Below are 55,964 nucleotides of genomic sequence, written 5' to 3'. Positions count from 1 at the left end.
CGTGCTCAAGTACGGGCCCGACGCGGAGGTGGTCTCGCCGCTGCCGTTGCGCGAGGAAATGAAGATCCTGCTCCAGCTCGCCCTCTCCGGCTACCAGAACGGGTCCGGTAATCAGCATTGAACGTTCCATGAGCGATTTCGACATCGCCGATCCCGGCGCCGTACCCGCGATCCAGGCCATTCCGCGCAAACCCCGCGTCGCGCTCGCGCTCGGCGCCGGCGCCGCGAAGGGGCTGGCCCACATCGGCGCGATCGAGGTGCTCGAAGAGCGCGGCTTCGAGATCGTCGCCATCGCCGGCACGTCGATGGGCGCCCTCATCGGCGGCATCTACGCGATGGGCAAGCTCGAGGTCTACCGCGACTGGGTGTCGACGCTCGCCCGCTTCGACGTGTTGCGGCTGGTCGACTGGAGTTTTTCCGGCGGCGGCTTCATCAAGGGCGACCGCATCATGGCTGCGCTGCGCGAGCTGATCGGCGAGGTGAACATCGAGGAACTGGCGATCCCCTACACGGCGGTCGCCACCGACCTGGATCGCGAACGCGAGGTGTGGCTCACGCGCGGTCCGCTGTTCGATGCGATCCGCGCGTCCATCGCCATCCCGACGCTGTTCCGCCCCTATGCGCACGAGGGCCGCCGCCTCGTCGACGGCGCGCTGCTCAATCCGCTGCCGGTGCTGCCGCTGATGCGCGAGGATGCCGACTACGTGGTGGCGGTGAGCGTCGATGGCGCGGCGGAATTGCAGAAGGCGCCGGAGAAGGACGTGACCGCGGTCGCCGACACGGGCTACGTCTCCAAACTGGGCCGCATGATCGGCAAGGTGCTGCCGCGCGGCGAGCCGAAGATACGAGACCCGGGGGCCTTCGAACTGATGACCCAGGCCATGGACCTCATGCAGGCCAACCTCTCGCGCCTGCGCCTGGCCGCCTACCAGCCCGATCTGCTGATCGAGCTGCCGCGCAACGTGTCCGCGGTGTACGAGTTCTATCGGGCGCGCGAGCTGATCGAGCTGGGGCGGAGGAAGACCGAGGAGGCGCTCAGCGGATGGGAACCGCGGGGCTTGCCTGTGCGCTGAGGCACGCTGGATTCGCCGATACGATCGGCTCCCACCCCTTCGATAGCCGGGTATCGAAGCCCTGCTGCCGATGATCCGTACGTCGGGAGACGAAGCACGAACCTGCCACCGGAGGGGTCGGAGCCCCTTCGGTAGTCGGCTATCGAAGTCCTGCTGCCGATGATCCGTACGTCGGGAGACGAAGCACGAACCTGGCCACCGGAGGGGTGGGGGCCCCTGCGGTAGCCGGGTATCAAAGTCCTGCTGCCGATGATCCGTACGTCGGGAGACGAAGCACGAACCTGGCTACCGAAGGGGTGGGAGCCGATCGTATCGGCGAATCGGTGTGTCAGATTTCCTCGGTGCGCGTGACCTTGGCCCGGCGCATCAGCCATGCCACGCCGCGCAGGTCGGCCAGCCCCACCCACAGGCGATCGAGCATGCCGTACTTCGACGTACCCGCCGTGCGTGGACGGTGGCCCACCGGCACGCTCTGGCTGGCGAAGCCCGCGCGCTTGACCAGGGCCGGCAGGTAGCGGTGCATGTGGTCGAAGTAGGGCAGGCGCAGGAAGGTGTCGCGTTCGAACAGCTTCAGGCCGCAACCGGTGTCCGGCGTGTCGTCGCGCAGCATGCGCGAGCGCACCGCGTTGGCGACCTTCGAGGAGATGCGCTTGTTGAAGCTGTCCCGACGGGTGATGCGCCAGCCGGCGAAGAGTTTCAGGTCGGGCGCCGCGCCGTCGCGCGCGGCGAGCAGCTTGGGGATGTCGGCCGGGTCGTTCTGGCCGTCGCCGTCGAGCGTGGCCACCCATGGCGCACGTGCGGCGCGCACGCCGTTCCACACGGCCGTGCTCTGCCCGCTGCGGGTCACGTGGCGGATGATGCGCAGCTCCGGATACTGCGCGCGTGCCGCCGTGAGCACCGCCACGCTGTCGTCGGTGCTGTCGTCGTCGACGTAGATGATCTCGAAGTCGATCCGGCCGCGCAGGGCCGATGCGATCTCGGCGAGGAGGGGCGGGATGTTGTCGCGCTCGTTGAAGACGGGCACGACCACGGCGAGGTCGGTCATCGCGGTTCCGGGCTAGGGGATTCGGGGCGGCATTATCGCCCAACCGGCGCCGGATGGGGCCGCGGACGCGGCCGGTCGTTCAGATCCGGCCCACGGCCTGCGGCACGGGCCCCTCGATGGCCGAGCGCCACGCGCGGGCCACGGCATCCATGGCGTGGCGGCTGGCGCCTTCCTGCGCCATCACCACCAGCGTGCCGCCATGCAGGGCCAGGGCGCGACCGTCCCAGCCCTCGCGGTGGAAACTCGTATCGGCGTCGCTCATCTTGCCCGGCATGTACAGCGCCACCACGGGCTCGTCGTTCATGCGGGTGACCACGTGCACCGCCGGGTACGGACCCACCATGCAGTCGTGCACGTAGGTGACGCCCTGCGGCGCCGGCCCCTTGAGCGAAACGGCGCGCCCGGCGAATCCGGCTTCCACCGCCGCATCGGCCATGGGAGCGGTCATCGCCAGGGAATCCGCCTCGTAGGGCATGTGCGCCACGGCGAGGGCGGGCAACGAGGTGGCATCGGCGTGGCGCCAGAGCATACCGCCGCCCATGACCACGATCAGCAACGAGGCGGCCATCGCCATCCAGGCGCGGCGGCGACCGACCTGGACGCGGCGCTCCGCCGTCGCCTGGGCGAGCAGGATGCGGTCGGCGAGCCCTTCCGGAACGGGCACGGCAAGCGCCGCCTCGAGGTCGTCGTCGAAGCGCTGTGCGCGCTGCCAGAAGGCGGCGCAGCCCTCGGTGCAGGTATCGCGGTGGGCGAGCAGTTCGGGATCGCGCGAACGCGGCTCGGCGCCGATGCGGCGGCGGAAGTCGAGACAGTTCATCGACGGACTCCCTCCGTGGTCGATTTCCCGCCGCCCAGCAGCTGCTTCAGGCGTTGGCGGGCACGAAAGAGCTGGGTCATCACGGCACCCGGCTGCTGGTCGGTGGCGGCGGCGATCTCGTCGCAGCTCATGCCCCCCAGCACCTGCATGGCGAGCGGCTCGCGGTATTTGTCAGGCAGCTTCAGCATGGCGTCTCGCACCTGTGCGGCGTCGCCGCTGCGTTCGGGGCTGGCGAAGGCGGCATCCTCGGGCACGCTGTCGTCCAGTTCCACGGTGTCGAAGCGCTTGCGCTCGTAGAGCCGCGCATGCTCGCGGCGAAGGATCGTGATGAGCCAGGGCTTGGCCGACTCGGCGTCGCGAAGGGCATCGAGGTTTTTCCAGGCGCGCAGGAAGGTCTCCTGGACCAGGTCCTGGGCGACGGTCTCCGAGCGCGACAGCCAGAAGGCGAACCGGTAGAGGTCGGCCGACAGGGCGCGCACCATGGCTTCGTACTGGCGCTGTTTCGGGTTCACGTTCCCTTTGACCGGCGCCATCGGCATTTCCTTACATCTCAGCGGATCTTGCTGAGGATGCCGTCCAGCTCGTCGTTGCTGTGGTAATGGATCACCAGCTTGCCCTTGCCGCCGCGGCCATGGGCCACTTCCACGCGGGTGGCGAAGCGCTCGGCCAGCTCACGCTCGAGGTTGGCGATGTTGGGGTCGGCCGGCATGGCCGACTTGGCCTTGCCCTTGGGCGCCAGCTGCGCCTTACGGGCGGCTTCTTCCAGCTCGCGCACCGTCCAGCCGTGGCGGGCGGCCTCGAGCGCCAGCGGCTCGGCCACGCTGGCCGGCAGCGTCAGCAGGGCGCGGGCGTGGCCCATCTCAAGCTTGCTCTCGTCGAGCAACTGCTTGATCGACGCCGGCAACTCCATCAGGCGCAGCAGGTTGGACACCGCCGCGCGGGAGCGGCCGACGGCATCGGCGGCCTGCTGGTGGGTGAGGTCGAATTCGTCGATCAGGCGCTGCAGGGCCTGGGCCTCTTCCAGCGGGGTGAGTTCCTGGCGCTGGATGTTCTCGATGAGGGCCATGGCGAGCACGGACTGCTCGGGCACGTCCTTCACCAGCGCGGGGATCTCGCTCATCGACGCGCGCTGCGCGGCGCGCCAGCGGCGCTCGCCGGCGATGAGTTCGTAGCTGTTCTTTCCGATGGCGCGCACGACCACCGGCTGGATCAGGCCCTGGGCCTTGATCGAGGCGGCGAGTTCGTCGAGGGCCTCGTCGTTCCAGTGGCGGCGCGGCTGATACTTGCCGGCCTGGATCTGGTGGATCGGCAGCGTGCGCAGCTCGCCTTCCTGCTCGATCACCGAGGGAGCGGCTTCCGGGCCGGTGCCGCCGCCGAGGAGGGCATCAAGGCCACGGCCCAGACCACGTTTCTTCGCTGCTGCCATGGGGTCTCCTTAAGGCGTCGTCGGGGTCGCGCCGCCGGCGTCGTTCGCCGCGTCGACGTCCACGGGGGTGTCGTCCGCCGTGCCCTGGGTGCGGGCCCGGTCGCGGCGGATGATCTCCCCGGCCAGGCCGATGTAGGCGATGGCGCCGCGCGAGCCGCGGTCGTAGAGATGGATGGGCTGCCCGTGGCTGGGCGCCTCGGCGAGGCGGACGTTGCGCGGGATGATCGAGCGCAGCACCTGGTCGCCGAAATGCTGGGTGAGCTGGGCGGATACCTCGTTGCCGAGGTTGTTGCGCACGTCGTACATGGTGCGCAGCAGGCCTTCGACCTCGAGCTTCGGGTTGAGGCGCTGGCGCACGGCCTGGATGGTGTCGAGCAGGCTCGACAGGCCTTCCAGCGCGAAGTACTCGCACTGCACGGGAATCAGCACGCCGTCGGCGGCCGTCAGCGCGTTGAGCGTGAGCAGGTGCAGCGAGGGCGGGCAGTCGATGAGGATGGTGTCGTAGCGGTCGGCCACCTTGGCCAGCTGATCCTTTAAGCGCTGCTCGCGGGCCATGCCGTCCATCAGCTTCAGCTCGGCGGCCGTGAGGTCGCCGTTGCCCGGCATCAGGTCGAACCCGGCCTCGGTGCGCACCAGGACGTCGGCGATCTCCGCCTCGTCGAGCAGCACCTCGCAGCCGTTGGGCTTGGCCTCGTGCTTATCCACGCCCGACGCCATCGTGGCGTTGCCCTGCGGGTCGAAGTCGACGAGCAGCACCTTGCGCTTCGCGGCGGCCAGCGCCGCGGCGAGGTTGACGGAGGTGGTGGTCTTGCCGACGCCGCCTTTCTGGTTGGCGACTGCGATGATGCGTGCCATGGAGGGTGGATAGCTACCGTGCGCGGAAAGGGCGGTAGCGTAGCATCCCGCTTCCCGGTGGGCGATCCGCCGGTAGTCGGCGGCCGGCGCCGGGCCCATCCCCGAAGCGATCGGCGTCCAGCCATGACATCAGCCAGATGCGATGAGGCGGCTACCGAAGGGGTGGGAGCCGATCGTATCGGCAATGCCCACGGAGCGGCGAAACGGAGTCGCTTAGGCAGCGCGCCGAATCACCACCAGATGACGCTCACCCTCCACCCCCGGCACCGCCAGCGCATGGATGGCCTCCACCCGAAACCCCTCGGGCACGCCAGCCAGCTCATCGTCGGGGTGCTTGCCCTTCATCGCCAGCCAGACGCCGCCGGGCGCCAGCAGGTGGCCGCCCCAGCCGAGCATGTCGGCCAGCGAGGCGAAGGCGCGGGCGGTGATGCATTCGAACGTGCCCTCGACGTCTTCCACGCGGCTCTGCAAGGCCTTCGCGTTGCCGAGTTTCAGCGAGCGGATGGCCTCGCGCAGGAAGCGGACTTTCTTGCCGTTGGAATCGACCATCAGCACCTCGCGCGCGGGTTCGGCGATGGCCAGCGGGATGCCGGGAAGTCCCGGACCGGTGCCAAGGTCGGCCAGGGAGCGGCCATGCACGTAGGGCAGGATCGTCAGCGAATCGAGCAGGTGGCGCGCGACCATGTCGCGATCGTCGCGGATGGCGGTGAGGTTGTAGGCCGAGTTCCAGCGTTCGAGCAGTTCGCGGTAATCGAGCAGGCGTTCGGCCGCATCGTCGGGCAGGGTGACGCGCAGGTCGGCGATGCCGCGTTCGAGCTGGTGGCGGAGGGTTTCGCGGGTGGTCATCGAGTGATCGTCTATGGCTGAGTGCTACGGCGCCGGCCTATAACGGACGCCTCGTCGTCATGCGCTCGTGGCGCGTTCGTTCAGGGGTAGCGCTCTGTCGCTTGGCACTGATTTTTATGCGCCGAGCGCGGCGAGAACATGTTCGGGATCCCTTTCGATCGCACGAAGAAGGGCCCGGGCTGGTCCCGTGGGTACGCGTCGTCCCTGTTCCCAATTGCGTAACGTGCCGAGCTCGACGTCGATGACTTTGGCAAATCTCGCCTGGGACAATTTGGTCAGCGTACGAATACGTTTCACCTGCTCGGAAACCACCACCGTTTCGCGAGAGGGCGCACGCACGCCTCGACGGATGTCATCCATCTGCGTCACGCTCTGCATGAGCTCGCTGAAAAGTTCTTCTTTCATCGTCAGCCCCACTTCTCGACAACCGATTTCAACGCCTTCTTCTGTTCCTCCGTGAGGTCGTCCATTTCACTCTTCGGATAGACCATGAGAAGCGCTATGTGCGACGCGCTAACGAAGTAATAGTAGATGACGCGCGCGCCTCCTCGCTTTCCCCGCCCCTTCGCGGCCACTCGGATTTTTCGAAGCCCGCCGGTGTTTCTGATGAGGTCACCCGCTTCCGGATTTTCGGCCAGCACACGCTGAAACTCGGCGTAGGACTCGTCGTCCAGAAGCTCGGTAATCTGTCTGGTGAAAAGGGGCGTTTCGATGAAAGCATGCGCAAAACTACGCCACTGACGCACGTGCGTCAATGGCGTACTTGCGATTCGAAGCTCAGGCCGCGTCGAGTTCGACGCGGGTGACCAGCATGCCGCGGGCGCGGAGCGAGCCGTTGACGGCGTGCTTGAGCTGGGTGCCGACGGCGCGGCGGTCGGCCGGGTGGGCCGTGGCGGTGTCGCGCAAGGCGGCCACGACGTTGCGGCGGATCATCTCGGGCGCTTCGTCGATCACCTCGTCGACCACTTCGGGTTCGAGCACCTGCCAGTAGACGGTGCCGCCTTCGAAGCGGAGTACCTGGCCGCCGAGGTCGATCTTGTGGGTCACCCGGTCGATCAGCGGCAGCACGAGGTGGGTACCCGCCGTCAGCAAACGGACCGCGCGGCCGGCGCGGCGCACGCTGTAGACCTGACCCTCGGGCACCTTGCGTAACGAAGCGACCGCCAGGGCGGAGGCTGCGACGAGGGTGGCAAGGAGAATGCTGGTCAACATGGCTGCTAATTCAAAAAGTTATCGGTTTCTTCTGTTGCGACGCACAAGAAGTGCGTTCACGTCGATGATCGAACAGGGGTGTTAATTCTAATTTAACGACTCGTCTTAACGCTAGTTTTACCGAACCCCCATGTTCAGTTAGCGGATGGCTTGGTCAAAACTTGAGCAGTGAGCACGATTTGACCAACCGCTGGCCTGAATAGGACTGGATCGCAGGCTTTTCGAGCTTCCCCTAAGCCCGGCGCCTGGCGTATGTACCTTAGGCGATTCGTCGTATGGGCCGGACCCTACGATTTGACGGCCAACGTCCAAATGATAATAATTATCAATCAGTCATCGACCGGTTGCGCCCCATGTCCCTGCTCGGTTGCCTGGCCGCCTTCGTCGCCATGGCGCTCGCCTACCTTTCCTCGCCCAACCAGCGCTGGCGGGTACGGCCGATGGGGCGCGGCGGGAAGGTCGTGGCCGCCCTGCTGGCATGCCTGGCCCTGACCGCCTGGATCGCCGGTGAAACCACGCTTCCCGGTATCGCCGCCGCCGTCACCGCCCTGATGGCGGGCGCCGTGGCGCTTCCCTACCTGCTGTGGCTGCTCCGCCCGGCCGGCGAACGAAAGCCCCGCTGATGCTCGCCAAGACCTTCGCCGGCATCGTGCTCGGCCTGCCGCTGTCGCTGGCCGTGATCTCTCTGGCCATCTGGATCTGGCCGGGGTCGAGCGAGGCGGTGGTCATACCTTTCTATATGGCGTTCTTCCCGCTGTGGGTCGCGGTGATGGCAGCCACCTACCTGTTCCGCAGCGGCGTACGCGCCTGGGCGTGGCTCGCCGCGGCCAACGTGGGGGCCTTCGCCGCGCTGTTCGCCGCCAAGCAGATGCTGCCGGGACTGTGACGATGAAAGCCGCCACCCTGCGCACCTTCACCACCGTGCACACCTGGACCGGACTGCTCGCCGGCTTCGCGCTGTTCGTGGCGTTCTACGCCGGCGCGCTCACGATGTTCCACGACGAGATCGATACCTGGGCGTTGCCGACGGCGAAAGCTGCGCACGACGAGACCATGCAGCGCGCGGCGCGCATGCTCGACGGCATCGTGGCGGCGCATCCGGCCGCGCGCGAGCAAGTGGGCGTGACTTATCCCGCACCCAAGGCGCCTTCGCAGCAGGTGACCGCCTACTGGCTGGACAGCGACGGCTGGAAGACGCAGACGCTCGCGCAGGGCACGCCGCACGACGCCGAAGACCACGAACACGGCCTCGCCGACTTCGTGTACGAGTTGCACTACGACCTCGGCATTCCCGAGATCGGCATCTACCTGATGGGCATCGTGAGCGTCATTTACGGCCTGGCCCTGCTCACCGGCCTGCTGATCCACCTGCCGCACCTCGTCCGCGACCTCTTCGCGCTGCGCCCGGGGCACAACCTCAAGCGCCTGTGGCAGGACGCGCACAACGTCATCGGCATCCTCAGCCTGCCGTTCCACATCGTGTTCGCGGTGACGGGCGCCCTGTTGTGCCTTACCACCGTGGCCTTGCTGGCCTTCAACACCGTGGCCTTCGACGGCAAGCTCATGGGCGCGTTCGACCGCATGACCAGTGCACTGCCGCCCACGCAGGACAAGGGCGGCACCGCCGTGATGCTCACGCCCGCCGAACTCGGTGCCCGCGCGCGCCGCGCCGCGATGGCCGCCGGCGCCGCCGATTTCGAGCCCGACTACATGCGCTACGTGCATTACGGCCGGCAGGGCGCGGCCGCGGAGGTGCGCGGCACGTCCACCAAGACGCTCGGCGAATACGGGATGGTGGCGCTCGACGCCGTGGACGGCCACGTGCTGAGAGTGCAGGTGAGTGGCGCTCGCGATGCCAACCACGCCACGTATTCCGCCATCTTCGGCCTGCACTTCGGTACCTTCGGCAACGTGTCTCTACGCTGGCTGTACTTCGTGCTCGGCCTCGCCGGCGCCTTCCTGTTCTATTCGGGCAACCTGCTCTACATCGAATCCCGCCGCAAACGCCGCCAGCCCGACCAGCCGTTGAAGGTGCGCGCGATGGCGACGGCCACCGTCGGCATCTGCATCGGCACCTGCCTCGCTATCTCGATGACCTTCGTCGCCAACGTGCTGGGACCGCTCATGGGCGGCGAACCCACTGCGTTCGTGCAGCCGGTGTTCTTCATCGTGCTGGCGGGCTCGGTCGTATGGACCTTCGCGCGCCGCCCGGCGCGTGCCGCCGTCGACTTGCTGTTCGCCACGGCGGTGGTGAGCATCGCGGTCGGCGTGCTCGACGTGTCGATCCACGGCGATCGCCTGCTGCGCAGCCTGGCCGAAGGGCGGTATGGCGTGCTGGGCGTCGATCTCGTCGCCATCGCCATGGGCCTCGGCTTCGGCTGGCTTGGACTGGCGACGCGCAAGCGAGTGCGCGAGGGTGATCCATGCAGCGTCTGGTACGGTCGCCCCAACAAGGCCGCCTTCACCGACAACGCGACTGCCGTCTGACCGACGCTAATTAAGCAAGACACCTTCCAAGCCCTCGTCGCACCGGCGCAGGCCGGTGCCTACGGCTACACACCCGACTATCGCGATACGCGTCCACGACCCGCTGTACGTACCCCACTACGCCAGCGCCATGCTTTGCGGCACCTCACCCCTCCTACCCCTCACGTCGCTCCTGCGAACGCAGGAGCCTAGCGCCTTGCGATCGGTTTTCGCGAGCGCGGTCATTCGGCTCTCAACCACGCACGAATCGCATCACCGACTCATCCTCTCATCGTGCATGATCGAATGCGCCTGCGCCGCGCACTGGATACCCGCCCGTGTCAACGCCGCGATGGCCTCCAGCGCCAGGCCCATCTTCGCGCAATCGACCGCATCGGCCTCATGCACCAGCTCAGAAAGCAATTGCGTCATTCCACGCGAATACTGCAACCATTCGGTCGCTTCGTTCAAAAGGTCGTGCGGCGTGGCGTTCTCGTCGGCAAGCATCGGATGCTCCTTGCATGGTTCGAGCGCATCGAACGTGGCATGCGATGCCCTGCATGCCACGGATCAACGGACTCACGAAGGTTCCGGCTACCCGTGAGCGGGCGCCGGTTGGCGTGATGAGTGAAGGGCGCGCGGCGTCAGCCGGTGACCGGGCGCACGTGACCTCGCCGGGTCGAGACGGCCAAGAAATGTCTCATGGCAACGGCAGGCGCCGCGGCGCTTCACTCGTGTCTGCGGGGAATACAGATGATCCGGTTGCCACCGGGGGGATCCGGCGGGCGTGCGAGTGCCGTATGATCAGGGGTACCCATGATCGACTCCTACTCAGTTGATTGTGGATAGCGGGTCGGAGGTGTTTGCCGCACCTTCGGCCCGCGCTTCTCACCGCTCAAGGCGATGGTTGTCTGCGAGACGTATGAACCGGCGACGCAGACAACGATGAGACCCTAACAAATCAGTGCAAAGTTGTCTGTAGGCGTCAGGAAAAAACTTACCTACTCATCGACATGCCCATGCCTTGCTGTTGAGAAAGTTCTGCTTCGCGCATGAGTTGTCGTTGCTGGATGGTCTGGTTCACGTCGTCGAGTTGCTGCAACGATTGCTCGATGGGTTGATCCATCGCCTTAGTGACATCCACCGCCGCCCAGCGCGTGCGTGGGTCGTCCAGATCGCCGTGAAAAGCTTCCTTGAGATGGATGATCGGCATCAAACCGCCGTTCTTGTCCTTGCCATAGTGCATGTGGGTCACCGAACGCAGGTTGTTCCTCTTGGCTTCGACCATCAATGCCGACGTCGTTCGTTCCATCTCCTCCTTGGATGCGTCGATGTTGGACTGCGCGTTGAGCTCGCCGAGCTGCAGATAGACGGATTGATACATCCGGTGATCCGGATGTCGTTCGTTGCGCGGATCATTCCTGGGATGGGCTTCGGCCTGCGGCTGGGGCTTCGCGATGATCGCTTCCCGTAACTGTTCCCGACGAAGGGATTCAATGAAGGCCATGGCTTCTCTCTCTTCCCGAAGACGCGCCGCGGCTCTCTCGTCTGCGCCGATGATTCCGGGAGTTACGTGACTCTGGGACTCATCGAAGGCCGCTGGCGCCCTCACCCCGATATCCATCGGCGGCGATTGCACAGGCGAGTTCCGGAACGCGTCGAAGGCATGAACATCGATACGTGCACTCCTCGACGGATCCTTCTCGGCGAGGATGGCCATGACCTCGGCCAGCGGCTTTTGGCTCGTGATGATTTCTTCTTGCACCATATCCATTCCGACCTCCTTGTGTGGCGCGTCTGTCGACGCGGCCTGTTGACCGATCAGTTGTTCGAAGCGAGGCGAAGCACCTTCCGGAATCAATGTTTCGTTTTCTTGCGAGATGGCCTCAACGTTACGCGACAGATGCTGCACGAATGCGGGTGTCTTTCTTCGCTCCAGTTCCGACACCATTTGCGGCGTGAGCTCAGGAATGGCAGTCATGTCGACTTTCACGGGATAGAGCGCCCCCACCGATGGCCCCAGCCTCTCATCGAAGGGCTCCGGAGGCTCGCAATAGACGATTCGTCGGCAGTCCGGTGCGGATGGCTGTGCACCAACGAATGTACGCTCGCCGTTCTTCTCGAACTCCGATACGCGGTAAAGCAAACGCATATGCTGCTGCGAGTCGTGAATGACATACCAAAGCGGATCCTTGGGCTCGGGTCTTCGCTCTAGCAACTTGTCTTCGCTAAAGGAGTTGATGTAATCGATCATCAGGTTGCCATTGCGAGTGGCAAGACCGTCGATGTGATAACTGCCACCAATATCCGAGTGTGCGCCAGGCGACCAAACCCCCAAGAACCGGCCGTCCTTCGAAAGCCCTGGCTCGATGATTAGTGTTGCAGGGAAATCGTTCCGTCGTTCATCACGTGCGTAGATCGCAAAACCAGACATTACCGAAGGCGGTAGGCGGCGATCGCGCTCGTGTGGCCGCCCAGTACCTACCGGATCGAAAAGTCCGACAGCCTGAATGATTTGCCCTGGATCCACATAGGGAGGCTTCGTGTAGTACCACACGTCGGGACCGTAGGCTCTACGTTCTATTTCAATCCCGGACGGGTCTTGGATACCACGCTCATGAACGAGTCGACTGAAACCAGCGGCCTCCTCAGCACCCCGGCTGAATCCCACGCTGATAACTGATATCGTCGATTCTGGATGTTCGGTTTTCCATTTGTAAGCTTGCCTTACGAGCAAATCGTACATCGCTTCGAGTCGAGCATCGTAGGTAAATCCGATAGCGCCATCGGCAGTTTTCACTAAATAGTTCTTTTGCGTGCCTGGACCGGGCACGTATCTAGCAGCTACGCGCGTGTCTTTGAATCCACGCCTAAGTTGATCGTAAATCAACCCGACGTTAGTGCCATGCATTGGGTCACCATCGATATCATTTCCGGTCCCATCAAAGTTAGCTATGAATAGCCTTTGATTCTTATCTTCTCGGGTTAGAAACTTAGGCGTACTAAGTGACGACAGCTGCTTTGCAATGTCATCGTAGGCCTCCCTATCTGCGTTAGATATGGGATGGCTATCGACTCCATCGGTAAGTCGACCCTGACCGTCCTTTCTATGCTTCTCCATGAAGTCTCTCATTAATATTTCTTGCTATGAACAAGAATTAGATCATCTTCGAAAAATGAATATGGATTCGAGGGCGTCTTAGGATAGTTAAGTGGAATCATCGCTCTCATATAGACGCGAATTTCTCGATCATCCACTGCGAGAATGACGTCGGGGCTCAGCACCGCGCCATCCATCTTGATTTCCTTTGGCGGCACGCGGTGAACCACCTGTTCGCTACCGAAGATTCTTCCTATATCGACATATGTCTCATGATGTACTCCGTCTAATGATCGCCATATCACGATTGCAGGATCCGGAAAATTTCGAATTCCACCGTAGCCGGCGTCAGCGGATTTCGACCAGTCACTTGGCACCGGAGGTGATCTCTTACCAGCCTGTATATCGGCATGGCGATAATTGTCGTAATCGACACGGCATTCGTAAGTATTGAAGCAGTAGGCGGAAAAATTGTGCTCCGCAAAGCGCACCCTTCCCTGTTTATCGGGCATGCCGGCGGGCGGGCCGAGCAACTTACACCCAACCAGGGGAACGATTAGAAGAGCCATCAAAGCCAATCTACAAGTGCGTGCAGAAGCGCTTATGCTCTCACCGAAGAGAAGCGTTCTTTTTTCCATATAAAAGCGTTTCTTCATCATTTTCGCTTTCTCACGAGATAGCCACCGCGAGCTCCGGCATGCCGTCGCTCTAAAAGTACTTCTCATAAACCTTGATGATCTCAACCAATTCCGGGTCGTGTGGATCAATCCGTGAGCCGTAGTGCTCGATCGGATGCTTAAGCTTGACCACGGTTCCCATGCTTACGGAGAGCCTCCGGTCGTCGACGAAGATGTCGATCCGCGGGTTCGGCATGATTTCGTTCGGCCGAATGTCCTTTGCCGGCACGTGATGGATGAAACGCTGCTCCCAGAGAATCTTGGCGAGATCGACATACGCCACATGCGGCTCGCCGTCTTTCGACTTCCAGGTCACTTTGGCCGGAGCCGGAAAGTTCTTCACCCTTGACTGCGTCACTTCTTTCAGTCGCGAGTTTTCTCCGAATGGCGCGGAAAGGGTATCTTCTGGTTCGGTGATTTGGACCCGTCCTGCGTATTCGATCTGGCATCCCCACGTGTCGAAGCAACGCGCACCGAAGTCGTGCTCGACAAAAGGAATGTCTCCGCTTTCGTTCAATCGGTTGGCGTGTGGTGGAAGTGCGTCGTCTTGATAGTCTCGCTCCTTGATCGGCTTGAGCTCGCCGAAGTACGGGGTAATTTCGCGATCGATGAATTCTTTGCTTCCTCCGCATACGATCAGATTCCCCTCCGCGTTCGAAGAGCATCCGCTCATGACGTTATTGCCCTCGCTTTTAGCTATAGAGGCCGGTTTTGTGCTTTTCATTTCGCACCCTGTCAGGGCGGCGATGGAAGCAAGCAATGCCAAATGTGTTTTCATGGAATTCCTTTCGTTCCGTTCGTGAATGGGCTTCCTTGCCCGTTACAACTCCTGCCCCGCGACTACTTGCTCATCAAATGCAGCACGTTAGGCTCGATCTTCGGCAACAACCTTTTCTTGAAATATCTCTCCTCGTAATACCGAATCTTGTCGCACATCACCGGATGCGGAATGCCTTCGTAGAAGAACACCTCCTTGTCCTTGCTCATCGCCTTCAACTCCTGCGGCAGCATCAGCGCCCGACGTTCTTCGCTATGGCTTCGGCTGACGTCGCCGCGCGTACGCGAGATGTTTTCCTTGCGCACCGTGGTGTAGCCGAGCATTTCGGAGTAGTCCGAGGCATCGCGTTGCTCGCGCGGCGTGTAGACGATCTGCAACGCATGGTTGGTCACGAACGTTCGCGCCACGTCGGCGCCATAGGTGGCCTCCAACTGGGACAGGCTCTGGATGATCGGCAGCAGGCGCAGGTTGTAGCCCGCGATGAACGACACTGCGTGCGCGAGGATCTCCACCTTGCCGATGGCGGTGAATTCGTCCATGAGCAGCAGGCATTGATGCTGCAGCTTCGCGTTCTGCTGCGGCAGCTCTTTCGTGTTGAGCTTGATGAGCTGGCTGAAGAACAGGTTGACCAGGATCCGGCACTCGGCGAGCTTGTTGGGCAGGATGCCGATGTAGATGGTGATCTTCTCTTCGCGCAGCTTGGTCAGGAGGAAATCGTTGCCGCTGGTGGCGGCGTCCACCACCGGGTTGAGGAAAATGTTCAGCGGCTCGCGGAAGCTGCCCATGATCGAGGCGAAGGTCTTTTCCTCCTGCGAGAGCAGGTTGGCGAAGGCGTTGCGGGTTTCGGCGCTGACGAAGCTCTTGGCGGAGAGCTCCCTCAGGTAGGCCTTGAGGTCGTCGCCTCCGCCCGACGACAGTTTGTACAGTCGACCGAGGCTCGGCTCGCTGGACTCGCCCCCTTGTGCACTCATCTCGTCGCGCTCCTCGAACATGTACATGGCAAAGGCCACGAACGCGTTGCGCGACTGGCTCACCCAGAACTTCTGGTCGCCCGAGCCGTCGGGGTAGAGGATTTCCGCGATCGACATGATGTCCGAGATACGGAACACCCCATCGGACACGTAATGGAGCGGATTCCAGCGCGACGTGCGCCGGTCCTCGGCGAACGGATTGAACAGGTGGACCTCCTGCCCCTGCTTGGCGCGCCATCCGCTGGTGAGGTCGAAGTTCTCCTGCTTGATGTCGAGCACCACGACGGAGCCTTCGTAGGTGAGCAGGTTGGGAATGACGATGCCCACGCCCTTGCCGCTGCGCGTGGGCGCGGCGAGCAGGGCGAACTGCTGGCCGGACATGTGCACGAGGCGCCGTCCCATGCGGCCGACGATGAGGCTGGTGTCGGTTCGGGTGAACATGCCTCGCCGGGCGAGGTCGATCGCGGTGGCGAAGCGGGCCTTGCCATGGAGGGATGCGGGTTTCCGGCGGAACAGGAGGGCGACGGCGCCGAGGAGCACTACCAGGGGCACGCCGACGCCTAGTGCCCCGGCGAGCTTGATGCGCCAGGCGAAGGGCGCGTAGGCGGGTTGATCGGCGACCAGGTAGTAACGCCACCAGATGTTCCAGGAGGGCGAGCCGTCGAGCCCCAGCAGGAAGTGGGTGAGGTGGGCCGATCCATACAGAGCCGCGACTCCGGCGGCCAGACACGCCGTCAGTGCGACGGCGACCTTTCCAAGGTGCATGTAACGAACGTCCTGTGCGAGGGCTCTTCATCCTTGGGGGAGGAGAATGGCAATGCAAACGTTTTGTTCTCGGATGGGCGGTCAGGCGAGGCCTGAGGCCGATCTCGGCCCGTTCGTCGTTTTCCTGTTGATATCAAAGACGAAATAGGAAACTACGAAACAGCTCAACATGCCACGTTTACGATGGCGTTTCTCAGGGCTCGGCCTACGCGGGTGGGGTTGTCGAGCTTGCATGCGGCGTGGTACCGGGATGACGTAAGTGCGATTTTCGCCAGCTCGGACGAGTGGCGCTGGGCTCCTGCTCTCGCGGGAGCGACGGTGCAGGTGGCTGGAACGTTGCTTCGACATCCGCTCCTGCGGCGCAATCGAACGGCTTGGGCCCGGATTTGACGGATTTTGCTCACGTCATCCAACGCGCTCGCTCGCGACTCGTTCAGTACGATGAAAGAACCGTCACGAGATCGTGCTGCGTTGCCGCAATCCACGCCAGGCCACTCAAATCGCTGACATCGAAGGATTTTTCGACCTCGCCCGGCAATTGGTATGCAACGTAAGCGGCGTTACTCGTGCGGCGCAACAACCCATTGATTTAACAAGCTTTACACCCTTGATGAAAACGTTTACGTTGCGCGCCCACAGGCCCCTCCGGGCCAGGGGCACAAGGGCGAGAACGCAGTGAGCGTAACGATCAAAGACGTCGCGAGGATGGCCAACGTGTCGGTGGCTTCGGTGTCGCGTGCCCTCAACGGGCACAGCGGCGTGACCGCCGAAACGCAGAAGCGCATCCGCGAGGTGGCAGCCCGCCTGCGTTACGTGCCGCACAGCGCCGCCCGCAGCCTGATCACCCGCCGCACCCAGACCATCGGTGCCTTGCTGCCCGACCTGCATGGCGCGTTCTTCTCCGAACTCATCCGCGGCATCGACCTGGCCGCGCGCAAGCGCGGCCTCTATCTGCTGGTGTCCAGCTCGCACGGCGACGCCACCGAGGCCGCCATCGCGCTGCGCGCCATGCAGGGCCGGGTGGATGGCCTGCTGGTGATGTCACCGCATGCCGATCGCGCCTTCCTCGACGAAAACCTGCCGATCGTGCTGCCCACGGTGCTGATCAACAGCCACGTGCGCTCGGAGCGGCATGCCGCGCTCGACGTGGACGACTACGGCGGCGCACTCGCGATGGTCGAGCACCTGACCGGGCTGGGCCGCAAGCGCATCGTCTTCATCGCCGGTCCCGAGGTGAACCACGACGTGCAGGAGCGCGAGCGCGGCTACCGCGACGCGCTCGCCCGGGCAGGCATGGGCGACACGGCCACGGTGCTGTCGGGTGACTTCACCGAAGAATCGGGCTATCGCGCCGGTCGTGAGGCGCTGGCGATGCAGCCGCGCCCCGATGCCATCTTCGCCGCCAACGACATGATGGCCATCGGCTGCCTTTCGGCGCTGGCGGAGGGGGGTGTGCGCACGCCGGACGACATCGCGGTGGTCGGCTTCGACGACATTCCGATGGCGCGCTACGTGTCGCCGCCGCTTACCACGGTGCGGCTGCGCATCGCCGAACTCGGCGCGCAGGCGCTCGACCTGCTGGCCGAACAGGTGGACGACGAAAGCGAACCGCCGGTGGCCGAACGCCGGTTGATACCGACCGAACTCGTCATCCGGTCGTCGTGCGGAGGCACGGCGAAACGGGGTTGAGACGATGGTGCCTCGGGGGCGCCGTCACGGATTCACGATAACCAGACACATAACGACAACGCCCGAATACCGGGAGGGGTGAGAGCCATGGGGAACCACGGAAACATGCTGTCCAAACACATCGCCATGGCGCTCGGCCTCGCGGCCGCCGCGGCCCTGGCGCCCACCGGCGCGCTCGCGCAGTCGAGCACCGCGACCATCCGCGGCCACGTCACCAACGCACCGGCGCAAGCCTCGGGCGAGGTGGTGGCCACCAACGTCAACACGGGCTTCGCCGCGCGCGTGCCCCTGCGTGAGAACGGCACCTATACGCTGGCCGGCCTCTCGCCGGGCACCTATCGCATCGACGCCACGGCCAACGGCACGCATGCGGTCAGCCAGACCGTCACCGTGCAGATCGGTCAGTCGCTCGTGCTCGACCTCGACGGCGGCGTGGCCACCGCCGCGCCGGCGAATGCCGCCAACCTCGAAGGCGTGACCGTCTCGGCCAATTCGCTGATCGAGACGCGCACCTCCGAAGTGGCCAGCAACATCACCACGCAGCAGATTCGCGACCTGCCGCAGAACTCGCGCAACTTCCTCAACTTCGCCGGCCTCACCCCGGGCATCAGCACGCCCAAGGACAAGAACTCGAAGTCGTTCAGCGCGGGCGGCCAGCCGTCGAACCAGACCAACGTGTTCATCGACGGCGCCAACCTGAAGAACAACATCCTCCAGGGCGGCCTGGTGGGCCAGGACGGTTCGCGCGGCAACCCGTTCTCGCAGGAAGCGATCCAGGAGTTCCGCGTGCTCACGCAGAACTACAAGGCCGAGTACGAGCAGGCCGGCACCGCCATCGTCTCGGCGGTGACGAAGTCGGGTACCAACGAGTTCCACGGGTCGGTGTACGACTTCCTGCAGACGCGCGGCATGGTCACGCAGGACGAGTTCTCCCGCCAGGTGAGCGACCAGAAGCCCGCGTATCGCCGCCAGCAGTACGGCGCGTCGCTCGGCGGTCCGATCATCAAGGACAAGCTGCAGTTCTTCATCAACTTCGAAGGCAACAAGGAAGACGCCAACAAGACCGTCTTCATCAACAACCCGACCTACGCGGACCGCTTCGCCCAGTACAACGGCACCTTCGCCGCGCCCTTCGACGAGAAGGTGTACTTCGGCAAGCTGAGCTGGCATCCGGACGACAAGAACGACGTCGACCTGAGCTACTCCAACCGCAAGGACAAGGAAACGATCAATTTCGGCGGCACCACCGCCTACGACGGCCGCCAGGAGCGCCTGAACAAGGTGACCGACCTGCTGCTCAAGTGGCAGTACCGCGGCGACGCCTTCGTCAACGAACTGCTGCTCGATCGCGGCGACTACAAGTACAACCCGCACCCGGTGAACCCCGACATCCCGTCGCAGAACTTCATCGGCATCGCGCAGATCGGCGGTTCGTCCAGCGTGCAGCAAAAGCAGCAGAACAATTTCACGCTGCGTGACGACGTGACCTTCGACGACGTCAACTGGCACGGCCAGCACGTGATCAAGACCGGCATCAAGATCGCCACGGTCAACCAGCACCTGCTGGAGAACAACAGCTCCACGCCGCAGTACAGCTACCGCCCGGATGCGCCCACCGGCCTGGATATTCCCTACTCGGCCGTCTACTCGCCGGACGGCAAGACCGCCAGCCTGAAGAACAAGCAGTACGGCATCTACGTGCAGGACGACTGGGACGTCACCGACCGCCTGCAGCTCAACCTCGGCGTGCGCTGGGATTACGAGACCAACGCGATCAACCGCTTCTACGTCACGCCGGACGACCAGGCCGCCGTGGTGCGCGCGCTTGGCCTGCCGGACAGCTACATCAGCAACGGCCACAACCGCAGCGCGTACAAGGGCGAGATCCAGCCGCGCCTGGGCTTCTCGCTCGACGTGAGCCCGAGCGGCGACCAGAGCACCACGGTGTTCGGCGGTGCCGGCCGTTACTACGACCGCACGCCGTACGACAACATCATCCAGGAATCCTTCCACGCGCAGTTCCCGTACTACAACTTCTTCTTCTCGGCCAACGGCGCGCCGAACCTGGAAGGCAATCCCACCACCGTGTGGCAGCCGCAGTACCTCACCCGGGCGGGCCTCGACGGCCTGATCCAGGGCGGCAACGCCGGCGGCGGCGAGATCGACCTGCTCAACAACAAGACCAAGCCCCCGTACACCGACCAGTTCAGCCTCGGCGTGCGCCAGACGATGGGCGACTGGGTGGGTTCGCTCACCTTGAGCCGACTGCTCGGCTATCGCCAGTTCACCTGGATCTTCGGCAACCGTCCGGCGCCCGATTACACCTCGATTCCGGTGGGCGCTTACAACACCGTACTCATCAACACCACGAAGAAATACACCTCCAGCTCGGTGCTCATTGGCATCGACAAGCCCTACACCGACACCTCGGGCTGGGGCGTGGGCATCGCGTACACGTACACCAACGCGAAGAAGCAGGGCAACGACGCCTATTCGCTCGACTACGCCACGCCGGGCGCGTACCCGTGGGGCCGCACCGCCGAGCGCAATCGCCTGGTGATCAACGGCACGGTGAAGCTGCCCTGGGACATCAAGCTGAGCACGCTCATCACGCTCGGCTCGGGCGATCCGTACGACGTGGTTTACGGCACGGCGTACAACGATCCGAACCGCGGCCCGCACATCGGTGCCGCCGCACCGAAGAAGGGCAACTTCATCATCCCGAACGCGTGGGGCTACCGCGACATGGACCTGGCCCTGTCGAAGACCTTCAACTTCGGCGGCACGCAGGCGCTGGAGATCCGCGCCGACGCGTTCAACGTGTTCAACTTCAAGAACTACGGTTGCTATACCACGCTCGTCACCGAGCCGAACTTCGGTCAGCCGGCCTGCATCATCGGCGTGACGCGCAGTTACCAGGTGGGTGCGCGGTACAGCTTCTGATGAAGCGATGGTCCCGCCCGTGCATGAGCACGGGCGGGAAAGCCCCGTTGCTCCTGCGTACGCAGGAGCCCAGCGCCGTGAGATGGGTTATCGCCCCATCGTCGCTGCGCGAGAAGCCGATGAAACGGCGTCGCCAAAACCATGGACCGGGGCGCTGGATTCCCGCGTTCGCGGGAATGACGTCGAGCGGCCATGTAAACGTTTACACGTCGTGTTAACTTCGCACGGCTCCTGTCTTCCCCGAGGATCGTCATGCAAGCCACCACGAAGAAACGCCTGTCCCTCGCTCTCGGCCTGATCCTGGCCGCGGTGATGCCACTGACGATGGCGCAGAAGGGCCAGGCACCCGCGAAGCATGCGGCAGTCGCCGCCCACGAATCGCACGCGATCCCCGCGTCGATCGCCGACCTGCAAAAGCGGACCTTCCAGTGGTTCTGGGACAGCGCCAACCCCGAGAACGGCCTCATCCCCGACCATTACCCCGGCGACTCCTTCGCCTCCATCGCCTCGGTCGGCTTCGGCCTCACCGCCTACGGCGTCGGCGTGGAACGCGGCTGGATCACCCGCGAACAGGCGGTGGATCGCACGCTGGCCACGTTGCGCTTCTTCAAGAACTCGCCGCAGGGCGACGCCGAGGAAGGCGAGACCGGCTACCACGGCTTCTACTATCACTTCCTCGACATGAAGACCGGCACGCGTTTCGCCAACTGGGTGGAGGTGTCGTCGGTAGATACCACGCTGCTGCTCGGCGGCGTGCTGTTCGCGCAGAGCTACTACGACCGCGACGACGCGAAGGAGAAGGAAATCCGCGACCTCGCCGACGCCATCTACCGCCGCGTGGACTGGACCTGGCTGCAGAAACGCGCGCCCCTCATCAGCATGGGCTGGACGCCGGGCGGCAAGACCATCCCGCACGACTGGGAGGGTTACAACGAAGGCATGCTGGTCTACCTGCTCGCGCTGGGCTCGCCCACGCACCCGGTGGGCGACGACGCGTGGAAGGCCTGGACGAAGACCTACGACAAGACCTGGGGTGAATTCCACGGCCAGACCTTCCTGAATTTCGCGCCGATGTTCGGCCACCAGTACAGCCATACGTGGGTCGACTTCCGCGGCATCCGCGACGCGTGGAGCGGCGCGCACGACCTGGATTACTTCGAGAACAGCCGTCGCGCCACGTATTCGCAGCAGGCCTACGCCATCGCCAATCCCGGCGGCTGGAAGGGCTACGGCAAGAACGTGTGGGGCCTCACCGCCAGCAACGGCCCCGGCGGCTTCGTGGTGAAGCAGGGCGACAAGGAAATCACCTTCCATGGCTACACCGCGCGCGGCGCGGGGCGTGATTACATCTCCGACGACGGCACCATCGTGCCGACCGCGGCCGGCGGTTCCATCGCCTTCGCGCCGGAGATCGTGATTCCCGCGCTGGAGGAAATGAAGAAGAAGTACGGCCAGTACATCTACACGAAGTACGGCTTCGTGGACGCGTTCAACCTCAGTTTCACCACCAAGGCCGACGTCCGCACCGGTCGTCTCATCCCCGGCGGCGGCTGGGCCGATACGGTGCACCTGGGCATCGACCAGGGCCCGATCGTGCTGATGATCGAGAACTACCGCAGCAACTTCGTCTGGGACGTGATGAAGAAGAACCCGTACATCCGCAAGGGCCTCCAGCGCGCGGGGTTTACCGGCGGCTGGCTGGATTCCGACGCGGCGGCCGAACTCTGGTGATGTCGTTCGGCCGCCGGTTTCGCCGTGCATGCGCGCTGGCGCTCGCCTGCGCCTTGCTTTGCGCGTGCGGAAAACCGGCCGAAGGCAGCCGTACGCTCACCTTCTGGACCATCGGCCGCGAAGGCGAAGCGGTGCGCCAGCTGCTGCCCGAGTTCGAACGCGAGCATCCGGGGCTGCACGTGGCCGTGCAACAGTTGCCGCTCACCGCCGCCCACCAGAAGCTGCTCACGGCGTATGCGGGCAACTCCACGCCGGACATCACCCAGTTGGGCAACACGTGGATTCCCGAGATGGTGGCGCTCGGCGCGCTGGAGCCGCTCGACGCGAGGGTGAAGGCGTCGCGCACCGTCGAGGCGAACGATTATTTCCCGGCCATCTGGTCCACCAACGTCATCGACGGCACGCTCTACGGCGTACCCTGGTACGTGGACACGCGCCTGCTGTTCTATCGCAAGGATCTCCTGGCGAAGGCGGGCTACGACCATCCGCCGCGCGACTGGGCCGAGTGGCAGGCCATGATGGCGAAGCTCGCGCAGCCGGTGGGCAAGGCCTACGGTGCACTGCTTCCCACCAACGAGTTCGAGCAGTTGCTCTGCCTCGCGCTCCAGCAGGACGATCCCCTGCTGCGCGACGGCGGGCGCTACGGTAACTTCCGCAGCGCGGGATTCAAGAAGGCGCTGGCGTTCTACGTGTCGATGTTCCGCGAACACCAGGCGCCGATGATGACCAACGTCGACATCGGCAACCCGTGGGCGGCGTTCGGCCAGGGCTTCTTTGCGTTCTACCTGTCCGGCCCGTGGAACATCGGCGAATTCCGCCATCGCCTTCCGCCCGAGCAGCAAGGGGACTGGGGCACAGCCACGTTGCCCGGTCCGAACGGGCCCGGTGCCTCGAACGCGGGCGGATCGAGCCTGGTGATCTATCGCAGTTCGCCGCACAAGGACGATGCATGGGCGCTGGTGGAATTCCTATCGCGCCCGGAGATCCAGGCACGTTTCTACGCCATCCTCGGCGACATGCCGCCGCGCCGCTCGTCGTGGCAGGCGCCGTCGCTGCGCGACGACGACAAGGCCGCGGCCTTCCGCGACCAGTTGGAGCGGGTGAAGGCCACGCCGCCCGTCGCCGAATGGGAGCGCATCGTCACCGAGATGCAGCTGGTGGCCGCGCGTGCCGCCCATGGCGACCTCACCGTCGACGAGGCCGCCGCGGAAATCGATCGCCGCGCCGACAAGCTGCTGGAAAAACGTCGCTGGATGCTCGACCACGGGGCCAAGCCATGACCGCATCGCGTGCCGCCTGGGTGTTCGTCACACCCGCGCTGGTGATCCTCGGCCTGTTCTTCCTGTTGCCGGTGATCGCCGCGTTGGTGCTTTCGCTCACCGATTACGACCTCTACGCGCTGGCGGACATCCGCAACCTGCGCTTCGTGGCGCTGGAAAACTACTGGACGTTGCTGCACCGGCCGTTGTTCTGGTCGGCGCTGGGACACACGGTGTACTTCGTGGTGGTGGGCGTGCCGCTGTCGATGGCGGCCTCGCTCGGTGCCGCCATGCTCCTCAACTCGCCGCTGGCCCGCTTCAAGGCCTTCTTCCGCACGGCACTGTTCGCCCCCGTGGTGACCACCGTGGTGGCGGTGGCCGTGATCTGGCGTTATCTCTTCAACACGCAGTACGGCCTGGTCAACTACGTGCTCGACCGCATGGGGCTGGGACACGTCGACTGGCTGGGCGATCCGCACTGGGCCATGCCCACCATCATCCTGTTCGCCGTGTGGAAGAACTTCGGCTACAACATGATCATTTTCATGGCGGGCTTGCAGGCCATTCCCGGCGATCTCTACGAGGCCGCACGCATCGACGGCGCCTCGCCGTTCGCGCAGTTCCGCCACATCACCCTTCCGATGCTGAGACCGACGATGACGATGGTGAGCATCCTCACCGTCTCGGGGTATTTCCAGCTCTTCGCCGAGCCGTACGTCATGACCGAAGGCGGCCCGCTGCAAAGCACCACCTCGGTGCTGTACCTGATGTACGAGGAAGGCTTCAAGTGGTGGAACCTGGGCTCGGCCTCGGCCGTGGCCTTCATCCTGTTCGTCATCATGTTCGCCGTCACGGCCACGATGCTTCGCTTGTCGAAGCGGGGAGAACCCGCATGAGCCCGCGTACCGCCAAGGCCATCGTCAACGGCCTGCTTTTCGCCGGCACGGCCGTCGCCATCGCCCCGTTGCTGTACATGGTGTCGGTCTCGTTCATGACACCGGGCGAGGCCAGCGCGTTGCCGCCACCGGTGCTGCCCGGGCATCCCACGCTGGCCAATTACCGCCAGTTGTTCATGAACGCGGGCATGGGACGCTACCTGTTCAACAGCCTGCTGATCTCCACGGCGATCACGCTGATCTCCCTGGCCTTCAACCTGATGGCCGGCTACGCCTTCGCCAAGCTCGAGTTCACCGGGCGCCAGCGCCTCTTCCAGGTGCTGCTGGGAGCGTTGGTGATTCCGGCACAGGTGGCGATGCTGCCGTTGTTCCTGTTGCTGAAGTACATGGGCCTGGTGAACACCTATGGCGCGGTGATCATACCGGCGCTGGCCACCATCTTCGGCATCTTCCTCGTGCGGCAGTACGCCAGCGGCATTCCGAACGACCTGCTCGAAGCGGCGCGCATCGACGGCGCGGGCGAGTTCCGCATCTTCGCCACCATCGTGATGCCGCTGCTGAAGCCGATCATGGTGACGCTGGCGATCTTCACCTTCCTCGCCGCGTGGAACGACTTCATGTGGCCGCTGATCGCGCTGACCGGTCAGGAGCACTACACGTTGCCCATCGCGCTGGCGTCGCTGTCGCGCGAACACGTGCAGGACAGCGAGCTGATGATGGCCGGTTCGGTGGTCACCATCCTGCCCGTGCTGGTGTTGTTCCTCGCCTTGCAGCGGTATTACCTGGAAGGCCTGCTGCTCGGTAGCGTGAAAGGGTGAGACCGTGAGGCGTTCGCGTTGCAGATCGCTTCAGACGTTCGTCGCACCGGCGCAGGCCGGTGCCCACGGCCCCGGTTTCCGCCCACGCGATACCGCGACAACCGATCGCCCCGGCGGCCTGCGCCGGTACGACGCGGTCGGTAAGAGCGCGCTCTTCGCCCTGGCTCTGATCGCATCGTGCGCGGCTTCCGCCACCGACAGATCCCGTTCGCTCGATCGCCTCGACGATGCGTCCGCCTGGACGGCCGCACATACCGACGATGTATCGGCCGCCGTGAGCAAGGGTCCCGATGGTGGCTTATGCCTCGCGTTCGATTTCCATGGCGTTTCCGGTTCGGCATCGATGCGACGAACGCTGCCCGTGGATTTTCCCGCTGGCTTCGCGCTGTCGTTCCGCGTGAAGGGCCACATGCCGCCGAACACGCTGCAGCTGAAGTTCATCGACGACAGCGGCGACAACGTGTGGTGGCACCAGACACCGGGCTTCGTGCCGTCGACCGCCTGGAAGCCCCTGGACATCACCAGCCGACAGGTGGAATTCGCCTGGGGGCCGGTGAAAGACCGGACTCTGCGCCGCACGCGCGACGTCGAGTTCATGGTCTACAAGGAGGCGCAGCCGAAGGGCGTCGCGGACGCGGGTGAGGTCTGCTTCGACGATCTTCGCCTCACGCCCCGTGCGCCGGAAGCGGTACCCGTGCCGCCGCCGACACCCAACGCCATGATCGAAGCGCGGGCCAAAGGCGTGCGCCGGGGTCTTTATCCGCGCGGATTTTCCGGCGAGCAATCCTACTGGACGATCGTCGGCGTCGATGGCGGCTCGCGCGATTCGGCGCTGATCTCCGAAGACGGCGCCGTCGAGACGACGCGAGGGGGCTTTTCCATCGAACCGTTTCTCATCGACGGCGGTCGTCTCGTAACCTGGGCCGACGTGGAGACCACGCAGTCGTTGCGCGATGGCTATCTGCCGATGCCTTCGGTCACGTGGAAACGCGGGGCCTTGTCGCTCACGACGACGGCGTTCGCCGAAGGGCATCCGGGCTCGTCGTCGCTGATACTCGCCTACCGCATCGCCAACGACGGCGCTACGGCGCGCGACGTGACGCTCGCGCTGGCCGCGCGTCCGTTCCAGGTCAATCCACCGACGCAGTTCCTCAATGCTCCCGGCGGCATCGCCGCCATCCACGACATGGCATGGGATGGGCGGTCGCTCACGGTCGACGGCACGCGGAAACTCATACCGCTTCAGCCGACGACCTGTTTCGTCCCTGCCTCACCCGCCGATCTCATGAAAGCCGGCTGCGCTGGTGATGGAGGCATGTCGCGGGTTCCATCACCCACGGCGTCGGCTCCCACGAGGGCGCATAATGCCGATGGGCTCGCGCAAGGGGCCTTGTTGTACCGCGTGCATGTTCCCGCACGCGGTCATGTCGATCTCGGCGTCGTCGTGCCCTCGCAGCCTGGTACGTCGTTCGCCCGGCCCGGCAACGCTAGCGCGTGGCTCGCCGAGCACGCCGACGCCGTCGCGTCACGATGGCGCGACACGCTCGACCGCGTCTCCATCACGGTACCGAAAGTGGCCCAGCCCATCGTCGACACGATGAAGAGCGGTATCGCCCAGATCCTGATGTCGCGCGACGGCCCCGCCTTGCAGCCGGGCACGCGCTCGTATTCGCGCACCTGGATACGGGACGGCGCGATGATGCTCGAGGGATTGCTTCGCACGGGGCACGAGGACGTCGCGGGCGAATTCGTCCGTTGGTATGCGCCGCATCAGTTTTCCAACGGCAAAGTGCCGTGCTGCGTGGATGCGCGCGGCTCCGATCCGGTGCCGGAGAACGACAGCCACGGTGAGCTCGTGTTCGCCATCGCCGAGCTTTGGCGATACACGCATGACCGCGCCGCGGCCAAGGCGCTGTATCCCCACGTGCGCAAGGCCGTCGCCTACATGGACGCGCTGCGTGCCTCCGAGCGCCAGCCGTTGCCCTTGTATGGCCTCATGCCCGCGTCGATCAGCCACGAGGGCTACTCGGCCAAGCCCATGCACTCGTACTGGGATGACTTCTGGGCGCTGAAGGGTTACGACGATGCGACGGACCTCGCACAGGCGTTGGGCCGTGACGACGATGCGAAGGCGTTCGGCGCGTCGCGCGACGCTTTCCGCACCGACCTGCACGCATCCATTGCCGCGGCGGTAAAGCGCAAGGGCATCGACTTCATCCCCGGCGCCGCCGAGCTGGGCGACTTCGACGCCACCTCGACCACCATCGCGGTGTCGCCGGGGGGCGAGCAGTCGCGGCTTCCGCAGCCGTTGCTGCATCGCACGTTCGAGAAATACTGGGAGGATTTCGTCGCGCGGCGCGACGGCAAGCGCGACTGGGACGACTATACGCCCTACGAGCTGCGCACCGTCGCCACCTTCGTGCGCCTGGGCTGGCGTGACCGCGTCACCGCCTTGCTCGACTTCTTCTTTGCCGACCGTCGTCCCGCGGCGTGGAACCAGTGGGCCGAGGTGGTGGGCCGCGATCCACGCAAGCCACGCTTCGTCGGCGACATGCCGCATGCGTGGATCGCGTCGGATTACGTGCGTTCGGCGCTGGACCTGTTCGCTTACGAACGCGATGCGGACCATGCCGTGGTGCTGGCGGCGGGGGTGCGGCCGGCGTGGCTCGAAGGTGACGGTATCGCGGTGCGCGATCTTCGGACGCCGTACGGGCGGCTGGGTTATACGCTGAAGGCGAAGGGCGGGGTGGTGGAACTGGTCGTCACCCAGCCGATCGAGCCGCCGGGTGGCCTGGTGCTCTCGTTGCCCTCGAGGGAGGTGACGGTGGGCGGCGGATCGACGAGGCTGGACGTCACGCTACCGTAGGATTCGCCGATACGATCGGCTCCCACCCCTTCGGTAGCCGCGCTTCGAGAGCTTGTCTGCCGGAGGGATGGGACGGCAATGGACCTTAATGCGTGGCCACGCGCGTGCGGAGCAACGCATCCACCGCCTGCTGCCATTCCGGCGAGCCCGGGTTCGCCTGCGGCGCTTCCTGTCCCAGCTTGCGATTCACGGCCTCGTTCCATTCAGGCGTTTCCGGGCGCGGGCCGTGACCGTCGTCGCTGATGGCGAGGGTCTTGTCCACCCAGGCATACCACTCCGGCGAGCCCAGGGCGGGATTGGCCGGCGAGGTCTTGCCCGGGGCGGGCGACGCGGCCGTGCTGGCGACGGCGGGCGCCGGCGCGGACGGTTCGGACGGAGAGCAGGCCGCGATGATCAGCGCGGCCGTAATCGGTATGACGGTGAAGAGAAAACGCATGGGCAGTGACATCCTCGCGACTGCATTTCCACCCATGCTAAGTACCGGAGTCCGTCCGGCAGCTAAATGGCATGGGGAACCGGGACGATTCGTTCAGCTTCGGGCGGCGACTTCGTCGATGTGGCGAAGCAGGTCGGCCGGATCTTCGAAGACCCGATAGGCACCCGCCCGCTCCAGCTCGTTCTCCCCGTAGCCACCGGACAGCAGGCCGATGCCGAGGGCCCGGGCGCGCTGGGCGGCCAGCATGTCCCAGATGGCGTCGCCGATGACCATGGCGTCGCGAATATCGGTGCCCAGCCGCTCGGCGGCGGTCACGAAGAGGTCCGGATCGGGCTTGGCGTGGCGCACCTGGTCGCGGGTGACCACGGGCACCTTGTTCGGATCGACGCCGAGCGCGGCGATGTTGTGCGCCGCCGTCTCCATGCGGCCGCTGGTGGCGATGGCCCAGGGAATGTTGGCATCGGTGAGCCATTTCAGCAGCGCCACCGCGCCGGGCAGCGGCTTGACCTGGCCCGCCTGCGCCAGCCGGGCGTAGGCCGCCGCGTGGTTGCGGCGCAGGCGATCGATGCGTTCCGGGGTGATGTCGGTGCCGGTCTCGCGCAGCAGGATATCGGTGAACAGGCCACCGCTCATGCCGATCTTGCGATGGATGCGCCACACGGAGAGGTCGATGCCCTCCATGTCGAGCGACTCCTTCCAGGCGAGCACATGCTGATAGACGCTGTCGACGAGGGTGCCGTCGAGGTCGAAGAGAAACGCGTGTTTTTGTCGGGACATGCCCGCCAGAGTAAGCCGGCTCGCGTGTCGAGCTCAAGGCTCCGACCAAACCCTTGCTCGGTAGGAGCCGCTTCAGCGTCGATCCGGAGTCACGACACTGTTGGGATCGCCGCTGAAGCAGCTCCTACCGGGCGAGGCGTCGCCCTCCTGGCCTAGAACTTCCCGGCGCGGAAGTCCGCGATGGCCTCGTGGATCTGCTCCGGCGTGTTCATCACGAAGGGGCCATACCGGGCCACCGGCTCGTCCAGCGGGCGGGCCGCCACAATCAGCAGGCGCGTGGCCGCGTCGCCGGCGCGCAGCGACACCGTGTCGCCGATGCGCGAGAACGCGCCCAGGTCGCCGCGAGCCAGCTCCTGGCCGGCCACCTGGGCGGGCGCGCCGTCGAAAACGTACGCGAACCCCGCGTGGCCTTCGGGCAAGGGCACGTCGAAGGTGGCATGCGGTTCCAGCGAGAGGTCGAGGTAGACCGGTGCCGTGGCTACGCCTCGGACCGCACCCTCGACACCCGCCAGTCCACCGGCGATCACGCGCGCGGTTACGCCGGGCGCAGGATGCACCACGGGGATCGCCGACGGATCGATGTCCTGGTAGCGCGGCGCCGTCATCTTGTCGGCTGCCGGCAGGTTCACCCACAACTGGAACCCCCACATGAGGCCTGCCTCCTGCCGGGGCATCTCCGAATGCAGGATGCCGCGCCCGGCCGTCATCCACTGGACGCTGCCGGGGCCGAGGTCGCCCGTGTTGCCGTGGTTGTCCTTGTGCCGCATGCGACCGGCGAGCATGTAGGTCACCGTTTCGAAGCCGCGGTGCGGGTGCTCGGGAAAGCCCTCGATGTAATCGCCGGCCTCGTCGCTGCGGAACTCGTCGAGCAGGAGGAACGGGTCCAGCGTGTCGAGCGCCGGTTGGCCGATGACGCGCTTGAGCTTCACGCCCGCGCCATCGGACGTGTCGACGCCGCGTACGCGGCGGATGATGTGGCGTTGGGTCATGGCGTGCTCCGGTAAGGCTTTGGACCGTGCACACGATGCGCCCTGGATACGGCGCTGCCAAGGCGCGTCGGGAGAACGATCTGTTTCGTCAAGGTGACGCGCTTCGCGCGGATCGCTCGCCTCAATGCACCCAATGCCCCGACCGCTGCCGAGGCGGGTGATCGTCGTCGCCGGCGCGCGGGCGCGTCATGGCCTTGATCTCGTCCTCGGTGGGCGGTTTGTCCTGCCAGTATTGGGCGACGGCGTTCAGCACCTCGGGCAACTGGCCCAGGCACTCGTCGTATTCGTCGTCGGTGAGCTTCTCGAACTCGGCGTCGGCCTGGAGCACGCCTTCGTCGACGGCCAACGCCATCACCGGTCCCAACAGCTGCATGAGGTCGGGGTCGCCGGCCAGACGGGCCTCCCACAGCCCGGCGCGCATGTCGATGCCGCGGCTGAAGCCCTCGCACCAGCCCGCCGCGGAAAGCATCGGGCCTTCCTCGGTATCGATCTCGCCCAGGATGGGCTCGTAGGCGTCGACGTCGAGTTCGGCCATGATCGAGTCGTTGAGCTTGGCCAGCAACGCCAGCGTGCGGTTGCCTTCGTCCTCGTCGTCGAACGCCTCGTGCAACACCTCGTGCAGCCATTCCTCGGGCTTGACCTCGAGCGGCCCCACCGCGATGGACGACAGCAAGCCATGCACGCCGTCGAGCATGAGATCGCCCTCGCTGCCGTGCTTGCGCAGGAAGATGTCGAGTTCTTCGAGCTCTTTGTCGTCGAGGGAGCTCGGCCATTCGGACTTGGGTGTGTTCAAAGCATAAGCTCCAGCGCGACGGGCGCGTGGTCGGACGGTTGTTCCCACTTGCGGGGCGCCTTGTCGATGATCGACGAGGTGGCTACGGATTTGAGCGCATCGCTGATCAAGATGAGGTCGATCCGCAGCCCCATGTTGCGGCGGAACGCGGCCTGGCGGTAGTCCCACCAGCTGAACTGGCCGGCCTCGTCGTTGAACAGGCGGAAGCTGTCGTGCAAGCCGGTGTCTAGGATGGCCTGCAGGGCCGCGCGCTCAGGCGGCGAGCAGAAGATGTCTTCGCCCCAGGCCACCGGATCGTATACGTCGCGGTCGTCACGGCAGATGTTGAAGTCGCCCAGCACCACCAGCTTCGGGTGTTTCGCGATCTCTTGCGCCACGAAGTCGCGCACTTTCTCCAGCCAATGGAGCTTGTAGGCGTATTTTTCGTCGCCCAGCGCCTTGCCGTTCACCACGTAGAGGTCGATGACGCGGACATCGCCCACGGTGGCCGCGAGAATGCGGCGCTGCGGGTCGTCGAGGGCGTCGATGTCGGTGACGACGTCGGTCGGCTCGTCCTTCGCCAGGATCGCGACGCCGTTATAGGTTTTCTGGCCGGAGTAGACCGACCGGTAACCCATGGCCGCGAGTTCGTCCACCGGGAACTTGTCGTCGGTGAGCTTGGTTTCCTGCAAGGCCACGATGTCCGGCTGCGCCTCGCCCAGCCATTGCTGGAGGTGGGGCAGGCGGACCTTGAGCGAGTTGACGTTCCATGAGGCGATCTTCATCGCGCCATTGTAAAGGAAACCCGGATGCCGCCTTGGCGATGTCCGGGTTCGACGTCAGGCCAGGCCGTAGCTGCGCAGCAGGGCCGTCGGCTCGGGTGCGCGGCCGCGGAAGGCCTCGAACGAGGCCAGCGCCGGACGCGTGGAGCCCACGGCCAGCACCTCGCGGCGGAAGCGCTCGCCGGTGGCGCGATCGAGCACCCCAGCCGCCTCGAACGGCTCGAAGGCGTCGGCCGAAAGCACCTCCGCCCACAGGTAGCTGTAGTAACCGGCCGAGTAGCCGCCCGCGAAGATGTGGCTGAACGCGTGCGGGAAACGCTGCCAGACCGGCGGATGCAGCACCGAGGTTTCCTTGCGTACCTCTTCGAGCACCTCCATCGGGCGGGCGCCCCTGGCCGGGTCGTATTCCAGGTGCAGGCGGAAGTCGAACAGGGCGAATTCGAGCTGGCGCACGAGGAACAGGCCGGCGTGGAAATGCCGCGCCTTCAGCATCTTCTCGTAGAGCTCGTCGGGCAGCGGCTCACCGGTGACGTAATGCCTGGCGAACAGGCGCAGCGCCTCGCGATCCCAGGCGAAGTTCTCCATGAACTGGCTGGGCAGCTCCACCGCGTCCCATTCCACGCCCTCGATGCCGGCGACGGAGGGGACGTCCACCTCGGTCAGCATGTGGTGCAGGCCGTGGCCGAATTCATGGAACAGCGTCAGCACGTCGTCGTGCGTCAGCAGCGCCGGCGCGCCGGCGGTGGGCGGCGGGAAATTGCAGGTGAGGAAGGCCACGGGCAACTGCAGGTGGTCGCCATCGCGGAAGCGATGTTCGCACACGTCCATCCACGCGCCACCACGCTTTCCGGAACGGGCATACAGGTCGACGTAGGCACCGGCGAACACGGTACCGTCGGCGTTCGCCAGATCGTAGTAGCGGACGTCCTTGTGCCAGGTGTCCACGTCGTCGCGCGGCTTGAAGGTGACGCCGTAGAGCTTCTCCACCACGGCGAACAAGCCGTCGACCACCTGCGGGGCGGGGAAATACGGCTTCAGCTGCTCTTCGTCGAGCGCATAGCGCTGCTGGCGCAGGCGCTCGGCGGCGAAGCCGATGTCCCAGGGTTCGAGATTTTCGATTTTCAGTTCGTCGGTGGCGAACCGGCGCAGGTCGGCCAGTTCCTCCTTCGCCTGCGGCTTGGCGCGCACGGCGAGGTCACTCAGGAACGTGAGCACGTCGTCGGGCGAGGACGCCATCTTGGTCGCCAGCGATTCCTCGGCGGCGTTGGCGAAGCCCAGCAGCTGCGCGGCCTCGTGGCGCAGGGCCATGATGCGCTCGATGCGCTCGGAGTTGTCGAACTTGCCCTTGTCCGGTCCCTGGTCGGAAGCGCGGGTCTGGTAGGCGTAGTAGACGTCGAAACGCAGGTCGCGATTCTCGGCATAGGTGAGCACCGCCTGCACGCTCGGCTGCTTCAGGGTGACGAGATACCCGTCGAGCTTGGCCTCGCGGGCGTATTCACGCAACACGGCGCGGCCCGACGCGGGGATACCCGCCAGATCGCGTTCGTCGGTGATGTGCTTGTGCCACGCTTCGGTGGCATCGAGCACGGCGTTGGAGAACTCGGTGGTGAGCCGGGACAGCTCCACGCCGATCTCGCGGAAGCGCGTGCGCGCCGGTTCTTCCAGGGCCACGCCCGAGAGGCGGAAATCGCGCAGCGCGTGTTCCACCGACGCCCTGGCGGCGACCGGCAGCCCGGCGAAGTCGTCTCGGTCGGCCACGGCCTGGGTGGCGGCATAGAGCGCGCGGTTCTGACCCACCTCGAGGCCGTGTTCGGTGAGCTTCTCCTCGGCGATGCCATGCGCCTTGCGCAGGGCTTCCGAATCGGCCACCGAATGCAGGTGGCTCACGGGCGCCCAGGCGCGGGCCATGGCCTGATCGAGGCGCTCCTGGGCGAGGATCACGTGCTCGAAGTCGCGCACGGCGCCCTCGGCGGTGATCTCGTCGATCCGTGCGCGCTCCTGGGCGATGAGCCGGTCGATGGCCGGTTCGACGTGCTCGGGCCGGATGGCCGAGAACGCGGGCAGGTCGCCGTTGGGGTCGAGCAGGGGATTGGTGGTGCTGTCCATGGGGATCTCCTTTCGGTTCCCAGCGTGGTGCTGTGGGGCGGGCAAATCAAGCACGGCCATCGCCGCTTCGTAGGGTTCGCCGATACGATCGGCTCCCACCCCTTCGGTAGCAGCCTTGCTACGGGGGCGAACCGTGTCCGTGCCCCTACGGAGCGGCGAGATAGTGGTCTTTCAGGCGCACATAGTTGGCCGCGGAGTAATAGAGTTGCTCCACCTGCCTGTCGCTCAGCAGGCGAACCATCTTCGCCGGATTGCCCACCCACAGCTCGCGCTCGCCGACCACCTTGCCCGGCGGCACCAGGGCGCCCGCCGCCACGAAGGCGTGCTTCCTCACCACCGCGCCGTCGAGCACGGTGGCGTGCATGCCGATGAGGCAGGCGTCCTCGATGGTGCAGGCATGGATCACCGCGCCGTGGCCGATGGTGACGTCCTCGCCGATCAGCGTGGGAAAACCGCCGGGCGTATAGGGGCCGTCGTGGGTGACGTGGATGATGGCGCCGTCCTGCAGGTTGCTGCGGGCACCGATGCGGATGTGGTGCACGTCGCCACGGGCGACGGCACCGGGCCAAACGGAGACGTCGTCGGCCAGTTCGACGTCGCCGATCACGGTGCTGGCCGGATCGACGTAGACGCGTGCGCCGAGGCGGGGAAGGATGCCTTTGAAGGACCGGAGGGGCATGGATGGAGAACCGTCAAGCGTGGCCTGCAAGCATAACGCTCTTGCGCTTTACACGGCCGCGTGGCGGCTCGCTCGCGCTCACATGAACTTGCCGCCCTTGATGCGGCCTTCCGCGTCCATCTCCGGGAAATAGCGGCTGTTGTTCATGCGGATCTCGCGCGTGGTCATCATGTCGGGCGTGACCAGCAGGACATCGGGGTAGGCCGCGCGAAACTGCTCGGGCGTGGGACGGGTGGCGATGAAGGCGTCGAAGGCCTTCACGTCGGTGACGAAGCCCGCCACCGGTTGCGGCCGCGGCTGCGTGGCGGGGGCGGTCTGGCAGGCGCTGAGCACGGCGCCGCCGAGGGCGGCCATGAAGAAGAGGATGCCGAAACGGTTCATGGGAGAGGCTCCTTGCCTTTGGGGGGAACGCCAAGTATCCCTCTTTCGGGGGTTGCGGACCATGAACGGCCCCGCAAACCCGTGCTCCTAGGGGGTATGGCGCCTCATCGCATCGGCCCTGGCTTCGTCCTCGGCCGTGACCACCTGCTGCTGCGCGTCGAGCTTGGCGCCCAGGATGATCAGCGTGTAGTTGGTGGGATCGAAGTCTCGCAGCAGGGCGATCTCGCGGCGCGCCTCGTCCAGCTGTCGACGATTGATCTGCTGCTCGATCTCCTGCGACGCGAACGGCAAGGTCTCGCGCAGGGCGTCCAGCGCGGTGGCGTTGCTTGCGTCGAGCTGAAGCACGCTCAGGTAGTACTCGTAGGCGTTGTTGCCCTGCGGCGCGACGAGGCGACCGTCCTTCGTCGCCTCGCGGGCGAGCCCCAGCAGGATGTCCACTTCACTGGAATGGCCCGACGGTGCCGCCGCATCGGTGAGCGTATCGGCCGCGCTCGAAGGCGCCGACAGGTGCTGGCCGCGCGTCATCAGCGTCGCCGTCACGGCCGCGATCACGATCACGCCCGCGACGGCGGCAAGAACCGCGCGACGGGGCATCGCGGCGGGAAGGGAGTCGAGCATGGGGTGATTCTCGTGGGGCATCCGCGACCAGGCCATCCCCCTGTCGGACGGCCCCGGCGGACGGATCACGGTATCGTCCGATTGTTGCAATCCGGTTGCCATGCGCGTGGGCGCATGCCGGTTTCCCGTCTGGACGTCCAAATGTGATGCCTGTCAGGTTTACTTTTCGGTAATGCGTATACCGTCGGCGGGCTGATCGACCGTGCTGTTGCGGCGTCAGGGGGAGCTTCGAAGCGGGGGAGTTCGGCGGGGGAATCCATCACTCACGCCAAGGGAGTCCACCGATGTTTCGCAGGTATCTCAACCAGCTCGCGCTCGCGGGGCTGACGACGGGCTGTGCCCTGTCGCTGCCGGCCGCCGCCGTCGAGCTGACGCAAGCGGCTCGCGCCGCCGCACCCGCCGCCACGGTCCGCGTGACCCGGCAGGTGGAGAAGACATCCACCTTCGCGCTACCCGGCGGCACGCCGGGCCCGGCCGCCGCACAGCACGACCAGGGTGCCATGGCGCCCACCGACGCCATCGACTCGATGACGCTCGTGCTCAAGCGCGACGACGACCGCGAGAAAGCCTTCCGCAGCTACCTGTCGAGCCTCAACCATCCCGGCTCGGGCCACTTCCACCAATGGCTCACCGCCGACCAGCTCGGCGAACGCTTCGGACCGGCGCCCCAGGACGTGCAGGCGGTGAAGCAATGGCTGGCGTCGCAGGGCCTCACGGTGTCCTACGTGTCGCGCGATCGCATGCGCATCGAATTCTCCGGTTCGGCGGCGGCGGTGACCAAGGCCTTCGCCACCGACCTGCATCGCTACGACCTCGACGGCAACCGCCGTTTCGCCAACCGCACGCCCGCGCGCGTGCCGGCGGCGCTGTCGACGGTGGTCGCCAGCGTGTCGCTGCACAACATCTTCCCCACCGCGCAGCACACGCCAATCACCCGCACGCAGTTCGACCGCAAGCAGGGCAAATGGATCACGCCGGCTACGGCGAAGGCGAATTTCACGGTGCCGCCGGGCACGTCGAATCCGAGCACCACGTACGACATGGTGCCGGCCGACTTCAACCAGGTGTACAACGTCAATCCGCTGTGGAAGCGTAGCCAGCCCGTACGCGGCGAGGGCCAGACCGTGGTGGTGCTCGAGCGCACCAACGTGCTGCCCGACGACGTGCGGCATTTCCGCGACGCATTCCTGCCGTCGGATGCGAAGGGCACGTTCAGCATCCTGCATCCGCTCGCCGGTGGCGAAGCGTGCGCCGATCCGGGCCTGACCGGCGACGAAGGTGAAGCCGCGCTCGATGCCGAATGGGCCGGTGCCGCCGCGCCCGACGCCGACATCGTGCTGGCCTCGTGCGCCGACAGCGGGGCCAGCTTCGGGCCGTTCATCGCCGCTTCGCGGTTGCTCGACGGCGGTCCCAACGGCGAACTGCCGGCGCCGGTGTGGAGCCTGAGCTACGGTGCTTGCGAAGCGCAGGATCCGTCCGACGCTTCGCTGGCCGACATCCTGTTCTCGGCGGCCGCCGCCGAGGGCGTCACCGTGTTCGTGTCCTCCGGCGACGGCGGTTCGACGCAGTGCGACCAGGGCGCGCTGTTCTGGTCGACGTCGGGCGCATCGGTGAACGGACTGGCCTCGTCACCGTCGGTGGTGGCCGTGGGCGGCACCGACTTCAACGACCTGGGCAAGCAGTCGACCTACTGGACGGCCAAGAACATGCCGTATTACCAGTCCGCGGTGAGCTACATCCCGGAGATGGCCTGGAACAACAGCTGCGCCAGCGAGCACCTCTATACGCTGCTGGGCTACGAGGACGGCGTCACCGCCTGCAACGACGGCTCGGGTCGCGGCGGCGATTTCCTCCAGGTCGGTGGCGCGGGCGGCGGTCCCAGCACGGTGTTCCAGCAGCCCGTGGAGCAGGTCGGCATCCACGGTTCGACCAACCACACCTCGCGCACGATTCCCGACGTGTCGCTGTTCTCCGCCAACGGCATCTTCGGCCATGCGCTGGTGTTCTGCATGTCCGACAGCGCCAACGGCGGCACTGCCTGCGACTTCCGCGATCCCGACGCCGTATTCGCCAATTCCGCCGGCGGTACCTCGTTCGCCGCACCGGCCATGGCGGGCGTGCAGGCGCTGATCAACCAGGCCAACGACACCCGCCACGGCAACATGCTGCCCGCGCTCTACGGCATCGCCGCGCGCCAGTTCGGCACGGTGGGTTCGCCCAACACCAAGATGCTCAACGCGTGCAACGCCAGCAACGGCAACACGGCCAGCCCCGAATGCGTGTTCTACAACGTGACCGAGGGCGACATCGTGCAACCCTGCGGCGCGGGCTCGATCAACTGCGACAGCGGCAAGAACCTCGCCAACGTCGTCGGCATCGTCGAGGGCGGCGATCCCACCACCGGCACGCTGGTGCCCGCCTGGCGCACCAACGTCGGCTACAGCCTCGCCACCGGCCTGGGCAGCATCAACGCGGCCAACCTCAGCGACGCCGTCGCCGACTGGTCCGCCCCGGCGCATCGCGGTTACCAGGCTCCGATGGACCTGTTCTCGCTCAAGAACCTCTTCACGAACGACGGTTACAGCGACTTCGCCTATGTCGATCCGGACAAGGGCCTGCTGCACTCGGTCGCGATGAAGGGTGCGGTCAGCCTTTACGACCAGACCCAGGCGATCGACGCGGGGCTCACCGTGGTCGCCTCGGGCGATTTCATTCCCGGCCTCGACGCGCTGTCGCTGAAGTCGAACGAACTGCTGCTGTTGGGTAGCGATAACCGCCTGCATGTATGGGTGTCGGCCGCCGACGGCGAGTACTTCACCTTCACCGTGGCCGATGCCATCCCCTCCAGCTGGAAGCTGCTGGGCGCGGGCGTGCACGACGACAGCGGCGTGCAGAAGCTGGTCTGGTTCGATACAGAGAAGGACCAGATCGTCTGGTGGGCGCTGGACCTCGATCCCACCACGCAGAACGACATCATCGTCACCGGCAAGTCGTGGCCGAAGAACGGCGTCGCGGGCGCCCAGCCGACGTTGGCCGACGTCGACGGCGACGGCTACACCGACATCGTCTGGACCTTCGTCAACGGCACCTCGGTCACGCTGTGGCGCGGCGACCGTCGCGACGGCTTCGTCAGCCTGAAACTGCCGGATCGTCCGGCCAACACGCGCCTGTTCGGCGTGGGCGACGTCGACGGCGACGGTACCACCGACTTGATCTGGACCAACACCGCCACCGGCGGCATCACGTGGTGGAACATGAACGGTCTCACCGTGACGGGTCGCCACGACCATGCGGTGCCCGCCGGGTACACGCTGCTTTCCGTAGCCGATTACGACGGTGATGGTCGCGCCGACCTGCTGTGGCGCGATGCCAACAGCCGCATCGTGCAGTGGCAGAGCACGGGAGGCGATTTCGCGTCGCTCCGCGTGGCCGATGCGTACGGCACCGCGCTCACGTTGGGTGCGAAGGCGATCGTGCCGGCCAACCGGTTCCAGGGGAGCCATCGGTTGACCCCGGCACTCTAAGCGTCCGGAAGGTAAGAAAGGGCCTGTTCCCTCTCGCGGGAACAGGCCCTCGTCATTCCGGTTTTCGGTCGTACGACATCGCTTCATCGGCGTTACGTCTGCAGCGATGTCGCGAAAACCAAACGCCCCGCGCTGGGTCCCTGCGTACGCAGGGACGACGGCTTTGAACATCCGATGGATGACGGAAAGCGCATGTCAGGCCAAGTCATTCCTGCGAACGCAGGAATCCAGCGCCCCGGTTTTCGGTCGTACGACATCGCCTCATCGGCTTTACGTCGCAGCGATGTCGCGAACACCGAATGCCCCGCGCTGGTTCCCGCGTACGCAGGGACGACGGCTCAGAACTTCGCGTTGAGACTCACGAAGTACTGCCGCGGCGCGCCCGCCATCAGCGTCTGGTTGTAGCCGTTCGGATCGAAGGCCACGTAGCCGTTCGTGCCGGTCGTCGCGAAATACCGCTTGTCCAGCAGGTTGGTCGCGTTGAGCCCAATGCTGAGTTCATCCACGCCCGCCACCGCGCCGAAGTCGTAGGCCACGCCGGCGTTCATCACCCAGTACGAGGGCACCGACGAATCGTTGGTGTAGGTGATGTAGCGGCGGCCCGTGTACTTGCCTTCGAGGTTCGCTCGCCAGCCCGCGATCTCGTAGCTCACGGAGCTGGAGAACATCGTCTTGGGCACGCCCACCACGTACTTGTCGGCGGTGGGAATGAGGCCGGAGCTCTGGTAGTCGTCCTGGTACGTCGAGTGGTTGTACGAGAACGAATTGAGCCAGGAAAGGCCGTGCACCGGCTTCCAGATGAAGGCCAGGTCGGCGCCGCGGCTCTTCACGTCGCCCACGTTGTTCAGCGACGAGGCGCAGGTGACCACGGCCGGGCAGGGCGTGGTGACGAGCAGGCGGTTTTCGAAGCGCGTATAGAACACGCCCACCGATGCCTCGAAGGTGTCGCCGTGGGCGCGATAGCCGAGCTGCCACGTCTGCGACTCTTCCGGCTTCAGGCGGCTCTTCGCATCGTCGAAGGCCTGCTGCGAGGTGCTGAAAGGCGTGATGCCGAACGCCGAGAGGTTTTTCGCGTACGACGCGTAGATGTCCTGGTTGGCGTCGAGCTTGTAGTCGGCGCCGGCCTGCGGCAGGAAGCCCTTGCTTGCGCGCATGCGGCCTTGCGCGTAGGAGGTGGTCGGCACCAGTGAGGTGGCGTCGGTGGTGACGCGCAGCGACTTGGCGCCGAAGTTGACGGTGAGCGCGTCGTCGAGGAGGTGCAGCGTGTCCTCGGCGTAGGCCATGCGTGTCTTGGTTTCGTAGTGTTGCAGGAACGCGCGCATGAAAGGCGCCTGGTCGTTGTAGACGACGTACAACGAGGTGTACTGGCCACCGAGCGGGAAGAAATTGCGCTCCTGGTTGGTGTTCGCGTCTTCGCCCCACACGCCGATCTCGACATCGTTGTTCGCCACGTTGAACTTCAACGCGGAGGTGATGCCGTAGCGGTCCAGGCCGTAGTCGGTGGTACGCATCGAGATGGGCACTGTCGGCGACGACGCCTGGTACGGCGTGGCCCATTGCCCCTCGCCGCGATCGGCGTGGTAGTAGCCCGTCGCGTCGAGCGTGGCGCCGCCGAGGTTGAACGAGCCGGAAAGACCTGCCAGGCCGTCGCGACGGATGCCGCCGCCGGCGTAGTAGGTGGCGTCGCCCTTGCCGTAATCGGCCGGCAGCGCATTCAGCACGGCCGGGTAATCGCCCTTGCCGTTCAGCGCGTTGGCGATCTGCACGGCGGTGTTCCAGTCCGGCTGGAGGTAATCCCAATCCCAGCCCAGCGCGCGCTGGCTGGTGAGGGACAGGTCCATGTAGTCGTATTCCTTGCGCTTGCTGCCGTCGGCGAACAGGCTGATGCGGTTGCCGTCGCCCCATTGATAGACGGCCTTGAGGTTGGCCTGGTTGCTCTTCTGGTCGCCGAAGCCCTTCCACTTGTCGGTGTCGGCGTGCACGAACGACAGGTACATCGAGAAGCCGCCGTGGTCGCCGGAATCGACGCGGGCGAAAGTGCGCCGCGTCGAATCCGAGCCCAGCACTTGGCTCACGCGCACGCCGGCCTTCATGTCCGGATCGGCCGAGTAGAACTGCACCGTGCCGCCGAGGTTGGTGTTCGACGCGGTGCCGAGCGCACCCGCGCCCTGCGCCAGCTCGACGGTGGCGAGGTTTTCGGAGGTGATCGCACGGGTGACCTGCAGGCCGTCGGTGACGCCGTAGCCCATCGTGCCCAGCGGAATGCCGTCGAGGGTGAAGCCCAGGCGCGACTGGTCGAAACCGTGCAGGTTGATCTGCGTGGACCACTCGTAGGCACCCCAGGGATCGGCGGCCTGGAACTGCACGCCGGGCAGCTTGTCCAGCGCCTTGAGCGGGCTGGAGCCTGGGGTCTGCTGGCGCACGATCTCGTCGACGCCGATGCTCTGGATTTGGCGCGTCTCGCCCGGAGCGATGACGGATACCGCTTCGAGCTGTTTCGCGTCGCGGCTGTCGGTGGTCGTGGCCGGCGTGGTGTCGTCGTCGGCCCTCGCGAGGCCTGCGTATAGGGAAAGGGCAAGGGCGGTGGCCAGGGCGGTGCGGGCGAACGTCATCGGGTGGACCTTCCGGGGAGGTGAGTCGCCCAGCGTCCCCGTTTCCCATGTAACGGCCTTTACGCCGATGTGACGTGGGGCTTACGTGTCCTTCACGCGATGCGGTTCGCTGACATCGTTCGGTCACACATTGATCGCCTCTCTCCGCGGGATTCGCCGATACGATCGGCTCCCACCCCTTCGGTAGCAGGCGTACTGCCAAAGGGGTGGGAGCCGATCGTATCGATGAATCGAGCTGGCCTCAGGCCAGCGCGGGGCTGTCCGCGATCTCCCGCTCGATGAAGTCCGGCGTGAACGCCGGTGCGTAACGCTTCACCACCGCGCCCGAGCGGTCGACGAGGAACTTGGTGAAGTTCCACTTGATGTCCTCGGCACCGAGCAATCCCGGCGCGGCGTGTTTGAGCGCGGCATACAGCGGATGCGTGCCCTCGCCGTTCACCTCGATTTTGGAGAACAGCGGAAAGCTCACCCCATAGGTGAGGTCGCAGAACGACTTGATCTCGGCATCGGCACCCGGTTCCTGGTGGCCGAACTGGTCGCACGGGAAGCCCAGGATCTCGAATCCCTGCCCGCGCATGCGCTGGTACATCGCCTCCAGTCCCTGGTATTGCGGGGTGAACTGGCAGCGCGAAGCGACGTTGACGATCAGCAGCGTCTTGCCGCGATACGCCTCCATCGAGAGCGTCTGGCCATCGATGGTGCGAACCTGGTGGTCGTAGATGGATGACATGGCGATTCCCCGTTCGTGATGCGCGAAGTGTCCACGTCATCGGCGAAGATGACCAATCGATTGATACGTTTGCCGCGATAGGCTCGTTCAATCAGGGAAGCGACGTCGCGTCCAGGCATCACGAGGGCGTTGCGGTTCATGCCGCCGTGGCCTTCTCCAGCGCCGCCAACCATGACAGCGCATGCGCGCGATCCGATCCGCACATGGCGGCTTCGGGTCGCAGGCCGCCGCAGACCTTCGGTCGCTCGGGGTGGCCGAAGATCGCGCAGCGGTTGTCGGCGGTGAGCTGTACGCAGCGCACGCCGGCCGGTTTGCCCTGCGGCATGCCGGGGATGGGCGAGCTGATCGACGGGGCGATGCAGCACGCGCCGCAACCGGGGCGGCAGGCCAGGGTCATGCTCAGTAACGCTGGCGCAGTTCGCGGTAGACCGGATCGGTGTCCGGGCGCTGCCCGTGCCAGCGTTCGAAGGCGTCGGCCGCCTGTTCCACCAGCATGCCCAGGCCGTCGCGGAACCAGTCGGGGCGCACGCCGGCGGCGATGGCCCAGCCCTTGAAGCCTGCCGAAGCGGTGCCGTAACACAGGTCGTAGGCCGTCGAATGGTCCTGCACGATGGACATCGGCAGGGCGAAGTCGCCGCCGGTGACGCCGATGGAGGTCGCATTGACCACGAGGTCGAAGCACTCGCCTTCCAGGCCGTCCCAGTAGCGCGTACGGCACCGGGCGGGTTCGCCGATGGCATCGGCGATCTCGTCGGCGCGCTCGGGCGTGCGGTTGACGATGGTGAGCGATCGCACCCCGGCGTCCATGAGGGCCCAGGCCACCGCCTTGGCGGCGCCGCCGGCGCCCAGCAGCAGGGCGTCGTGACCGCGCAGGTCGAAACCGTGGCGTTCGGTGATGTCACGCACGAAGCCGCTGCCGTCGGTGTTGTGCGCCTCGATGCCGCCACCGACCAGCGGGGTGAGGGTATTGGCCGAACCGGTGCGCGCGGCGGCTTCGGTATGCTTGTCGGCCAGGGCGAGGGCGACGTTCTTGTGCGGCAGGGTCACGTTGGCACCGAGCCCCCCCTCGGCGAAAAAGCGCTTTACCTGGGCGACGAAGTCTTCCGGCGCGGCGTCGATGGTCCGGTAATCGAGGGCGATGCCCAGCTGCGCCGCGAAAGCCGAGTGGATGTCGGGCGACAGCGAGTGCGCGATCGGATGACCGAACACGGCGTAACGGTGCGCTTCGGCGCTCATGGAGGCTCCTTCGATGGTTTGGCCTTGCCATTCTACCCAGCCGGTCGCGGTCCGTGAGACGGGGGCCGCCTAACGTGCGGTCCATGCCGCCACGGAGTCACGCCATGAACGACACGCTTTCGCCCCGCCGCATCCGCGCCCTCATCGCCATGGCCTGGCTGGCCGCCGGCGCGTTGCTGCTCCTGCTCACGCCGTTGTCGGCGCATAGCGAGACGTTGGGCTGGTCGCCCGTCTTCTGGCTGCTGCTGGCACCGGCGAGCGTGCTCGTGGCGATGCGGCCTCGGCTGCCATTGGAGTTGCTGGGGGCGTTGTGGCGGCGGTGACGAGACGTAGGGATTCACATCGCGAAAGCTGAGCGTTTCGCGCTGGGCTCCTGCGTTCGCGGGAGCGACGCGAGGGAATTCTATGGTGCGTCGTTCCCGCGAACGCGGGAACCCAGCGCCATGAATGCGGTTTTCGCGGAACCGGACCTACGGCTTTCAGCCTTTGATACCCAACCGCTTCAACTCCATCCGCCGCAGGAACTCCTGCATGATGCGCAGGTAGAGATCCTCGCCCAGGTAGGCATCCTCCACGCCCGCGTCGATCGATGGATTGTCGTTCACCTCGATCACCACCGGGCGGTCGCCCACCTGTTTGAGGTCCACCCCGTAGATTCCGTCTCCGATGGTCTGGGTGGCCTTCAGCGCCAGCTTCACCACCTCGCTCGGCGCCTCGCGCACGGGCACCGTGCGGAAGCCGCCCGACTTGGCCGTGCCCTTGGCGCCGTGGTTGTAGATCTGCCAGTGGCCGCGCGACATGAAGTACTGGCAGGCATAGAGCGGCTCATGGTTGAGCACGCCGACGCGCCAATCGAACTCGGTATAGAGGTATTCCTGCGCGATCACCAGGGAGCTGTGCGCGAACAGCTCGGATGCCGCCTTCTCCAGCGCCTCACGCGATTCCACTTTCACCACGCCGCGCGAGAACGAGCCGTCGGGAATCTTCAGCACGAGCGGCAGGCCCAGGCGGTCGGGCAACTCGCGCAACTGCTTCGGATCGTCGCGGTAGAGGATCTCGGTGGTCGGCGTGGCGAGCTTGCGCGACACCATCAGGTCGTTCAGGAATATCTTGTTCGTGCAGCGCAGGATCGAGGTGGGATCGTCCATCACCACCATGCCTTCCTTCTCCGCGCGATGGGCGAAGCGGTAGGTGTGGTTGTCGCTGGCCGTGGTCTCGCGGATGAACAGGCCGTCGTACTCGGCGAGGCGCTGGTAATCGTTGCGGCCGATCGGGTCGACTTCGATGCCCAGGTGCTTGCCCGCCTCGACGAAGTGCTTGAGCGCCTTCTTGTTCGACGGCGGCATCGCCTCGTTGGGGTCGACGAGCATGGCGATGTCGTAGCGGAAGCGCTTGCGCGTACGCGGCCGTCGCCAGATCTTGCGGGAAAACTTCTCCAGGGCGGTCGCGAACGCATCTTCCTGCGCGTCGTCGAGCGTGTGCAGGCCCACCGGCTTCACCGCCGATACCTGCCAGATCCGGTCGCGCTCGAATTCGATGCGCATGAGCGGGCAGGGGAACATGTCGAAGATCTGCCGGGCGAGGTCCTGCAGGTCGGGCAACGCGGTTTCGCCGAAGTAGACCAGCACCCCGAAATCGGTGGTGTCGCGACCGCCCGCGGGCAGGAACTTCTGCAGTTTCTGGTTGAGGTCGTCGATGTCCAGGCCGTAGAGCGAGCGGCGGCGCAGGTCGTTCACCGTGCGCACGGAAGGAATCACCTTGTGCCCGCGCGCCTCGGCCAGCAGCGACACGTAATAGCCCGTGCCCAGGTATTTGTAGCTGCGGCACAGGTTGATGACGTGCGTGCGCTCGTCGTCGCCGCCGACCGGCTCGCGGAGGTAGTCCATGGCGGTGACGACGTCGACGGACGGGTAATACGAGCCCCAGTCGGAGGCCTTCTCCACGACGATGACGAGCCGGCTCATGACACCTCTGAAGACGACGATCCGAGCGTCGTCGGCCCGCCATCGGGCCGAGGCGTTTCGCCGGTTGGCGGCAGTGTGTTCTCCGAGGTGACGGCGCACAAGCGGCCGTCGTGAAACCCATGAGGAAATGTTTAGGAAAAAGTCATTGATCGACGGGACAACGGGGTCTACAGTTCCGCGCTTGCCGATACCCCCGCCGGCCCCGCCGCCGTCCACCCCACCCGCGCCGGAGTTCCACCACGCATGCGTCCACCCCCGGTTACCGCCGCGGTACGCGTTCGTCGCGCCGAATTGAGCGATCTCGACGACCTGGTCGCCCTCGAGGAATCGAGCTTCGCCCAGGATCGCCTGAGCCGCGCCCAGTACCGCAAGCACCTGGACAGCCAAAGCGCCACCGTCCTCGTGGCCAGTGCCAACCACCGCCGCTTCCTCGGCACCGCCGTGGTGTTCTTCCGGAAGGGCACCACGGTGGCGCGCCTGTACTCGATCGCCACCAAGCCCGAGGCGCAGGGCAAGGGGGTGGGCTCGGCACTGGTCGCCGCCGCGGAAGACGCCGGTCGTGCGCACGGTTGCCGCGCCTTGCGCCTGGAAGTGCGCAAGGACAACGCCGTGGCCATCCGACTGTACGAACGCCTGGGCTATGAGCGCATCGGCGAATACGCGGCCTATTACGCCGACGGCGCGGATGCCTTCCGGTTCGAGAAACAGCTCTGAGGTCAGGGCTATACTGGTCGCCGCTAATGCCGGAACCGACCATGCGCCGATCGATGCTCCCTTGCGCCCTCGTCCTCGCCGCCCTGGCCCTGTCGGGCTGCGGCAACAAGGGCCCGTTGTTCATGCCGCCCCCGGCGGCGGCCGCCAAGCCGGCCACGCCCGCGCAGCCCGTGGTGCAACCGGCGCATACGTCCACCGTGGGCCCGGCGCCGGTGAGCACCACGTTCGCCCCGTTCAACCCCATCATCCACCAGTAACCGCCATGCCCATCCGATTCACCAAGATGCATGGAATCGGCAACGATTTCGTCGTGGTGGACTGGCGCGAGGATGCCGGGCACGTGCCCAACACCGCGCGCATCGTGGCGTTGTCCAACCGCCATACCGGCATCGGCTTCGACCAGCTGCTCAGCATCGAACCGGCGCGCGATCCCTCGTGCGCGTTCTACTACGGCATCTGGAACGCCGACGGCACGCCCTCGGGGCAGTGCGGCAACGGCGTGCGCTGCGTGGCGGCCTGGCTGGACCGCGAAGGCGCCATCGAGCGCAACGTGCCGGTTCGGCTGGAAAGCCCGTCCGGCCCGGTCACCGTGCGCGTGCTGGGCGAGGGCATCGTCACGGTGGACATGGGCGAGCCGGATTTCGATCCCGCGCACGTCCCGCTCGATCGCCCGCCCCATGCCACCTACACGCTCGAAGCCGACGGCGAGGAAGTGAGCTTCGGCGCCGTGTCGATGGGCAACCCGCACGCGGTGGTCTTCGTCGACGACGTGACCGACCCCCGCGTCGACCGTCTCGGCCCGCTGCTCACCCACCATCCCCTGTTTCCGCAGGGCGCCAACGTGGGCTTCGCGCAGCGCCTTGGCGCCAGCCACCTGCGCCTGCGCGTCCACGAGCGTGGCAGCGGCTGGACGCAGGCCTGCGGTACCGGCGCCTGTGCGGCGGCCGCGGTCGCCCATGCGCTGGGCCTCGCCGGCCCCGTGGTCGACGTCGACCTCCCCGGCGGCCGGCTCACCATCGAATGGCACGGACCGGGCCACACGCTGTGGATGACGGGACCGGCGGCGTTCGTTTTCGAAGGCGAGGTGTGACGCGGGCCTCCGAACGCGGCACACTGGACCCGGCAAGCACCCCATGAAGGACGTCATCCCCATGACCGACAGCGCGATCGACGGCGACCTCGACCCGGCCACCGTGGCGTCCTGGCTGCGCCGCCACCCCGATTTCCTCGCCGACTACCCCGAACTGGCCGATGCCCTCGTGCTGCCTACGCGCAACGGGCCGGCCACCTCGCTCGCCGTGCACCAGATGCGCTCGCTGCGCGAGAAAAACGCCGAACTGGACACGCGCCTGCGCGAACTCTCGACCGTCGCGGGCGAAAACGAGAAGCTCATGCGTCGCGTGCACGGCCTCATGCTGGCATTGCTAAGTGCCGGCGGCATCGAGGAAACGGTACGCAGCGTCGTGCGCCGGCTCACCGACGACTTCCAGTCCGAACGCGTGCGGCTCGTGTTTTTCGGCGACCTCGCCGGCCTGCCCGACGAACCCTGGCTGCTGCGCGAGTCGCGCGGCAGCGCGGGCCTGCCCGAGTTCGCCTCGTTCCTCGAACACGGCGAGCCGGTGGCGGGACGCCTCGCCCCCGAGAAGCTACACCGCCTGTTCGGGGCGGAAGCCGACGAAGTGCGCTCGGCCGCGCTGATGCGTGTCGGCCCCGATGCCATGCTCGCCATCGGCAGCCTGGATGCCGACCGCTTCCATCCCGGGATGGGCACGCTGTTCCTCGACATGATTTCCACCACCGTGGGGTCGGCGATCCAGCGGGCCCGGAAGGCCGCGTGACACCGCGCGAGGCCGTCGAGGCCTTCCTCCGCCATTTCTCGGCGGAGCGGGCCCCGTCGGCGCATACGCTCTCGGCGTATCGCCGCGACCTGGAAAAGCTGCTGCGTTTCATGGAAAACGAGGGGATCGCCGCCTTCGACGCCCTCGCGCCCGACCGCCTGCGCGGCATGATCGCCCGCGAACACCGCGGCGGCCTCGCGCCGAACAGCATCCAGCGCCTGCTCTCTGCCTGCCGCACGCTGTTCCGTTACCTCAACCGCGAAGGCCACCTCGCCCACGATCCGGCGGCAGGGGTGCGTGGTCCGAAGGTACGTCGCAAGCTGCCGCACGTGCTCGACGTGGACGAGGCCAAGCAACTGGTCGAAACCACGCTGGGCGATGTCCACGGTCCGCGCGACACCGCGATGATGGAACTGCTGTATTCCAGCGGCCTTCGCCTGTCCGAACTGTGCGGCCTGCGCTGGGGCGACCTCGACCTCGACGACGGCCAGGTCCGGGTGCTGGGCAAGGGCAACAAGACGCGCATCCTCCCGGTCGGACGCCATGCCGTGGCGGCGCTGCGCCAGCTTGCGAGCCTGGGAGGCACGGCCCCCGAGCAGCCCGTGTTCAAGGGCCGTGGCGACGGGCCGATCAGCCCGCGCACCGTGCAGAAGCGCCTCAGCCTGCTTTCGGCGGGCATGACCCACCACGTGCACCCGCACATGCTGCGGCACACCTTCGCCAGCCACATGCTCGAATCCTCCGGCGACCTGCGTTCGGTGCAGGAGCTGCTGGGGCATGCGGACATCGCCACCACGCAGATCTATACGCACCTGGATTTCCAGCACCTGGCGAAGGTGTACGACGCGGCGCATCCGCGGGCGAAGCGGAAAGCCTAACCGTGCGAGAGTAAGGCCCTTTGCGGTGCCACGCCCTGGGTTCCCGCGTACGCAGGAACGCCGTGCTACAAGATCGCCTGCCACGTCATTTCCCTCACATCGTCCCTGCGCACGCAGGGACCCAGAACCGTGCGCCCCGGTCTTCGCGAAAGCGTCTTCCCCTTGCCCGCGCAACGCCCGCCCCCACATCTGCCGTTCCACCCGGAAGCGAGAACCCCATGGAACCGATGCACGCCACGACCATCGTCTGCGTTCGCCGGGACGGCAAGGTCGTCCTCGGCAGCGACGGCCAGGTCACCCTCGGCAACACCGTCATGAAGTCCAACGCGCGCAAGGTGCGCCGCCTGGGCAAGGGCGACGTGCTGGCCGGCTTCGCCGGCGCCACCGCCGACGCCTTCACGCTGTTCGAGCTGTTCGAGGAGAAGCTGATCAAGCACGGCGGCAACCTCACCCGCGCGGCCGTGGAAATGGCCAAGGAATGGCGCACCGACCGCCGCCTGGGCCGCCTGGAGGCCATGCTGGCGGTGGCCGACAAGGAGGCGTCGCTTCTCATCTCGGGCAACGGCGACGTGCTCGAACCCGAGCACGGCCTCATCGCCATCGGTTCGGGTGGCCCGTACGCGCAGTCCGCCGCGCTGGCCCTGCTCGAGAACACCGACCTGGATGCACGCACGATCGTGGAGAAATCGCTGAAGATCGCTGGCGATATCTGCATCTATACCAACCACAACTATTCGATCGAAGAGCTCTGAGCGATGTCCGAACTCACTCCCCGCGAGATCGTCAACGAACTGGACCGCTACATCATCGGCCAGCACGACGCCAAGCGCGCCGTGGCCATCGCCTTGCGCAACCGCTGGCGCCGCATGCAGCTGGAACCGGGCATGCGCGACGAGGTCACGCCGAAGAACATCCTGATGATCGGCCCCACGGGCGTGGGCAAGACCGAGATCGCCCGCCGGCTGGCCACCCTCGCCAACGCGCCGTTCGTGAAGGTGGAAGCCACCAAGTTCACCGAAGTGGGCTACGTGGGCAAGGATGTCGAATCGATCATCCGCGACCTCGCCGACGTCTCCTACAAGCTCGTGCGCGAGCAGGGCAAGGCCCGCGTGCGCAGCCAGGCCGAGGATGCCGCCGAGGACCGTCTGCTCGACGCCCTCCTGCCGCGCCGCCAGGCCACCGGCTGGGACGATACCGGCGCCGCGCCGGCCATCGACAGTGACACCCGTCAGAAGCTGCGCAAGCAGCTCCGCGAAGGGGCGCTCGACGACCGCGAGATCGAGCTGGACTTCGCCATGAACGTCGGCGTGGAGATCATGACGCCGCCCGGCATGGAAGAGATGAGTCAGCAGCTGGGTCGCATGTTCCAGAACCTCGGCGGCAGCAAGTCGCAGAAGCGCAAGATGACCATTCGCCAGGCCCGGCCGCTGCTGGAAGAGGAAGAGGCCGGCAAGCTGCTCAACGACGACGAACTGCGCAGCCGCGCCGTGGATGCCGCCGAGCAGAACGGCATCGTCTTCATCGACGAGATCGACAAGGTGGCCCAGCGCTCCGAATGGGGCGGGGCGGGCGTGAGCCGCGAGGGCGTCCAGCGCGACCTGCTGCCGCTGGTGGAAGGTTCCACCGTCTCCACCAAGTACGGTCCGATCAAGACCGACCACATCCTGTTCATCGCCTCGGGCGCCTTCTCGCTGGCCAAGCCCTCCGACCTCATCCCGGAACTGCAGGGCCGCCTGCCGATCCGCGTGGAGTTGAGCGCGCTGTCGGTGGACGACTTCAAGCGCATCCTGCGCGAGCCGAACAACGCCCTGACCAAGCAATATGTTGCGCTGCTGCAAACCGAAGGCGTCACCCTGGCGTTCACCGACTCGGGCATCGACCGCCTGGCCGAGGTGGCCTTCCAGGTGAACGAGCGCACCGAAAACATCGGTGCCCGCCGCCTGCACACGGTCATGGAGCGGCTCCTGGAGCGCATCTCCTTCGAAGCTGCGGACAAATCCGGCGAAAACTACTCCATCGACGCCGAACATGTCGATAAATCGCTCTCGTCCCTGGTCAAGGACGAGGACCTGAGCCGTTACATCCTCTGAACAAGGGGGCCCCGGCCCCCTGCTAAACTATTGACCACTATGGGCAAGGTTATCCAACTCAAAACGAACGGCCAGCGGGCCTCCTTGCGCGAAGCGCAGGACAACCGCCAGCTGATTCGTATCTGGCGCGGCGAACTCGAACACGGCAGCTTCTGTGGCTACGTGGGTGGAGTGGGCCGCGAATTCTTCCTGCTGTGGGTCATCGGCGACGGCGTCAGCTATGACGGCATGTACATCATGCGGCATCGCGACATCTCCGAATACGAGGCACCCGACAAGCATGCCGGCTTCCTGGAGAAGGCGCTGGCGCTGAAGGGCATCGCCCCGACACCGCCGGACGACTTCCCGCTCGACGACATCACCCAGGTGATCAAGGCCGCCTCGGCCCATGCGCCGGTCATCGGCGTTCACGTGGACAGCGAAGACGAATCCGAGGTTTGCTACATCGGCCGGCTCGTCAGCGTGGAGGAGGAAGGCTTCAACATGCAGGAGATCACGCCCGACGCGGAATGGCTGCGCGAGCCGTCGTTCTTTGCCTGGGACGAGGTCTCCACCGTGAGCATGGAAGACGCCTACGCCACGTCGCTGCTGGCCGTGGCGGGCGACCCGCCGCCGCTGGAACGTGGCACCGGCGACGGCTTCGGCCACGCGCACTGAGATTCGCCGATACGATCGGCTCCCACCCCCTCGGTAGTGAGGCCGCTACCTAAGGGGTGGGAGCCGATCGTATCGGCGAAAAGCGTTTCGACGGAGCGTTGCGCTCCGGCCACCCCAGGCTTCCCATGCCACGCCCCACCGACATCACCCTGCACCAGGCGTCCCGCGTTCTTGAAGTGACGTTCGACAACGGCGAGCACTTCCGCCTCACCTACGAATACCTGCGCGTGAACTCCCCGAGCGCCGAAGTGCAGGGCCACGGCCCGGGTCAGAAAGTCCTCGTATCGGGCAAGCGCCACGTCGGCATTACCGCCGTCGAGCCCACCGGCCACTACGGCATCCTCATCCGCTTCGACGACGGCCATGCCAGCGGCATCTTCGGCTGGGATACCTTGTACGACCTCGGCCGCGCACACGACACCGCCTGGCCGGACTACCTCGCCCAGCTGGAAGCACGCGGACTTTCCCGCGAATGAACCCGCGCCGCCCGGCAATCCATCCATTCAAGGCAACCCGGGCACGCAAGGCGTATATTGCTCCGCCATCACGCCGCCCCCACCGGCGAACCGGAGCAAACTGACATGACGCGAATCGTCGTCGTCGGCAGCATCAACATGGACCTGGTCACCCTCGCGCCGCGCTTCGTTGCGCCGGGCGAAACCCTGACCGGCGAGCGCTTCCTCACCATTCCCGGCGGCAAGGGCGCCAACCAGGCCGTGGCCGCAGCGCGACTCGGTGCGCAGGTGGCGATGGTCGGCAACGTCGGCGACGACGCATTCGGCCAGCAGCTCTACGACGGTCTCAAGGCCGAGGGCATCGACGTGACCCACGTCGCCCGCGTCGACGGCGTGGGCAGCGGCACCGCCTCGATCACCGTGGCCGGCGGCGAGAACCAGATCGTCGTGGTGCCCGCCGCCAACGGCCAGGTCACGCCCGCGCAGGTGGAAGCCGCGCGCGACGTCATCCGCTGCGCCGACGCGCTGCTCGTGCAACTGGAAATCCCGCTCGACGCGGTGGATGCCACGCTGCGCATCGCGGAAGAAGAAGGCGTGCCGGTGATCCTCAACCCCGCGCCCGCGCAACGGCTGCCCGTGGATTGGTTGCGGCGCGTGCGCTTCCTCACGCCCAACCAGCACGAGCTGGCCGCCGTGCTCGGCGACGACGGCGACACCGACTTCCGCGAATTGATGCGCCGCGCGCCATGTCCGGTGGTGCTTACCCGCGGCGAGGATGGCGCATGGTTCCGTGACGGCGACGAAGCGCCGCGACACCAGGCCGGCTTCACGGTCGATGCGGTGGACAGCACGGGCGCCGGCGATACCTTCAACGCCGCGCTGGCCGTCTACCTGGCCCAAGGCCTCGACGTGGCCGTGCGCGGTGCCTGTGCCGCCGCCGCCATCAAGGTGTCGCGCCTCGGTGCGCAACCGGGCATGCCGCGCGCCGACGAGGTAACCGCCTTCCTGGAGACGCATCGATGAAACGCAGCGGCCTGCTGCATGCCGAACTCAACCGCGTGATCGCGGCGATGGGTCATACCGATACGTTGGTGATCGCCGACGTCGGTCTGCCCGTGCCGCCCGGCGTGCCCTGCATCGACCTGGCCGTACTGCCCGGCACGCCGTCGTTCGCGACGGTATTCGAGGCGGTGTATGCCGAACTCGCCGTGGAAAGCGCCACCGTGGCGAGCGAGATCCGCACGAAGAACCCCGCCCTCGTCGCGCTGGCCGAACGGCTCGCGAGCGAGGGCGTGGCCGTGCACGAACTCTCCCACGACGACCTCAAGCGACTGAGCGCCCGCGCGGTGGCCGTGGTGCGTACCGGCGAAACCTCGCCCTACGCGAACATCATCCTGCATGCGGGCGTGACCTTCTAATGGCCGCGCCGCTCATCCGCATGCACGACATCCACAAGGCCTTCGGCCCGGTGAAGGTGTTGGAGGGCGTCGACTTCGAACTGCTGCCGGGCGAAGTGCACGCGCTCATGGGCGAGAACGGCGCGGGCAAGTCCACGCTGATGAAGATCCTCACCGGCATCTACGCGCCGGACTCGGGCGACATCCAGGTGGACGGCAAGGCGGCGAGCATCGCCTCGCCGGCGGATGCCGAAAAGCACGGCATCGCCATCATCCACCAGGAACTGAACCTCATCCCCTCGCTGAGCATCGCGGACAACCTGTTCCTCGGCCGTGAGGTGCATCGCTTCGGCCTGCTCGACCGCAAGGCGATGGCCACGCGCGCGAAGGAGTGGCTCGCACGCGTGGGGATGGAAAAGCTCGATCCCGGCACGCTGGTGGAGCGCCTCTCGGTCGGCCGCCAGCAGATGGTGGAGATCGCCCGTGCGCTGGGCCAGAACGCCCGTGTGCTGATCATGGATGAGCCCACCGCCGCGCTCACCGAAAGCGAAACCGCGACGCTGTTCCAGCTGATCCGCGAACTGCGCGGGCAGGGCACGGGCATCGTCTACGTGTCGCACCGCATGGAGGAGATCTTCGCGCTGTGCGATCGCATCTCCGTGTTGCGCGACGGCCAGTTCGTCGGCACGCGCGACGTCCCGGGCCTCGCCTTCGACGAGGTGGTGAAGATGATGGTCGGGCGCACGCTCGACGCGCGCTTTCCCACCCGCACGCCGAACATCGGCAGCGTGCGCCTGAAGGTTGAGCACGTCACCGGCGGCATGGTGAAAGACGTCAGCTTCGACTTGCACGCGGGCGAGGTACTCGGCGTGGCCGGCCTGCTCGGCGCCGGTCGCACGGAGCTGGCGCGCCTGTTGTTCGGCCTCGACAAGATCGATTCGGGCACGGTCACGCTCGAAGGCAGCGTGGTCACGCCGACGTCGCCGAACGAGGCGATCCACGCCGGCTTCGGCTTCGTCACCGAGGACCGCAAGGCGCAAGGCCTCGTGCTCGACCTCAGCCTGCGCGAGAACGTGAGCCTGCCGCGCGTGCCCGCGCGTGCGGGCCTGGTCGATCGGCCCGCCGAGAAGAAGCAGACGCGCGGGCTCATCGATGCGCTGAAGATCCGCACGCGCGACATGGAACTCGACGTGCGCGCGCTGTCCGGCGGCAACCAGCAGAAGGTGGTGCTCGCCAAGTGGCTCGCGCTGAAGCCGCGCGTGCTCATCCTCGACGAACCCACGCGCGGCGTCGACGTGGGCGGCAAGGCCGAGATCTACCACATCATCAACCAACTGGCGGAGCAAGGCGTGGCCATTCTCATGATTTCCTCGGAACTGCCGGAGGTTCTCGCCATGAGCGACCGCATCCTGGTGATGCACGAGGGCCGCGTCACCGCCCTGCTCGACGCGCACGGCGCCACGCAGGAAACCGTGATGACCGCCGCGACCGGAGGCAAGTGACATGACGCAAGTGAACTGGAGCCGCGTGGCTCCGCTGCTCCAACGCCTCGGTTCGGTGATCGGCCTGTTGCTGCTCTTCATCGTGCTCTCGGTGATGAGCCCCGACTTCCTCACCACCGGCAACCTGCTCTCCGTGCTGCGCCAGGTGTCGATCAACGCGTTGATCGCCTTCGGCATGACCTTCGTGATCCTCGCCGGCGGCATCGATCTTTCCGTCGGCGCGATCCTCGCGCTCACCGGCGCGGTCACCGCGGGACTCATGGCCGCCGGCCACGGCATGCTGTTGTCGATGGGCGCGGGCCTGGGCCTGGGCCTCGTGCTGGGCATGGTCAATGGCGCGTTGGTGTCGTGGGGCAAGGTGGCGCCGTTCATCGCCACGCTCGGCACCATGACACTGCTGCGCGGCCTCACCCTGGTCTATACGCAGGGCACCCCGATTCCCGTCACCGACACCGGCTTCGCCCTGCTCGGGGGCGGCTACCTCGCCCACCTCATTCCGCTGCCGGTGGTGTGGATGTTCGTGGTGTTCGCGGTATGCGGCTTCCTGCTGCGTGGCACCGTGTTCGGCCGCCACGTGGTCGCGATCGGCGGCAA

55 protein-coding genes (2 of these 55 only partly in view) are annotated in these 55,964 nt (G+C 65.8%); 27 read left to right on the top strand and 28 right to left on the bottom strand.

Features of this window, described 5'->3' with window-relative positions:
- Both JNG39_RS12170 and JNG39_RS12165 read left to right on the top strand, forming a co-directional pair.
- A protein-coding gene (locus JNG39_RS12170) for a helix-turn-helix transcriptional regulator (protein WP_368311674.1) crosses the window boundary here: on the top strand, positions 1-121 show its final stretch. The gene continues 872 nt to the left of window position 1, outside the view; 121 of the gene's 993 nt are visible here — the last part of the coding sequence; its start codon lies beyond the left edge, outside the window; the stop codon is at positions 119-121.
- A gap of 7 nt (positions 122-128) precedes the next feature.
- The gene (locus tag JNG39_RS12165) at positions 129-1,073 is read left to right on the top strand and encodes a patatin-like phospholipase family protein (RefSeq protein ID WP_368311672.1); all 945 of its coding nucleotides are present in this window, start codon (positions 129-131) and stop codon (positions 1,071-1,073) included.
- Between the two features lie 328 nt (positions 1,074-1,401).
- Here the strand turns inward: JNG39_RS12165 and JNG39_RS12160 are convergent, their stop codons facing one another.
- From JNG39_RS12160 to JNG39_RS12120, 9 genes are all read right to left on the bottom strand, one after another.
- Positions 1,402-2,118, bottom strand: coding sequence for a glycosyltransferase (locus tag JNG39_RS12160; RefSeq protein WP_368311671.1), 717 nt, complete (start codon positions 2,116-2,118; stop codon positions 1,402-1,404).
- 79 nt (positions 2,119-2,197) lie between these two features.
- Positions 2,198-2,935 carry a DUF3379 family protein gene (locus JNG39_RS12155; protein ID WP_368311670.1) on the bottom strand — a complete coding sequence of 246 codons (738 nt, stop codon included), beginning with the start codon at positions 2,933-2,935 and terminating at the stop codon, positions 2,198-2,200.
- Positions 2,932-3,468: a sigma-70 family RNA polymerase sigma factor gene (locus JNG39_RS12150; RefSeq protein WP_247371884.1), complete on the bottom strand. Its 537-nt coding sequence runs from the start codon at positions 3,466-3,468 to the stop codon at positions 2,932-2,934. Before JNG39_RS12150 ends, JNG39_RS12155 begins: the two co-directional genes overlap by 4 nt.
- Positions 3,469-3,485: 17 nt before the next feature.
- A complete protein-coding gene (locus JNG39_RS12145; RefSeq protein WP_186448246.1) occupies positions 3,486-4,361 on the bottom strand; it encodes a ParB/RepB/Spo0J family partition protein in 876 nt (291 codons plus the stop codon).
- Positions 4,362-4,370: 9 nt separating this feature from the next.
- The gene (locus JNG39_RS12140; protein WP_247371890.1) at positions 4,371-5,216 is read right to left on the bottom strand and encodes a ParA family protein; all 846 of its coding nucleotides are present in this window, start codon (positions 5,214-5,216) and stop codon (positions 4,371-4,373) included.
- A gap of 213 nt (positions 5,217-5,429) precedes the next feature.
- Positions 5,430-6,062 (bottom strand): 16S rRNA (guanine(527)-N(7))-methyltransferase RsmG, encoded by a 633-nt coding sequence (rsmG, locus tag JNG39_RS12135; protein ID WP_368311667.1) that lies wholly within the window; start codon positions 6,060-6,062, stop codon positions 5,430-5,432.
- 114 nt (positions 6,063-6,176) lie between these two features.
- Positions 6,177-6,467: a helix-turn-helix domain-containing protein gene (locus tag JNG39_RS12130; protein WP_368311665.1), complete on the bottom strand. Its 291-nt coding sequence runs from the start codon at positions 6,465-6,467 to the stop codon at positions 6,177-6,179.
- A gap of 2 nt (positions 6,468-6,469) precedes the next feature.
- Complete coding sequence (locus JNG39_RS12125; RefSeq protein ID WP_368311664.1) at positions 6,470-6,808, bottom strand: type II toxin-antitoxin system RelE/ParE family toxin; 339 nt, start codon at positions 6,806-6,808, stop codon at positions 6,470-6,472.
- Between the two features lie 31 nt (positions 6,809-6,839).
- Entirely contained in the window at positions 6,840-7,274 is a 435-nt protein-coding gene (locus tag JNG39_RS12120; RefSeq protein ID WP_368311662.1) for a hypothetical protein, read from the bottom strand.
- A 353-nt stretch (positions 7,275-7,627) separates the two neighbouring features.
- Between JNG39_RS12120 and JNG39_RS12115 the strand changes: the two genes are divergently transcribed.
- From JNG39_RS12115 to JNG39_RS12105, 3 genes are read left to right on the top strand one after another with little or no spacing between them, the layout of a single operon-like run.
- On the top strand, positions 7,628-7,897 hold the full coding sequence (locus JNG39_RS12115) for a hypothetical protein (protein WP_368311660.1): 270 nt from the start codon (positions 7,628-7,630) through the stop codon (positions 7,895-7,897).
- Positions 7,897-8,160: a hypothetical protein gene (locus JNG39_RS12110; RefSeq protein WP_368311658.1), complete on the top strand. Its 264-nt coding sequence runs from the start codon at positions 7,897-7,899 to the stop codon at positions 8,158-8,160. Before JNG39_RS12115 ends, JNG39_RS12110 begins: the two co-directional genes overlap by 1 nt.
- Before the next feature lie 2 nt (positions 8,161-8,162).
- Positions 8,163-9,761, top strand: coding sequence for a PepSY-associated TM helix domain-containing protein (locus JNG39_RS12105; protein ID WP_368311656.1), 1,599 nt, complete (start codon positions 8,163-8,165; stop codon positions 9,759-9,761).
- Between the two features lie 252 nt (positions 9,762-10,013).
- On the opposite strand, the gene JNG39_RS12100 is transcribed toward JNG39_RS12105, so the two are convergent.
- The 5 genes from JNG39_RS12100 to JNG39_RS12080 form a co-directional block, all read right to left on the bottom strand.
- The gene (locus tag JNG39_RS12100; protein WP_368311654.1) at positions 10,014-10,247 is read right to left on the bottom strand and encodes a hypothetical protein; all 234 of its coding nucleotides are present in this window, start codon (positions 10,245-10,247) and stop codon (positions 10,014-10,016) included.
- 490 nt (positions 10,248-10,737) lie between these two features.
- Positions 10,738-12,861 (bottom strand): DUF2235 domain-containing protein, encoded by a 2,124-nt coding sequence (locus tag JNG39_RS12095; protein WP_368311928.1) that lies wholly within the window; start codon positions 12,859-12,861, stop codon positions 10,738-10,740.
- An 11-nt stretch (positions 12,862-12,872) separates the two neighbouring features.
- Entirely contained in the window at positions 12,873-13,499 is a 627-nt protein-coding gene (locus JNG39_RS12090) for a hypothetical protein (protein WP_368311653.1), read from the bottom strand.
- A gap of 49 nt (positions 13,500-13,548) precedes the next feature.
- Entirely contained in the window at positions 13,549-14,295 is a 747-nt protein-coding gene (locus JNG39_RS12085) for a hypothetical protein (RefSeq protein ID WP_368311651.1), read from the bottom strand.
- Positions 14,296-14,357: 62 nt separating this feature from the next.
- Positions 14,358-16,031 (bottom strand): type IV secretory system conjugative DNA transfer family protein, encoded by a 1,674-nt coding sequence (locus JNG39_RS12080; protein WP_368311649.1) that lies wholly within the window; start codon positions 16,029-16,031, stop codon positions 14,358-14,360.
- 675 nt (positions 16,032-16,706) lie between these two features.
- On the opposite strand from JNG39_RS12080, the gene JNG39_RS12075 reads away from it, so the two are divergent.
- The 7 genes from JNG39_RS12075 (at position 16,707) to JNG39_RS12045 (ending at position 28,233) form a co-directional block, all read left to right on the top strand.
- Positions 16,707-17,720: a LacI family DNA-binding transcriptional regulator gene (locus JNG39_RS12075; protein ID WP_368311647.1), complete on the top strand. Its 1,014-nt coding sequence runs from the start codon at positions 16,707-16,709 to the stop codon at positions 17,718-17,720.
- A gap of 105 nt (positions 17,721-17,825) precedes the next feature.
- Complete coding sequence (locus JNG39_RS12070) at positions 17,826-20,663, top strand: TonB-dependent receptor (RefSeq protein ID WP_368311646.1); 2,838 nt, start codon at positions 17,826-17,828, stop codon at positions 20,661-20,663.
- A gap of 252 nt (positions 20,664-20,915) precedes the next feature.
- Complete coding sequence (locus JNG39_RS12065) at positions 20,916-22,394, top strand: glucoamylase family protein (protein ID WP_368311644.1); 1,479 nt, start codon at positions 20,916-20,918, stop codon at positions 22,392-22,394.
- Positions 22,394-23,674 carry a sugar ABC transporter substrate-binding protein gene (locus JNG39_RS12060; RefSeq protein ID WP_368311643.1) on the top strand — a complete coding sequence of 427 codons (1,281 nt, stop codon included), beginning with the start codon at positions 22,394-22,396 and terminating at the stop codon, positions 23,672-23,674. The genes JNG39_RS12065 and JNG39_RS12060 overlap by 1 nt, the downstream gene beginning before the upstream one ends.
- Complete coding sequence (locus JNG39_RS12055) at positions 23,671-24,549, top strand: carbohydrate ABC transporter permease (protein ID WP_368311641.1); 879 nt, start codon at positions 23,671-23,673, stop codon at positions 24,547-24,549. Before JNG39_RS12060 ends, JNG39_RS12055 begins: the two co-directional genes overlap by 4 nt.
- Entirely contained in the window at positions 24,546-25,367 is an 822-nt protein-coding gene (locus tag JNG39_RS12050; protein ID WP_368311639.1) for a carbohydrate ABC transporter permease, read from the top strand. The genes JNG39_RS12055 and JNG39_RS12050 overlap by 4 nt, the downstream gene beginning before the upstream one ends.
- Before the next feature lie 4 nt (positions 25,368-25,371).
- A complete protein-coding gene (locus JNG39_RS12045) occupies positions 25,372-28,233 on the top strand; it encodes a discoidin domain-containing protein (protein WP_368311637.1) in 2,862 nt (953 codons plus the stop codon).
- Positions 28,234-28,318: 85 nt separating this feature from the next.
- On the opposite strand, the gene JNG39_RS12040 is transcribed toward JNG39_RS12045, so the two are convergent.
- The 9 genes from JNG39_RS12040 to JNG39_RS12000 form a co-directional block, all read right to left on the bottom strand.
- The gene (locus tag JNG39_RS12040) at positions 28,319-28,669 is read right to left on the bottom strand and encodes a hypothetical protein (protein ID WP_368311636.1); all 351 of its coding nucleotides are present in this window, start codon (positions 28,667-28,669) and stop codon (positions 28,319-28,321) included.
- 93 nt (positions 28,670-28,762) lie between these two features.
- Positions 28,763-29,446: an HAD family phosphatase gene (locus JNG39_RS12035; RefSeq protein ID WP_247371938.1), complete on the bottom strand. Its 684-nt coding sequence runs from the start codon at positions 29,444-29,446 to the stop codon at positions 28,763-28,765.
- Between the two features lie 152 nt (positions 29,447-29,598).
- The gene (locus JNG39_RS12030) at positions 29,599-30,435 is read right to left on the bottom strand and encodes a pirin family protein (protein WP_368311635.1); all 837 of its coding nucleotides are present in this window, start codon (positions 30,433-30,435) and stop codon (positions 29,599-29,601) included.
- A gap of 121 nt (positions 30,436-30,556) precedes the next feature.
- On the bottom strand, positions 30,557-31,228 hold the full coding sequence (locus JNG39_RS12025; protein WP_368311633.1) for a YecA family protein: 672 nt from the start codon (positions 31,226-31,228) through the stop codon (positions 30,557-30,559).
- Positions 31,225-31,992, bottom strand: coding sequence for an exodeoxyribonuclease III (gene xth / locus JNG39_RS12020; protein WP_368311632.1), 768 nt, complete (start codon positions 31,990-31,992; stop codon positions 31,225-31,227). The genes JNG39_RS12025 and xth overlap by 4 nt, the downstream gene beginning before the upstream one ends.
- Before the next feature lie 54 nt (positions 31,993-32,046).
- A complete protein-coding gene (locus tag JNG39_RS12015; RefSeq protein ID WP_368311630.1) occupies positions 32,047-34,095 on the bottom strand; it encodes a M3 family metallopeptidase in 2,049 nt (682 codons plus the stop codon).
- Positions 34,096-34,240: 145 nt separating this feature from the next.
- A complete protein-coding gene (locus tag JNG39_RS12010; protein ID WP_368311629.1) occupies positions 34,241-34,774 on the bottom strand; it encodes a gamma carbonic anhydrase family protein in 534 nt (177 codons plus the stop codon).
- Between the two features lie 78 nt (positions 34,775-34,852).
- Positions 34,853-35,155: a hypothetical protein gene (locus JNG39_RS12005; protein WP_368311627.1), complete on the bottom strand. Its 303-nt coding sequence runs from the start codon at positions 35,153-35,155 to the stop codon at positions 34,853-34,855.
- An 87-nt stretch (positions 35,156-35,242) separates the two neighbouring features.
- Entirely contained in the window at positions 35,243-35,773 is a 531-nt protein-coding gene (locus JNG39_RS12000; RefSeq protein WP_368311626.1) for an energy transducer TonB, read from the bottom strand.
- 284 nt (positions 35,774-36,057) lie between these two features.
- Between JNG39_RS12000 and JNG39_RS11995 the strand changes: the two genes are divergently transcribed.
- Positions 36,058-39,297, top strand: a complete 3,240-nt coding sequence (locus tag JNG39_RS11995) for a protease pro-enzyme activation domain-containing protein (RefSeq protein ID WP_368311624.1) — start codon at positions 36,058-36,060, stop codon at positions 39,295-39,297.
- A 338-nt stretch (positions 39,298-39,635) separates the two neighbouring features.
- On the opposite strand, the gene JNG39_RS11990 is transcribed toward JNG39_RS11995, so the two are convergent.
- From JNG39_RS11990 to aroE, 4 genes are all read right to left on the bottom strand, one after another.
- Complete coding sequence (locus tag JNG39_RS11990; protein ID WP_368311622.1) at positions 39,636-41,909, bottom strand: TonB-dependent receptor; 2,274 nt, start codon at positions 41,907-41,909, stop codon at positions 39,636-39,638.
- A gap of 241 nt (positions 41,910-42,150) precedes the next feature.
- Complete coding sequence (locus JNG39_RS11985; protein ID WP_368311621.1) at positions 42,151-42,639, bottom strand: glutathione peroxidase; 489 nt, start codon at positions 42,637-42,639, stop codon at positions 42,151-42,153.
- Between the two features lie 136 nt (positions 42,640-42,775).
- Positions 42,776-43,036: a YkgJ family cysteine cluster protein gene (locus JNG39_RS11980; protein WP_368311619.1), complete on the bottom strand. Its 261-nt coding sequence runs from the start codon at positions 43,034-43,036 to the stop codon at positions 42,776-42,778.
- 2 nt (positions 43,037-43,038) lie between these two features.
- Positions 43,039-43,875, bottom strand: a complete 837-nt coding sequence (gene aroE, locus JNG39_RS11975) for a shikimate dehydrogenase (protein ID WP_368311617.1) — start codon at positions 43,873-43,875, stop codon at positions 43,039-43,041.
- 104 nt (positions 43,876-43,979) lie between these two features.
- Between aroE and JNG39_RS11970 the strand changes: the two genes are divergently transcribed.
- A complete protein-coding gene (locus tag JNG39_RS11970; protein WP_368311615.1) occupies positions 43,980-44,198 on the top strand; it encodes a hypothetical protein in 219 nt (72 codons plus the stop codon).
- A gap of 156 nt (positions 44,199-44,354) precedes the next feature.
- On the opposite strand, the gene JNG39_RS11965 is transcribed toward JNG39_RS11970, so the two are convergent.
- Positions 44,355-45,839 carry a RimK family protein gene (locus tag JNG39_RS11965; protein ID WP_368311614.1) on the bottom strand — a complete coding sequence of 495 codons (1,485 nt, stop codon included), beginning with the start codon at positions 45,837-45,839 and terminating at the stop codon, positions 44,355-44,357.
- Positions 45,840-46,082: 243 nt separating this feature from the next.
- Between JNG39_RS11965 and JNG39_RS11960 the strand changes: the two genes are divergently transcribed.
- From JNG39_RS11960 to JNG39_RS11900, 13 genes are all read left to right on the top strand, one after another.
- Positions 46,083-46,553, top strand: a complete 471-nt coding sequence (locus JNG39_RS11960) for a GNAT family N-acetyltransferase (RefSeq protein WP_368311612.1) — start codon at positions 46,083-46,085, stop codon at positions 46,551-46,553.
- A gap of 41 nt (positions 46,554-46,594) precedes the next feature.
- On the top strand, positions 46,595-46,810 hold the full coding sequence (locus JNG39_RS11955; RefSeq protein WP_368311610.1) for a lipoprotein: 216 nt from the start codon (positions 46,595-46,597) through the stop codon (positions 46,808-46,810).
- Positions 46,811-46,815: 5 nt separating this feature from the next.
- Entirely contained in the window at positions 46,816-47,643 is an 828-nt protein-coding gene (dapF, locus tag JNG39_RS11950; RefSeq protein WP_368311608.1) for a diaminopimelate epimerase, read from the top strand.
- Between the two features lie 61 nt (positions 47,644-47,704).
- Entirely contained in the window at positions 47,705-48,391 is a 687-nt protein-coding gene (locus JNG39_RS11945) for a DUF484 family protein (protein WP_368311607.1), read from the top strand.
- Positions 48,388-49,269: a tyrosine recombinase XerC gene (locus JNG39_RS11940; protein WP_368311605.1), complete on the top strand. Its 882-nt coding sequence runs from the start codon at positions 48,388-48,390 to the stop codon at positions 49,267-49,269. The genes JNG39_RS11945 and JNG39_RS11940 overlap by 4 nt, the downstream gene beginning before the upstream one ends.
- A 218-nt stretch (positions 49,270-49,487) precedes the next feature.
- Positions 49,488-50,021, top strand: a complete 534-nt coding sequence (gene hslV, locus JNG39_RS11935) for an ATP-dependent protease subunit HslV (protein WP_368311603.1) — start codon at positions 49,488-49,490, stop codon at positions 50,019-50,021.
- A 3-nt stretch (positions 50,022-50,024) separates the two neighbouring features.
- The gene (hslU, locus tag JNG39_RS11930; RefSeq protein WP_368311601.1) at positions 50,025-51,359 is read left to right on the top strand and encodes an ATP-dependent protease ATPase subunit HslU; all 1,335 of its coding nucleotides are present in this window, start codon (positions 50,025-50,027) and stop codon (positions 51,357-51,359) included.
- A 39-nt stretch (positions 51,360-51,398) separates the two neighbouring features.
- Positions 51,399-52,016: a hypothetical protein gene (locus JNG39_RS11925; protein ID WP_368311600.1), complete on the top strand. Its 618-nt coding sequence runs from the start codon at positions 51,399-51,401 to the stop codon at positions 52,014-52,016.
- 125 nt (positions 52,017-52,141) lie between these two features.
- Entirely contained in the window at positions 52,142-52,492 is a 351-nt protein-coding gene (locus tag JNG39_RS11920; RefSeq protein ID WP_368311599.1) for a gamma-butyrobetaine hydroxylase-like domain-containing protein, read from the top strand.
- A gap of 105 nt (positions 52,493-52,597) precedes the next feature.
- On the top strand, positions 52,598-53,494 hold the full coding sequence (gene rbsK / locus JNG39_RS11915) for a ribokinase (RefSeq protein WP_368311598.1): 897 nt from the start codon (positions 52,598-52,600) through the stop codon (positions 53,492-53,494).
- Positions 53,491-53,889, top strand: coding sequence for a D-ribose pyranase (gene rbsD, locus JNG39_RS11910; RefSeq protein ID WP_368311596.1), 399 nt, complete (start codon positions 53,491-53,493; stop codon positions 53,887-53,889). The genes rbsK and rbsD overlap by 4 nt, the downstream gene beginning before the upstream one ends.
- Positions 53,889-55,370 carry a sugar ABC transporter ATP-binding protein gene (locus JNG39_RS11905; RefSeq protein WP_368311595.1) on the top strand — a complete coding sequence of 494 codons (1,482 nt, stop codon included), beginning with the start codon at positions 53,889-53,891 and terminating at the stop codon, positions 55,368-55,370. Before rbsD ends, JNG39_RS11905 begins: the two co-directional genes overlap by 1 nt.
- 1 nt (position 55,371) lies before the next feature.
- Positions 55,372-55,964: the 5' portion of a ribose ABC transporter permease gene (locus JNG39_RS11900; protein WP_368311594.1), read on the top strand. 349 nt of this gene lie beyond the right edge of the window; only the first 593 of its 942 coding nucleotides appear in the window; the start codon lies at positions 55,372-55,374; its stop codon lies beyond the right edge, outside the window.

Source organism: Luteibacter sp. CQ10 (assembly GCF_040900725.1).
GTDB lineage: Bacteria > Pseudomonadota > Gammaproteobacteria > Xanthomonadales > Rhodanobacteraceae > Luteibacter.
Note: the sequence above shows the minus strand (reverse complement) of the source record. Positions and strands in the feature narration are given on the sequence as shown.

What these genes read in the sequence shown, in the direction of transcription:
- JNG39_RS12165 (WP_368311672.1), top strand. Translation starts at nt 129, where the DNA reads ATGAGCGATTTCGACATCGCCGATCCCGGCGCCGTACCCGCGATCCAG.
- JNG39_RS12160 (WP_368311671.1), bottom strand. Translation starts at nt 2,118, where the DNA reads ATGACCGACCTCGCCGTGGTCGTGCCCGTCTTCAACGAGCGCGACAAC.
- JNG39_RS12155 (WP_368311670.1), bottom strand. Translation starts at nt 2,935, where the DNA reads ATGAACTGTCTCGACTTCCGCCGCCGCATCGGCGCCGAGCCGCGTTCG.
- JNG39_RS12150 (WP_247371884.1), bottom strand. Translation starts at nt 3,468, where the DNA reads ATGGCGCCGGTCAAAGGGAACGTGAACCCGAAACAGCGCCAGTACGAA.
- JNG39_RS12145 (WP_186448246.1), bottom strand. Translation starts at nt 4,361, where the DNA reads ATGGCAGCAGCGAAGAAACGTGGTCTGGGCCGTGGCCTTGATGCCCTC.
- JNG39_RS12140 (WP_247371890.1), bottom strand. Translation starts at nt 5,216, where the DNA reads ATGGCACGCATCATCGCAGTCGCCAACCAGAAAGGCGGCGTCGGCAAG.
- rsmG (WP_368311667.1), bottom strand. Translation starts at nt 6,062, where the DNA reads ATGACCACCCGCGAAACCCTCCGCCACCAGCTCGAACGCGGCATCGCC.
- JNG39_RS12130 (WP_368311665.1), bottom strand. Translation starts at nt 6,467, where the DNA reads ATGAAAGAAGAACTTTTCAGCGAGCTCATGCAGAGCGTGACGCAGATG.
- JNG39_RS12120 (WP_368311662.1), bottom strand. Translation starts at nt 7,274, where the DNA reads ATGTTGACCAGCATTCTCCTTGCCACCCTCGTCGCAGCCTCCGCCCTG.
- JNG39_RS12115 (WP_368311660.1), top strand. Translation starts at nt 7,628, where the DNA reads ATGTCCCTGCTCGGTTGCCTGGCCGCCTTCGTCGCCATGGCGCTCGCC.
- JNG39_RS12110 (WP_368311658.1), top strand. Translation starts at nt 7,897, where the DNA reads ATGCTCGCCAAGACCTTCGCCGGCATCGTGCTCGGCCTGCCGCTGTCG.
- JNG39_RS12105 (WP_368311656.1), top strand. Translation starts at nt 8,163, where the DNA reads ATGAAAGCCGCCACCCTGCGCACCTTCACCACCGTGCACACCTGGACC.
- JNG39_RS12100 (WP_368311654.1), bottom strand. Translation starts at nt 10,247, where the DNA reads ATGCTTGCCGACGAGAACGCCACGCCGCACGACCTTTTGAACGAAGCG.
- JNG39_RS12095 (WP_368311928.1), bottom strand. Translation starts at nt 12,861, where the DNA reads ATGGAGAAGCATAGAAAGGACGGTCAGGGTCGACTTACCGATGGAGTC.
- JNG39_RS12090 (WP_368311653.1), bottom strand. Translation starts at nt 13,499, where the DNA reads ATGATGAAGAAACGCTTTTATATGGAAAAAAGAACGCTTCTCTTCGGT.
- JNG39_RS12085 (WP_368311651.1), bottom strand. Translation starts at nt 14,295, where the DNA reads ATGAAAACACATTTGGCATTGCTTGCTTCCATCGCCGCCCTGACAGGG.
- JNG39_RS12080 (WP_368311649.1), bottom strand. Translation starts at nt 16,031, where the DNA reads ATGCACCTTGGAAAGGTCGCCGTCGCACTGACGGCGTGTCTGGCCGCC.
- JNG39_RS12070 (WP_368311646.1), top strand. Translation starts at nt 17,826, where the DNA reads ATGCTGTCCAAACACATCGCCATGGCGCTCGGCCTCGCGGCCGCCGCG.
- JNG39_RS12065 (WP_368311644.1), top strand. Translation starts at nt 20,916, where the DNA reads ATGCAAGCCACCACGAAGAAACGCCTGTCCCTCGCTCTCGGCCTGATC.
- JNG39_RS12060 (WP_368311643.1), top strand. Translation starts at nt 22,394, where the DNA reads ATGTCGTTCGGCCGCCGGTTTCGCCGTGCATGCGCGCTGGCGCTCGCC.
- JNG39_RS12055 (WP_368311641.1), top strand. Translation starts at nt 23,671, where the DNA reads ATGACCGCATCGCGTGCCGCCTGGGTGTTCGTCACACCCGCGCTGGTG.
- JNG39_RS12050 (WP_368311639.1), top strand. Translation starts at nt 24,546, where the DNA reads ATGAGCCCGCGTACCGCCAAGGCCATCGTCAACGGCCTGCTTTTCGCC.
- JNG39_RS12040 (WP_368311636.1), bottom strand. Translation starts at nt 28,669, where the DNA reads ATGCGTTTTCTCTTCACCGTCATACCGATTACGGCCGCGCTGATCATC.
- JNG39_RS12035 (WP_247371938.1), bottom strand. Translation starts at nt 29,446, where the DNA reads ATGTCCCGACAAAAACACGCGTTTCTCTTCGACCTCGACGGCACCCTC.
- JNG39_RS12030 (WP_368311635.1), bottom strand. Translation starts at nt 30,435, where the DNA reads ATGACCCAACGCCACATCATCCGCCGCGTACGCGGCGTCGACACGTCC.
- xth (WP_368311632.1), bottom strand. Translation starts at nt 31,992, where the DNA reads ATGAAGATCGCCTCATGGAACGTCAACTCGCTCAAGGTCCGCCTGCCC.
- JNG39_RS12015 (WP_368311630.1), bottom strand. Translation starts at nt 34,095, where the DNA reads ATGGACAGCACCACCAATCCCCTGCTCGACCCCAACGGCGACCTGCCC.
- JNG39_RS12010 (WP_368311629.1), bottom strand. Translation starts at nt 34,774, where the DNA reads ATGCCCCTCCGGTCCTTCAAAGGCATCCTTCCCCGCCTCGGCGCACGC.
- JNG39_RS12005 (WP_368311627.1), bottom strand. Translation starts at nt 35,155, where the DNA reads ATGAACCGTTTCGGCATCCTCTTCTTCATGGCCGCCCTCGGCGGCGCC.
- JNG39_RS12000 (WP_368311626.1), bottom strand. Translation starts at nt 35,773, where the DNA reads ATGCTCGACTCCCTTCCCGCCGCGATGCCCCGTCGCGCGGTTCTTGCC.
- JNG39_RS11995 (WP_368311624.1), top strand. Translation starts at nt 36,058, where the DNA reads ATGTTTCGCAGGTATCTCAACCAGCTCGCGCTCGCGGGGCTGACGACG.
- JNG39_RS11990 (WP_368311622.1), bottom strand. Translation starts at nt 41,909, where the DNA reads ATGACGTTCGCCCGCACCGCCCTGGCCACCGCCCTTGCCCTTTCCCTA.
- JNG39_RS11985 (WP_368311621.1), bottom strand. Translation starts at nt 42,639, where the DNA reads ATGTCATCCATCTACGACCACCAGGTTCGCACCATCGATGGCCAGACG.
- JNG39_RS11980 (WP_368311619.1), bottom strand. Translation starts at nt 43,036, where the DNA reads ATGACCCTGGCCTGCCGCCCCGGTTGCGGCGCGTGCTGCATCGCCCCG.
- aroE (WP_368311617.1), bottom strand. Translation starts at nt 43,875, where the DNA reads ATGAGCGCCGAAGCGCACCGTTACGCCGTGTTCGGTCATCCGATCGCG.
- JNG39_RS11970 (WP_368311615.1), top strand. Translation starts at nt 43,980, where the DNA reads ATGAACGACACGCTTTCGCCCCGCCGCATCCGCGCCCTCATCGCCATG.
- JNG39_RS11965 (WP_368311614.1), bottom strand. Translation starts at nt 45,839, where the DNA reads ATGAGCCGGCTCGTCATCGTCGTGGAGAAGGCCTCCGACTGGGGCTCG.
- JNG39_RS11960 (WP_368311612.1), top strand. Translation starts at nt 46,083, where the DNA reads ATGCGTCCACCCCCGGTTACCGCCGCGGTACGCGTTCGTCGCGCCGAA.
- JNG39_RS11955 (WP_368311610.1), top strand. Translation starts at nt 46,595, where the DNA reads ATGCGCCGATCGATGCTCCCTTGCGCCCTCGTCCTCGCCGCCCTGGCC.
- dapF (WP_368311608.1), top strand. Translation starts at nt 46,816, where the DNA reads ATGCCCATCCGATTCACCAAGATGCATGGAATCGGCAACGATTTCGTC.
- JNG39_RS11945 (WP_368311607.1), top strand. Translation starts at nt 47,705, where the DNA reads ATGACCGACAGCGCGATCGACGGCGACCTCGACCCGGCCACCGTGGCG.
- hslV (WP_368311603.1), top strand. Translation starts at nt 49,488, where the DNA reads ATGGAACCGATGCACGCCACGACCATCGTCTGCGTTCGCCGGGACGGC.
- hslU (WP_368311601.1), top strand. Translation starts at nt 50,025, where the DNA reads ATGTCCGAACTCACTCCCCGCGAGATCGTCAACGAACTGGACCGCTAC.
- JNG39_RS11925 (WP_368311600.1), top strand. Translation starts at nt 51,399, where the DNA reads ATGGGCAAGGTTATCCAACTCAAAACGAACGGCCAGCGGGCCTCCTTG.
- JNG39_RS11920 (WP_368311599.1), top strand. Translation starts at nt 52,142, where the DNA reads ATGCCACGCCCCACCGACATCACCCTGCACCAGGCGTCCCGCGTTCTT.
- rbsK (WP_368311598.1), top strand. Translation starts at nt 52,598, where the DNA reads ATGACGCGAATCGTCGTCGTCGGCAGCATCAACATGGACCTGGTCACC.
- rbsD (WP_368311596.1), top strand. Translation starts at nt 53,491, where the DNA reads ATGAAACGCAGCGGCCTGCTGCATGCCGAACTCAACCGCGTGATCGCG.
- JNG39_RS11905 (WP_368311595.1), top strand. Translation starts at nt 53,889, where the DNA reads ATGGCCGCGCCGCTCATCCGCATGCACGACATCCACAAGGCCTTCGGC.